At 70.3% G+C, this 57,671-nt stretch carries 47 protein-coding genes and 2 rRNA genes (1 of these 49 only partly in view); 32 read left to right on the forward strand and 17 right to left on the reverse strand.

Annotation, left to right across the window (positions count from 1 at the left end):
• Positions 1-262 precede the first annotated feature (262 nt).
• Together OE229_RS08875 and OE229_RS08880 are read right to left on the reverse strand one after the other, a co-directional pair.
• On the reverse strand, positions 263-619 hold the full coding sequence (locus tag OE229_RS08875; RefSeq protein WP_247737495.1) for a nuclear transport factor 2 family protein: 357 nt from the start codon (positions 617-619) through the stop codon (positions 263-265).
• A 58-nt stretch (positions 620-677) separates the two neighbouring features.
• Complete coding sequence (locus OE229_RS08880) at positions 678-6,146, reverse strand: discoidin domain-containing protein (protein WP_262137501.1); 5,469 nt, start codon at positions 6,144-6,146, stop codon at positions 678-680.
• Between the two features lie 151 nt (positions 6,147-6,297).
• Between OE229_RS08880 and OE229_RS08885 the strand changes: the two genes are divergently transcribed.
• Positions 6,298-7,452, forward strand: a complete 1,155-nt coding sequence (locus OE229_RS08885) for a low temperature requirement protein A (protein ID WP_262137503.1) — start codon at positions 6,298-6,300, stop codon at positions 7,450-7,452.
• 174 nt (positions 7,453-7,626) lie between these two features.
• Here OE229_RS08885 and OE229_RS08890 read toward each other — a convergent pair whose 3' ends face one another.
• Positions 7,627-9,462, reverse strand: a complete 1,836-nt coding sequence (locus tag OE229_RS08890; RefSeq protein ID WP_262137505.1) for a BCCT family transporter — start codon at positions 9,460-9,462, stop codon at positions 7,627-7,629.
• Positions 9,463-9,676: 214 nt separating this feature from the next.
• On the opposite strand from OE229_RS08890, the gene OE229_RS08895 reads away from it, so the two are divergent.
• Genes OE229_RS08895 through OE229_RS08910 form a run of 4 tightly spaced genes read left to right on the forward strand, consistent with a single transcriptional unit; the run spans position 9,677 to position 15,416 of the window.
• On the forward strand, positions 9,677-10,948 hold the full coding sequence (locus OE229_RS08895) for an ABC transporter substrate-binding protein (protein ID WP_262137507.1): 1,272 nt from the start codon (positions 9,677-9,679) through the stop codon (positions 10,946-10,948).
• A 25-nt stretch (positions 10,949-10,973) separates the two neighbouring features.
• Positions 10,974-11,930 (forward strand): carbohydrate ABC transporter permease, encoded by a 957-nt coding sequence (locus OE229_RS08900; protein ID WP_182066002.1) that lies wholly within the window; start codon positions 10,974-10,976, stop codon positions 11,928-11,930.
• Positions 11,927-12,835, forward strand: coding sequence for a carbohydrate ABC transporter permease (locus OE229_RS08905; RefSeq protein WP_182066003.1), 909 nt, complete (start codon positions 11,927-11,929; stop codon positions 12,833-12,835). The genes OE229_RS08900 and OE229_RS08905 overlap by 4 nt, the downstream gene beginning before the upstream one ends.
• Positions 12,836-12,845: 10 nt before the next feature.
• Positions 12,846-15,416, forward strand: a complete 2,571-nt coding sequence (locus tag OE229_RS08910; RefSeq protein ID WP_262137508.1) for a glycoside hydrolase family 31 protein — start codon at positions 12,846-12,848, stop codon at positions 15,414-15,416.
• Between the two features lie 129 nt (positions 15,417-15,545).
• Here the strand turns inward: OE229_RS08910 and OE229_RS08915 are convergent, their stop codons facing one another.
• The gene (locus OE229_RS08915) at positions 15,546-16,592 is read right to left on the reverse strand and encodes a LacI family DNA-binding transcriptional regulator (RefSeq protein WP_262137509.1); all 1,047 of its coding nucleotides are present in this window, start codon (positions 16,590-16,592) and stop codon (positions 15,546-15,548) included.
• A 187-nt stretch (positions 16,593-16,779) separates the two neighbouring features.
• Between OE229_RS08915 and OE229_RS08920 the strand changes: the two genes are divergently transcribed.
• On the forward strand, positions 16,780-17,889 hold the full coding sequence (locus tag OE229_RS08920; RefSeq protein WP_111235189.1) for a fatty acid desaturase family protein: 1,110 nt from the start codon (positions 16,780-16,782) through the stop codon (positions 17,887-17,889).
• 4 nt (positions 17,890-17,893) lie between these two features.
• The gene (locus tag OE229_RS08925) at positions 17,894-18,115 is read left to right on the forward strand and encodes a cold-shock protein (RefSeq protein WP_307804550.1); all 222 of its coding nucleotides are present in this window, start codon (positions 17,894-17,896) and stop codon (positions 18,113-18,115) included.
• 266 nt (positions 18,116-18,381) lie between these two features.
• On the opposite strand, the gene OE229_RS08930 is transcribed toward OE229_RS08925, so the two are convergent.
• The 4 genes from OE229_RS08930 to OE229_RS08945 all read right to left on the reverse strand — a co-directional run bounded on the left by OE229_RS08930 (position 18,382) and on the right by OE229_RS08945 (position 20,670).
• On the reverse strand, positions 18,382-18,801 hold the full coding sequence (locus OE229_RS08930; RefSeq protein WP_259581266.1) for a hypothetical protein: 420 nt from the start codon (positions 18,799-18,801) through the stop codon (positions 18,382-18,384).
• A 160-nt stretch (positions 18,802-18,961) separates the two neighbouring features.
• The gene (locus tag OE229_RS08935) at positions 18,962-19,564 is read right to left on the reverse strand and encodes a hypothetical protein (protein ID WP_262137510.1); all 603 of its coding nucleotides are present in this window, start codon (positions 19,562-19,564) and stop codon (positions 18,962-18,964) included.
• Positions 19,561-19,800 carry a hypothetical protein gene (locus OE229_RS08940; RefSeq protein WP_262137512.1) on the reverse strand — a complete coding sequence of 80 codons (240 nt, stop codon included), beginning with the start codon at positions 19,798-19,800 and terminating at the stop codon, positions 19,561-19,563. The genes OE229_RS08935 and OE229_RS08940 overlap by 4 nt, the downstream gene beginning before the upstream one ends.
• A gap of 186 nt (positions 19,801-19,986) precedes the next feature.
• Positions 19,987-20,670, reverse strand: coding sequence for a hypothetical protein (locus OE229_RS08945; protein ID WP_263344351.1), 684 nt, complete (start codon positions 20,668-20,670; stop codon positions 19,987-19,989).
• 198 nt (positions 20,671-20,868) lie between these two features.
• Between OE229_RS08945 and OE229_RS08950 the strand changes: the two genes are divergently transcribed.
• From OE229_RS08950 to OE229_RS08970, 5 genes are read left to right on the forward strand one after another with little or no spacing between them, the layout of a single operon-like run.
• On the forward strand, positions 20,869-21,384 hold the full coding sequence (locus OE229_RS08950; RefSeq protein WP_262137514.1) for a GNAT family N-acetyltransferase: 516 nt from the start codon (positions 20,869-20,871) through the stop codon (positions 21,382-21,384).
• A complete protein-coding gene (locus tag OE229_RS08955) occupies positions 21,381-22,043 on the forward strand; it encodes an HAD-IA family hydrolase (RefSeq protein WP_209135733.1) in 663 nt (220 codons plus the stop codon). Before OE229_RS08950 ends, OE229_RS08955 begins: the two co-directional genes overlap by 4 nt.
• The gene (locus OE229_RS08960; protein WP_182067220.1) at positions 22,040-22,690 is read left to right on the forward strand and encodes an HAD family hydrolase; all 651 of its coding nucleotides are present in this window, start codon (positions 22,040-22,042) and stop codon (positions 22,688-22,690) included. Before OE229_RS08955 ends, OE229_RS08960 begins: the two co-directional genes overlap by 4 nt.
• 46 nt (positions 22,691-22,736) lie before the next feature.
• A complete protein-coding gene (locus tag OE229_RS08965) occupies positions 22,737-24,458 on the forward strand; it encodes an AMP-binding protein (RefSeq protein ID WP_262140125.1) in 1,722 nt (573 codons plus the stop codon).
• A gap of 30 nt (positions 24,459-24,488) precedes the next feature.
• Positions 24,489-25,346 carry a hypothetical protein gene (locus tag OE229_RS08970; RefSeq protein WP_262137517.1) on the forward strand — a complete coding sequence of 286 codons (858 nt, stop codon included), beginning with the start codon at positions 24,489-24,491 and terminating at the stop codon, positions 25,344-25,346.
• Here OE229_RS08970 and OE229_RS08975 read toward each other — a convergent pair whose 3' ends face one another.
• A complete protein-coding gene (locus OE229_RS08975) occupies positions 25,347-26,576 on the reverse strand; it encodes an MFS transporter (RefSeq protein ID WP_262137519.1) in 1,230 nt (409 codons plus the stop codon).
• On the reverse strand, positions 26,573-27,106 hold the full coding sequence (locus OE229_RS08980; RefSeq protein ID WP_209135725.1) for an ArsR/SmtB family transcription factor: 534 nt from the start codon (positions 27,104-27,106) through the stop codon (positions 26,573-26,575). Before OE229_RS08980 ends, OE229_RS08975 begins: the two co-directional genes overlap by 4 nt.
• A 252-nt stretch (positions 27,107-27,358) precedes the next feature.
• On the opposite strand from OE229_RS08980, the gene OE229_RS08985 reads away from it, so the two are divergent.
• The 3 genes from OE229_RS08985 (at position 27,359) to OE229_RS08995 (ending at position 29,726) form a co-directional block, all read left to right on the forward strand.
• Entirely contained in the window at positions 27,359-28,291 is a 933-nt protein-coding gene (locus OE229_RS08985; RefSeq protein WP_209135723.1) for an ABC transporter ATP-binding protein, read from the forward strand.
• On the forward strand, positions 28,288-29,151 hold the full coding sequence (locus OE229_RS08990; RefSeq protein ID WP_259581618.1) for an ABC transporter permease: 864 nt from the start codon (positions 28,288-28,290) through the stop codon (positions 29,149-29,151). Before OE229_RS08985 ends, OE229_RS08990 begins: the two co-directional genes overlap by 4 nt.
• A gap of 95 nt (positions 29,152-29,246) precedes the next feature.
• Complete coding sequence (locus OE229_RS08995) at positions 29,247-29,726, forward strand: hypothetical protein (protein ID WP_182066937.1); 480 nt, start codon at positions 29,247-29,249, stop codon at positions 29,724-29,726.
• A 12-nt stretch (positions 29,727-29,738) separates the two neighbouring features.
• On the opposite strand, the gene OE229_RS09000 is transcribed toward OE229_RS08995, so the two are convergent.
• On the reverse strand, positions 29,739-30,344 hold the full coding sequence (locus OE229_RS09000; protein ID WP_262137523.1) for a dihydrofolate reductase family protein: 606 nt from the start codon (positions 30,342-30,344) through the stop codon (positions 29,739-29,741).
• A gap of 104 nt (positions 30,345-30,448) precedes the next feature.
• Here OE229_RS09000 and OE229_RS09005 point away from each other — a divergent pair, with 104 nt between their 5' ends.
• From OE229_RS09005 to OE229_RS09015, 3 genes are all read left to right on the forward strand, one after another.
• Positions 30,449-32,365, forward strand: coding sequence for a family 43 glycosylhydrolase (locus tag OE229_RS09005; protein ID WP_262137524.1), 1,917 nt, complete (start codon positions 30,449-30,451; stop codon positions 32,363-32,365).
• A gap of 186 nt (positions 32,366-32,551) precedes the next feature.
• The gene (locus OE229_RS09010; RefSeq protein ID WP_259581626.1) at positions 32,552-33,964 is read left to right on the forward strand and encodes a GAF domain-containing serine/threonine-protein kinase; all 1,413 of its coding nucleotides are present in this window, start codon (positions 32,552-32,554) and stop codon (positions 33,962-33,964) included.
• Between the two features lie 527 nt (positions 33,965-34,491).
• Positions 34,492-34,716: a PLDc N-terminal domain-containing protein gene (locus OE229_RS09015; protein WP_262137525.1), complete on the forward strand. Its 225-nt coding sequence runs from the start codon at positions 34,492-34,494 to the stop codon at positions 34,714-34,716.
• A gap of 4 nt (positions 34,717-34,720) precedes the next feature.
• Here the strand turns inward: OE229_RS09015 and OE229_RS09020 are convergent, their stop codons facing one another.
• The 4 genes from OE229_RS09020 to OE229_RS09035 all read right to left on the reverse strand — a co-directional run bounded on the left by OE229_RS09020 (position 34,721) and on the right by OE229_RS09035 (position 37,674).
• Positions 34,721-35,206 (reverse strand): tetratricopeptide repeat protein, encoded by a 486-nt coding sequence (locus tag OE229_RS09020; protein ID WP_262137527.1) that lies wholly within the window; start codon positions 35,204-35,206, stop codon positions 34,721-34,723.
• Positions 35,203-36,012 (reverse strand): DUF6807 domain-containing protein, encoded by an 810-nt coding sequence (locus OE229_RS09025; protein ID WP_262137529.1) that lies wholly within the window; start codon positions 36,010-36,012, stop codon positions 35,203-35,205. The genes OE229_RS09020 and OE229_RS09025 overlap by 4 nt, the downstream gene beginning before the upstream one ends.
• A 10-nt stretch (positions 36,013-36,022) precedes the next feature.
• Positions 36,023-36,703, reverse strand: coding sequence for a class I SAM-dependent methyltransferase (locus OE229_RS09030; RefSeq protein ID WP_262137531.1), 681 nt, complete (start codon positions 36,701-36,703; stop codon positions 36,023-36,025).
• Positions 36,704-36,924: 221 nt separating this feature from the next.
• Positions 36,925-37,674: a FadR/GntR family transcriptional regulator gene (locus OE229_RS09035; protein WP_262137533.1), complete on the reverse strand. Its 750-nt coding sequence runs from the start codon at positions 37,672-37,674 to the stop codon at positions 36,925-36,927.
• Between the two features lie 238 nt (positions 37,675-37,912).
• Between OE229_RS09035 and OE229_RS09040 the strand changes: the two genes are divergently transcribed.
• Genes OE229_RS09040 through OE229_RS09065 form a run of 6 tightly spaced genes read left to right on the forward strand, consistent with a single transcriptional unit; the run spans position 37,913 to position 44,125 of the window.
• The gene (locus tag OE229_RS09040) at positions 37,913-39,322 is read left to right on the forward strand and encodes an MFS transporter (RefSeq protein ID WP_182066929.1); all 1,410 of its coding nucleotides are present in this window, start codon (positions 37,913-37,915) and stop codon (positions 39,320-39,322) included.
• Positions 39,319-41,043, forward strand: a complete 1,725-nt coding sequence (locus tag OE229_RS09045) for a dihydroxyacetone kinase family protein (protein ID WP_263344363.1) — start codon at positions 39,319-39,321, stop codon at positions 41,041-41,043. Before OE229_RS09040 ends, OE229_RS09045 begins: the two co-directional genes overlap by 4 nt.
• 25 nt (positions 41,044-41,068) lie before the next feature.
• Positions 41,069-41,554, forward strand: coding sequence for a ribose-5-phosphate isomerase (locus tag OE229_RS09050; RefSeq protein ID WP_182066927.1), 486 nt, complete (start codon positions 41,069-41,071; stop codon positions 41,552-41,554).
• Positions 41,554-42,369 carry a triose-phosphate isomerase family protein gene (locus OE229_RS09055; RefSeq protein ID WP_262137535.1) on the forward strand — a complete coding sequence of 272 codons (816 nt, stop codon included), beginning with the start codon at positions 41,554-41,556 and terminating at the stop codon, positions 42,367-42,369. The genes OE229_RS09050 and OE229_RS09055 overlap by 1 nt, the downstream gene beginning before the upstream one ends.
• A complete protein-coding gene (locus OE229_RS09060; protein WP_262137537.1) occupies positions 42,366-43,211 on the forward strand; it encodes a sugar phosphate isomerase/epimerase family protein in 846 nt (281 codons plus the stop codon). Before OE229_RS09055 ends, OE229_RS09060 begins: the two co-directional genes overlap by 4 nt.
• Positions 43,208-44,125 carry a phosphogluconate dehydrogenase C-terminal domain-containing protein gene (locus OE229_RS09065; protein ID WP_262137540.1) on the forward strand — a complete coding sequence of 306 codons (918 nt, stop codon included), beginning with the start codon at positions 43,208-43,210 and terminating at the stop codon, positions 44,123-44,125. Before OE229_RS09060 ends, OE229_RS09065 begins: the two co-directional genes overlap by 4 nt.
• A 32-nt stretch (positions 44,126-44,157) precedes the next feature.
• Here OE229_RS09065 and OE229_RS09070 read toward each other — a convergent pair whose 3' ends face one another.
• Positions 44,158-45,753 carry a serine/threonine-protein kinase gene (locus OE229_RS09070; RefSeq protein WP_262137542.1) on the reverse strand — a complete coding sequence of 532 codons (1,596 nt, stop codon included), beginning with the start codon at positions 45,751-45,753 and terminating at the stop codon, positions 44,158-44,160.
• 80 nt (positions 45,754-45,833) lie between these two features.
• Between OE229_RS09070 and OE229_RS09075 the strand changes: the two genes are divergently transcribed.
• The 3 genes from OE229_RS09075 to OE229_RS09085 all read left to right on the forward strand — a co-directional run bounded on the left by OE229_RS09075 (position 45,834) and on the right by OE229_RS09085 (position 47,496).
• Complete coding sequence (locus tag OE229_RS09075; RefSeq protein ID WP_262137543.1) at positions 45,834-46,595, forward strand: SDR family NAD(P)-dependent oxidoreductase; 762 nt, start codon at positions 45,834-45,836, stop codon at positions 46,593-46,595.
• 108 nt (positions 46,596-46,703) lie between these two features.
• Complete coding sequence (locus tag OE229_RS09080) at positions 46,704-46,898, forward strand: hypothetical protein (protein ID WP_262137545.1); 195 nt, start codon at positions 46,704-46,706, stop codon at positions 46,896-46,898.
• 85 nt (positions 46,899-46,983) lie between these two features.
• Positions 46,984-47,496, forward strand: a complete 513-nt coding sequence (locus OE229_RS09085; protein WP_262137546.1) for a hypothetical protein — start codon at positions 46,984-46,986, stop codon at positions 47,494-47,496.
• 9 nt (positions 47,497-47,505) lie between these two features.
• Here OE229_RS09085 and pdxR read toward each other — a convergent pair whose 3' ends face one another.
• Positions 47,506-48,969 carry a MocR-like pyridoxine biosynthesis transcription factor PdxR gene (gene pdxR, locus OE229_RS09090; RefSeq protein WP_209135693.1) on the reverse strand — a complete coding sequence of 488 codons (1,464 nt, stop codon included), beginning with the start codon at positions 48,967-48,969 and terminating at the stop codon, positions 47,506-47,508.
• Between the two features lie 21 nt (positions 48,970-48,990).
• On the opposite strand from pdxR, the gene OE229_RS09095 reads away from it, so the two are divergent.
• The 5 genes from OE229_RS09095 to OE229_RS09115 form a co-directional block, all read left to right on the forward strand.
• Positions 48,991-49,740, forward strand: coding sequence for a pyridoxamine 5'-phosphate oxidase family protein (locus tag OE229_RS09095; protein WP_262137550.1), 750 nt, complete (start codon positions 48,991-48,993; stop codon positions 49,738-49,740).
• Between the two features lie 182 nt (positions 49,741-49,922).
• Positions 49,923-50,876 carry a C40 family peptidase gene (locus OE229_RS09100; RefSeq protein ID WP_263344366.1) on the forward strand — a complete coding sequence of 318 codons (954 nt, stop codon included), beginning with the start codon at positions 49,923-49,925 and terminating at the stop codon, positions 50,874-50,876.
• A 92-nt stretch (positions 50,877-50,968) separates the two neighbouring features.
• Positions 50,969-52,201, forward strand: coding sequence for a dual-specificity RNA methyltransferase RlmN (gene rlmN / locus OE229_RS09105; RefSeq protein ID WP_182066918.1), 1,233 nt, complete (start codon positions 50,969-50,971; stop codon positions 52,199-52,201).
• A 569-nt stretch (positions 52,202-52,770) separates the two neighbouring features.
• Positions 52,771-54,292 (forward strand): 16S ribosomal RNA (locus OE229_RS09110).
• Between the two features lie 431 nt (positions 54,293-54,723).
• Positions 54,724-57,671, forward strand: a 23S ribosomal RNA gene (locus tag OE229_RS09115); it runs 180 nt beyond the window's last position.
• Together the 16S and 23S rRNA genes form the textbook arrangement of a ribosomal RNA operon.

Raw genomic sequence — 57,671 nt, forward strand, 5'->3', positions numbered from 1 at the left:
GGCCTGTGCGCGTCATCGGACGACCACCGCGACCGTGGCCCACCCCACCACTCGTTCCACCGTGTGCTCCGTCCTGTCCACCATTGGTGGCTCAACCATGCCGCATGACGGGTCGGACCGGTGTCTCGATCATGCAACGACTTGGTCGTGCCGATAGGCGGACGGGAGGCCCGGTGCCAGTTGGCACCGGGCCTCCCGTCCGTCAGCCGGTCGCGGTGACCGCATCGGTCACGCCCGACAATCGCCGCAGGTGTGAGGGTGGTCAGGCGGTCAGCAGCGTGTAGACCTTCGCGATGACGTCGCCCTCGATGAAGCAGATGTCCATGCCGGACACGACGGGCGGCTGCCCCTCGGGGCCGAAGTGCCAGGCGAGGTACCCCATCCCGTGGTTCTCGTAGACCGGGCCGGCCGGCGAGAACACGAAGCCGGGGGCCTCGTCGAGCAGGCGCTGCGCCTTGGCGTGCAGGGCCTCGCGCCCGGTGACGACCTCGTCAGGGTCCAGGAACACGACGTCCGGGGCGTACGTGCGCTCGATCGCGGCCCGGCGGCGCTCTGGGTCCCGTTCCCCGAACACCTCGAACAGGTTGGCGTGCATGAGCGATTCGAGCGGCTGTGACATGGTCTCTCCGTCGGTTGTCGGCTGTTCGGTCGAGTGTGCGGGAAACAGGGCGTCAGCGCTACCGGATCTCGAGGTCGTACAGCGAGTAGCCGTACGGGGTCGCGCGTTCGACACCGTGCACGCGGACGTACCGCCACGAGCCGTCCAGCGAGTGCCGGTCGGTCGCGCCGTCACCGTCCGTCTCGATGGCGAGCGTCGTCCACCCGTCGTCGCCCGCGTTCCGCGCCTCGATCCGGTAGGCGCGCCCGAACGCGTCCTCCCACCGGAGCACCGCGCCGTGCAGGCGGTGCGATGCGCCGAGGTCGACGGCGAGCCACTGGTCGTCGGTGTGCCCGCTCGCCCAGCGCGAGCCCGGGTCGCCGTCCACGGCGTTCCGTGCGGGGACGCCGTCGCCCTCGTCGGCCGACGACGACACGGTCGCCCGTCGTGCCAGGTCCGGCGTCGGGTCGCCCTGCGTCGAGGTGACGCGGAGGTCCCAGAGGGAGACGCCGAACTCGGTGTGCCGACGGTCCGCGACGACCCGGACCCAGCGGCCGGTGACGTCGTCGCCCGCCATCCGGTGGGTCACCTCGCCGCCGGTCCCGTGCGCTTCTTCCGCGACGGTCCGCCAGGGGGCGTCTGCGTCGTCGCGCACCTGGACGCGGTAGGCCTCGGCCCACGCGGCCTCCCAGTCGAGCTGCACCTGGTCGATCGGCACGACCTGCCCGAGGTCGACCGCCAACCACTCACCGTCGCGCGCTCCGCTCGCCCACCGGGTCCGGGCGTCGCCGTCGACCGCGTTGCCGCCCGACAGGTCGCTGCGCTCGTCCGACGAAGTGGTGACGGGCTTGCCGGCGGCCACGTCACGAGAGCGGGCGGGTGCGGTTCCGTCGTCGTCACCGTCGGTCGCCCCGTCGAGGGTCCTGACTGTGGCCGTCCCGGACGCTTCCGGCACCGTGGCCGTGACCGTCGCGGTCACACCGCCCTCGGCCGCTGCGGTGACGACGCCGTCCCGGTCGACACCGCCGCCACCGTCGACGGTCCACTCCGGGCGGTCAGCGGCGAGCCGGCCGCCGAACCCGTCGTGGTCGAACCCGTAGGCCGCCATCCGGAGCGTGTCACCGGCGCGGACCGTCGCGGCGCGCGGTGCGACGAGCACGTCCTCGACGTCGACGGTCGAGGCGGCCGGGGTGCCGGACACGTGCACCTCCCAGATGGAGTAGCCGTACCCCGTCAGCCGGTCGGTCAGGTGCAGGCGCACGAACCGGGCGGTCTCGCCGACGGCCACCGTGTCCGCGTCGGCGGTGGTCTTGTCGACGGTCCGCACGTCGCGCCAGGGACCGTCGGCGGTGTCCCGGACCTGCAGCACGTACCGGGCAGCGGCCGCGTTCTCCCAGTCCACCCGCACCGTGTCGACATCGGTCAGTCGCCCGAGGTCGATCGTGTAGTCGACCTCGTCCACGCCGTGCGCGCTCTCCCACCGGGTGCTGCGGTCCCCGTCGACGGCCTTCCCGGCGACGTTGCCGCCGTCCGAGGAGCTCGCGTCGACGTCGGCACCCAGTGCGGCGTCGGGGATCGAGGTCACCGAGGCGACGACCGCCGAGCCCTCGACACCGCCGCCGGTCGCGACGACGTACCCGGAGCCTTCGGCGGTGGTCGTCACGGTGCCGTCGGTCCCGGCGCTCCCGGCGCCGGTGTACGACCAGGTGACGTCCGCGGGCAGGGCCGCCGGGTCGCCGTACTGGTCGTGGCCGGCGGCACGGAACCGCTGTGGCGTCCCGACGACGAGCCGGTCGAAGCCGGGCGTGACGTCGAACCCGGTGAGGACCGGTGCCGGTGCGACGCGGAAGGCGTACGACCCGTGCACGCCGCCGACCGTGGCGGTGACGGTCGCCCGCTCCGCGCGCTCCGATGCGCGGTGGACGCCGTCGGCACCGATCGTGCCGGTGTCGGTCGACCAGGTGACGTCGTCCAGGGCGACGGTGGCGCCGTACTGGTCGGAGCCGGTGGCGGTGAAGGTCGTGGTCGCGCCGGGGACGATCGTCTTCGGGGCGCCCTCGGCACTGACGACGACCTCGGTGAGCCGCGCGTCCAGGTGCGACGTGATCTGCGTCTGCGCCGGGACCGCGATCTGGCCGATCACCTCGGTGCCCTCGTAGACGTCGTAGGTGTGCTGGACGGTGTCGGGGTTGTCGAGCACGTAGCTGATCGTGCCGTCGGGTGCGCGGAACACCTGGCTGAGCGGGTCGGAGGTGTGCCGGTCGGTGACCTCGGTGCCGACGGTCCGGTTCGACATCGCCTGGTGGTACACGAGGCCGGCCATCGACTGTCCGGTCACTGCCGGGTCGTCGGCGGCCCACAGCGCGGCGTGCACGTCGGCGTAGGTGTCCGGGTCGTACTGTCCGAGGAACCCGAGCACGACGTTGCCGAGGGCGTCGCCCATGCCGCTGAACACCCGCGCGGCGTGCTCGGTGTCCTCGCCCGGGGTGTGGTCGGTGAGGTCGACGCCGTACAGCTGGTCGATGGTCGCGGTGTCGGCGCGGAAGTCGTCCACCAGGAACGGCATCAGCGGTGACGGCGTCGGCCAGTCCCGGGGGTTCCGGTCGGCGGTGGGACCGTCGAGCTCGGCGGGCACCAGCGCGGCCGGCAGGGTGTCCGGGGTCCAGTACCGGTCCGGGAACACCACCCGTCCGCTGTCGTCCACGCTCACCAGCAGGGTGTCGGTGGCCGGGTCGTACAGGGGATTCGCCGCGGTGCGTCTGGTGACGTAGCCGGGGTGGTTCGCCTCGACGGCGCGGATCGCGTCCTGCAACTCGCCGATCGCGGCCGGGCGGTCGCGGGTGATCTCGACGTCGCCGTAGCTGCCCACGCCCCACCACTTCTTCGTGAGCATCTGGATGCGTGCCGCGTTGCCGTCGGTGACGCCGGCCTGCCCGATGGACCCCGGGCGGGCGGCCATCATCTCGCGCATCAGGGCCTTCGAGAAGCCCGGATCCCAGCCGAAGTAGTCGAACCACGGGGCGATGGGCATCCACTGGATGCCGGAGATCCAGGCGGGGTCGCCGGAGAAGTACGTGGCGTGTGCCTGCCCGGAGTCGAACAGGATCCCCGCCTGCGCGTGCTCGTACTCGTCCGGGAACGCGCCGTTTCCGTCGTACGACGCCGAGGCGGGGTTGCCGCGCACGTTCTGCCAGTAGTCGCGGACGGCGGCGCGCTCGGTGACGTACTGCACTGCACCGGCAGCCTGCATCTCCTCGTCGCCCAGGACCGAGCCGAGCAGGAAGAGCCCCGCCTCGGACTGGATCGCCTCGGACGAGGACTCCTGGTTGTTGCCGCCGGGAGACGACACCCCACCGGCGTTCGAGCGACCCTCCCAGACGCCGAACGTGCGCATGTGCGGGAACCGGGCGTCGTCGCGGTCCCAGTTCGCGTACTGCTTCGCGACGAGCGTCGCCATGCCCTGGTACTCCGCGGCCCACTCGTGGTCGACCCGGCCGAGCATGGCTGTCGCGACGGCGAAGTACCCGTAGTGGAAGTGGTTGTCGTTGAACTGGGCCGACCCGTACGAGTCGGCGAACCCGATCAGGGCCTTCCACGTCGGGTACATCGCGAAGAAGTGCTCCGCCTCGCCGTCCGTGTAGGTGTACCAGTCGGTCAGGGCACGCTCGAGGGTGGCTTGCAGCGTCCGAGCGTCCTCGGTCGCACCGATCTGCCGCGCGATCGTCATGTACTCGGCGAGCTGCAGGACGTCCTTGCCGCCCCAGTAGGTGTCTCCGCCGTACGTCGTCTTCGCGGCGTACTCGTGCAGGTACTCGCGCATGACCTCCTCGGAGTACGGGTCGTCGCCGACCGCCTCGGGTGTGGCGCCGATCGGGGTCATGCCCGTGAACGCGTAGTCCAGCGTCCAGCCGCCGTGGCCGACGGTGGTCCGCATGGTGCCGCGCGGGGTCTCGTAGGTGGCGCCGGTGAAGCGCAGGTTCGTGGGGGCGTCGGCGTACTGGTGCTGCAGCCAGCCCTGCACGGTGTCGTGGTCGTCGCCCTGCAGCGCGTCGGTGCGGATCGCCCACTGCTGGCGGACGTTCGCCGCCGCCGGGTCGTACGAGTACGTCATCGTCGTGTCACGGGGGACCGCGAAGGCGGTGCGGTGCAGGTCGTCGAGGGACAGGCCCTGCTCGGGTACCGCGCTGAGCACCAGGTAGGGCGTGCCGGACGATGCCTCCAGCGCGTCCCCGACACGGGTGAAGGTCGTCCCGTCGGGGGCGTGCACGCCGAAGACGTGGCCGTCCTGGCGGATCTCGAACCGGTCCGTCGTCACCGGCAGGTCGAGCGGTTCGCCGTCCCCGTCGGTGATCTCGGCACCGTCCTGCAGGGTGAGGCGCGGGCTGATGCCGTGGAACTCGAACCACTCGTACGGCGAACCCTGCACGCTCGTGACGTCCATGTACTGCCCGCCCGGGCCGTCCTGCGGCATCCGCCAGCTGACGTTCCAGTCACCCCAGCGGAGCGCGTCGGCCTGCTTCGCCCGGAACGTGGTCGCGAAGCGGTCGGCGAGACCGTCCGGGGTGTCGGTGAGCAGGACCTGGTCGACCAGCACGTGTGCCCACCCGGCCCGCAGATCGTCGACGATCCGCAGCTGCGCGGACTGCCCCCGGTGGGCGGAGACGTCCCAACTCTCCCAGCGCAGCTGCTCGCTGTCCGTCCCGGTGCTGCTCGCCACGACGTCCCCGTCGACCAGGAGCTGCACGGCTTCGTGGTCGGGGTGCCGGCCACCGCCGACCAGGAACGCCAGGGTCGAACGGTCGATGGTGAAGGTCGGCGAGGTGAGCGTCCCCGTCGCGCCGTCGCCTTCCTCGTCGGCGAACGAGTTCAGGAAGCGTCCGCCGAGCCACCCGGAGACCGCGCTCTGCCCGCTGGCCGTCCCGCTGGCGGTGGCGGTGAAGGCGTCGCCGGTCGCGGTCCAGCCGCCGGGCAGGCCGTCCTCGAAGTCGGCGAGGGTGCGGTCGCTCGCGTCCGGGCTCGGTTCGACGGTCCCGCCGACCGTCACCGGGGCTTCCAGACGCATCGCCGTGCCGTCGCTGTTCCACCGCGTCGGGATCGTGAGCTTCGTGCCCGCAGCACTGTTCGACGAGACGAACGGGTACGCCCACATGTCGCCGGAGTACTTGCTGACCAGCAGGTCCGTCCACCACTGGTTCGTCGGCACCGGCTCGCCGGCCTTCGACGGGTCGACGTACAGCTCCTGGTCCAGCGTCTTCCGCACGTCGGCGATGTCCGTGATCTCGTCCGGCGGGGCCGGCGCGTAGGAACCGGAACCCACCTGCACGCCGTCGGCGGCGGGACCGACGCTGGACGGGCCTCCAGGCTGGCCCTCCTGTGCGGCCACCGCAGCGGTCGGATCGGCCGGTGAGCGCGGAGTGTCCGAGGTCGCGGCGTTCGCCGGGGTGACGGCGAACGCCAGCAGCGTGGCGGCGGCCAGTGCGCCGGCGGTGGCGCTGACGGCCGCTCGGCGGAACGACCTGGGACGGACGGCGGGACGCGGTGAGGTCACCGGGACTCCTGTCGGAGGGGATCGGCCGGACACGACGTACACGGCCGGGACGGGCTGGGTCTGGTGGTGCGGGGCCTGCACACGGACAGATCGGCAGGGCCGGTCCCGCCGTCAGTGGTCCGCGTTCCGGGGATGCCCTACCGTTGCCCCCATGCCGACCATCGGACTGCGGCGGATGGTGCCGCGCGACCCCGACCAGCGACACCGGGCCGCGAGCCCCCTGGAGCTCCTGTTCGACCTGGTGTTCGTCGTCGCGGTGGGCTTCGCCGCGACGAACCTGCACGAGATCGAGCTCGAGGGACACGTCACCTCCGCCGTCCTGGCCTACGGGCTGGTGTTCTTCTCGATCTGGTGGGCGTGGATGAACTTCACCTGGTTCGCCACGTCGTTCGACACCGACGACTGGCTCTACCGGGTGATGACCTTCGTGCAGATGGCCGGGGTGCTCGTCCTCGCCGCCGGGGTGCACGCCGCCATGGTCGAGAACGACTTCACGATCGGCGTCATCGGCTACGTCGTCATGCGGCTGGCCCTGGTCGGGCAGTGGATCCGCGCCGCCGCGTCCTCCACCCGCTACCGCAGGACAGCCACCCTGCACGCCGTCGGCATCACGGTCGTGCAGGTGCTCTGGGTCGTCTCCCTGGCCCTGCCCGACGACGTCTGGTCGTACGCGGCACCGTTCCTCGTGCTCGCCGAGCTCTCCGTGCCGATCTGGGCGCAGACCTCGACGGGCACGGCCCCGTGGCACACCCGGCACCTGGCCGAGCGGTTCTCCCTGTTCACCCTCATCGTCCTGGGCGAGGGGCTGGTGGCCTCGGCCGGTGCGGTGATCGACGCCCTCGCGCACACCGAGCACCTCGGGGCCCTGCTGGCGCTCGCGGGGTGCGGGCTGGTGATCACCGTCGGCATGTGGTGGATCTACTTCTCCCGCGAGCAGCACGCGCACATCCGCTCGCTGCCCACCGCGCTCGTGTTCGGCTACGGCCACTACTTCGTCTTCGCCGCCGCCGGTGCCCTGCCCGCCGGCATCGAGGTCGCGGTCAGCGCCGACGCCGGACACGTCTCGCTGTCGTCCGCCTCGGTCGCGGCGAGCGTCGCGGTGCCGGTCGCCGTGTTCGTGCTGTCGATCTGGGCGCTCGCGATCCGGCCGTCGCTGTCGGCACGGGCCAACGCCGTCGTGGTGGTCCTGGTGCTCGTGGTCCTCGCGTCGATCGCGGTGCCGGCCGTGTCGCTGCCCACCACGGCGCTCGCCGTGGTGGCGGTCGTCGTGACCCTCGAGGTCGCGTCCGCACGCACCGACACCTGACCGACGACGGACGGGAGGCACGGTGCCAGCCTGCACCGTGCCTCCCGTCCGTCAGGTGGTCGCGTCGACGGCCCGTGCGCGGTTGCGTCTCTGGTGCGAGGGCACGTTCGTCGCACCGAACACGGAACCTCGCACCACGCGGCGCGTGCGGCGCTTGGCGCGCCGCGCGCCACGTCAGCGCCCGGGCTGCTCCGTCGCGCGCCCGTCGTCCGACGCCGGACGCGCGTCGAGGCTCGGATCCACCGCCGGGTCGGCCGAGATCGACGACGGCCGCACGGGGAAGTCCTCGAGCGCGCCCGCGCCCACCGTCGGCGTCGGGGCCGCGGTTCCGCGGCCGCCGCGCACGCGGTTCTTCACCGCGGCCCAGGGGCGGCCGAGGCCGGACCGTGCCGGACGCTCGGTCGGCGCCTCGACCTCCAGGCCGTAGTAGGCGCCGACGTGCTCGAGCAGGACCTCGCGCTCGGCCTTGTCGTAGGCACGGCGCTCGCGCGTGAAGGCGATGATCGTCGACCAACAGGTGAGCAGCAGGACGATGCTGAACGGCAACGCGGTCGTGATCGCCGCGGTCTTCAGCGCGTTCAGTCCGCCGCTGAGCAGCAGGGCGACGGCGAGCAGCGCAGCGACCCCGGCGAAGAAGACCCGCAGCCAGTTCTTCGGTTCGATGTCACCGCCCGACGCGATCATCGCCATCACGAGCGACCCGGAGTCCGACGAGGTCACGAAGAACACGCCGATGAGCAGGATCGCGCCGTAGGTCAGCACCACGCCGGCGGGCAGGTCGCCGAGGACCGCGAACAGCGACCCCTCGATGTCGACCGAGCCGTCCGAGCCGATCAGGCCGCCCGAGCCGTCGGTCTGGCGGTGGATCGCGGTGCCGCCGAGGACGGCGAACCACAGGAACGTGAGTGCGGTCGGCACGAGCAGGACGCCGAAGACGAACTGCCGGACGGTGCGCCCCTTGGAGATGCGGGCGATGAAGACACCGACGAACGGCGCCCACGACATCCACCAGCCCCAGTAGAAGGTGGTCCAGGCACCCTGCCAGGCCACGCCCTCGGCGCCCTGCTGGGCGGTGACGTTGAACGACAGGCCGACGATGTTCTGCAGGTAGGAGCCGATCGACTGCACGAAGTCGCGGAGCAGGAACTGCGTCGGCCCGACGATGAGCACGAACAGCAGCAGCGCTGCGGCGAGGATCAGGTTGAAGTTCGACAGGATCTTCATGCCCTTGGTCACACCGGTGACGAGCGAGACGATCGTGACGGCGGTGATCACGGCGATGATCGCGATCTGGCTGACGAGGCTGCTCTCGGCGATGCCGGCGCTCTCCAGCCCCGCGCCGATCTGGATGACGCCGAGGCCGAGCGACGTCGCGACGCCGAAGAGCGTGCCGACCAGGGCGATCACGTCGATCAGGTTGCCCCAGCCGCCGCGCACGCGGTTGCCGAGCAGCGGTTCGAGGGCCCAGCGGATCGACACCGGGCGACCCCGGCGGTGGATCGCGTACGCCAGGGCCAGGCCGAGGACGACGTAGATCGCCCACGCGTGCAGGCCCCAGTGCAGGAACGTCTGGGTCAGTGCCTGCTGCGCGAGCTCGTTCTCGCTGCCCGTGACGCCGGGGCGCGGGGAGGCGAAGTGGCTGAGGGGTTCGGAGACGCCGTAGAAGACGAGGCCGATGCCCATGCCGGCCGCGAAGAGCAGCGAGAACCACGAACCGGTCGAGAACTCGGGCTCGTCCTGGTCCTTGCCGAGCTTGATGTCGCCGAAGCGGCTGAAGCCGACGAACAACGAGAAGCCGACGAAGAACGCGGCGATCAGCACGTAGTACCAGCTGAAGTTCTCGACGATGGCGTCCTGCAGACCGAGGAACAGCGCCTCGGCGGTGGAGGGGGAGATCAGGGTGAACGCCACGAACCCCAGCACGATGACGGCGGCGGGCCAGAACACCCACCGCCGCAACTGCGGTGTCGTGGTCACGGGTCCGGGCAGGGGAGGAGTGGTGCTTGCCATGCGGTCCATGGTGCCTGCTCAAGTTCCTGTGCGTTCGTACAGGCGTGTCGTGGCGTGCCGTCGAGGCGCGGCCGTGGGGCGCACTGACCACTGCCACACGCGATTACAACGTTGACGTAGGCTTTACAGCGCTGTAAACAAGAGGCTGCGCGACGATGCGCGACGAGGGAGAGACCCGATGGTGGGAAGCAGGACCGCAACACTCCAGGCGGCGGTGAGCCGGCGGGGGTTCCTCGCGGGCGCGGCCGGTGGCATCGCACTCGGCACGATGGCGCTCGCCGGGTGCGCGACCCCGGGGCGTGCCGCCGGCGGCGCCACGACGCTCCGCTTCTACGAGCAGAAGCAGGAGGTCATCGCGTACTTCGACAAGCTGCTGCGGAAGTTCGAGGGGGAACACGCCGGCATGTCGGTCGTGCACGACAGCACGGCGGCAATCGCCCCGCAGTTCGTGCGCGGTGAACCGGCGGACGTCGGGTGCTTCAACGACAACCTCGAGCTCGCCCGGTACATCTCGCGCGGCGTGCTCAGCGACCTCGGCGACCTGCCGTCGGCGGCGCGGGTCCGACCGGACATCGACACCCTGACGAACCAGTACGCGAGGTTCGAGGACCGCACGAGCGTGCTGCCGTACTCGCTCGCGGCGGCCGGGGTGATCTACAACAAGCGGATCTTCGCCGAGCACGATCTGCCGGTCCCGACGACGTGGGACGAGTTCGTCGAGGTCTGCCGGACGCTGCAGAAGGCCGGCATCACGCCGATCTACGCCACCGACCGGGATACCTGGACGCTCTGGCAGGGCCTGTTCGACTACTCGGTGGGCAGCCTCGTCGACACCGGCTCGTTCTTCCGCAAGATGAAGGCCCTCGGCGCCGACGTCGGCCCCGACTCGGAGGTGTCGTTCGAGAAGGACTTCGCGGTGCCGATGGAGCGCGCGAAGACCATCTCGTCGTTCTTCAACCGTGACCACGCCACCCGGGCCTACGCCGACGGCAACCTGGCGTTCGGCAAGGGCGAGGCCGCGATGTACCTGCAGGGCCCGTGGGCGCTCGGGCAGATCGCGCTGATCGACGACGAGCTGCCCGTCGGCACCTTCGCCCTGCCGGTGTCGAACGACCCGGCCGACCGCAAGGCCCGGGTCAACATCGACCTCGGGCTCTGGATCCCCACGGCGTCCGAGCACCCGGAGCAGGCGAAGGAGCTCGTCGAGTTCCTCATGCAGCCCGAGGTCATCGACGCCTACAACCGCGACAACCTGGCGTACTCGCCCCGCATCGACGCACCGCCGCAGCAGGACGAGCGTCTCGCCGGCCTGCAGCGGTACGTCGACGACGCCGCGTTCTACCAGGGCGCCGGCACCTTCATCCCCACGTCGATCCCGCTCGGCAACTACCTGCAGTCGGCGATCCGGAGCGGGGACTTCACCTCGATGCTGCAGCGGCTCGACTCGGACTGGCGGCGGCTCGCCGGACGTTCCGCGACGGTCTGAGCCGGACCAGGACACAGGAGCCACCATGACCATGCAGACCCCGCTCTCCCGCGACACCGACCCGCAGACCTCCGGGCCGGCGACCGCGGCCGCCCGCACGCACCGTCGTGCCGGGTCCCTCCGGCGCACGGAGGGCATGTACTACCTGTTCCTCGTGCCCGCCCTCGTGCTGTTCACGGCGTTCGTCGTCGCGCCCGCCTGCGTCGGCGTCTTCTACAGCTTCACCGACTACCTCGGGTTCGGGCAGTGGGACTTCATCGGCGCCGAGAACTACCGGGCGCTCGTCTCCGACCCCGCGATCCTGGCGTCGTACGGCTTCACGCTCGGCTTCGCGGCCGTCACCGTCGTCGTCACGCAGGTCGTCGCGCTGTCCCTGGCGATCGCCCTGGCGAAGAAGATCCGGTTCGCCGCCGGGTTGCGGTCGGTGTTCGTCATCCCGATGGTGATCTCGGGGATCATCGTCGCCTACGTGTTCAACTTCCTGTTCTCGAACACCGTGCCGGCCCTGGCCACGAGCGTCGGGTTCGGCCCGCTCGAGCAGAGCATCCTCGGCGACCCGAACCTGGCCTGGCTCGCGATCGTGATCGTGTCCGCCTGGCAGACCGTGCCCGGCGCGCTCCTCATCTACACGGCGGGCCTGACGTCCATCCCCGAGGAGCTGTACGAGGCGAGTGCGCTCGACGGCGCAACCGGTTGGAAGCAGCTCCGCTCGATCACGCTCCCGCTGCTCGGCGGCTTCATCGTCATCAACACCGTGCTCGGTGTGAAGGGCTACCTCGGCGCCTACGACGTGATCGTCGGTCTGACCAACGGTGGCCCCGGCAGCGCGACGAGCAGCGTCGCGATGACCATCTTCGGCGGCTTCACGGGCGGCGACTACGCCTACCAGATGGCGAACGCGACCGTGTTCTTCATCATCACCGTCCTCATCTCCGTGCTGCAGCTCGCGGCGACCCGCGGAAGGAACCTGCGACTCGCATGACCGCCATCGACACACGACCCCCGACCGACACCCGCACCGTGACCACCGGCGGCGGTCGCTCCGGGCGCGGCCACCGCCGACGACTGGGCGGCACGAACTGGACGCTGACCGTGGTCCTCGGCCTCGCGTCGCTGACCGTGCTCATCCCGCTGTACGTCACGCTCTCGATGGCGTTCAAGACGACCGAGCAGTCAGTCGACGGCAACGCCCTGTCGCTGCCGTTCCCGTTCAACCCGGGCTCGTTCGCCGAGGCCTGGCAGCTGACCCGGTTCCCGGTGTCCTTCTCGGTGTCCCTGGGCGTCGCGGCGCTCACCGTCGTCGCGACGCTGCTGCTCAGCTCGTTCGCCTCGTACGCGATCGTCCGGAACTGGCACAAGCGGTTCTTCCGGTACTCGTTCGTCTACCTGCTCGCGGCGATGTTCCTGCCGTTCCCGGTGGTGGCGCTGCCGCAGATCAAGCTGACCGCCGAGATCGGCCTCGACAACCCGATCGGCGTCGGGATCCTGCACGCCATGTTCCAACTGTCGTTCAGCGTGCTCCTCTACTCGGCGTACCTGCGGTCGATCCCCGTCGAGCTCGAGGAGAGCGCCCGCATCGACGGGGCGTCCACGTGGCAGATCTTCTGGCGGATCATCCTGCCGCTCCTCGGCCCGATGAACGCGACGGTCGGCATCTTCGCGTTCCTGGCATCGTGGAACGACTTCATGATGCCGTCGCTCATCACGGCTGATCCGGGGTTGCAGACCCTGCCCGTGGTCCAGAACATCTTCCAGAGTCAGTTCGGCACCAACTACAACGTCGCCTTCGCCTCGTACCTGATGGCGATGGCACCCACGATCATCGTCTACCTGTTCGCGCAGCGCTGGGTCATCAGCGGCGTGACGCAGGGTGCGGTCAAGAGCTGAGAGGCACCACGTGAGCAGCAGCACCACCGGCACCAGCACCACCAGCACCACCGGCACCGGCACCAGCACCACCAGCACCACCGGCACCGGCACCGGCACCGGCACCGGCACCGTCCTCCCCATCATCCGTCCGTTCCCGGGTTCGGACCCGGTCGCCGACCCCGCGGCCGTGGTCACCGGCGAGCACTGGCGCATCACCGTGCTCGACGCCGGGGCCTTCCGGATCGAGTGGAGCGACGACGGCGGGTTCGAGGACCGGGCGTCGACCTTCGCGATGCGCCGCCGCCTGCCCGTGCCGGCGTTCGCCGTGGAGCGGACGGGCGGCGGCAGCACCGACACCGACGGCGTGGTCGTCACCACCGACCGCGCCCGCCTGCGCTACGACGGTCGTCCCTTCAGCCCGAGCGGCCTGGTCGTCGAGACCACCGGCCCGGACGCCAACCGCTGGCGCTGGGGGCAGGAGCCGCGCGACCTCGGCGGCACCGGCCGCACCCTCGACGACGTCGACGGCCGGATGCCGCTCGAACCGGGGATCCTGGCCCGCGACGGCATCACCGCGCTCGACGACAGCGAGTCGTTCCTGTTCGCCGACGACGGCTGGATCGGCACGCGGGTCCCCGGGCGCCGCGACGTCACCGTCTTCGCGTACGGGCGTGACTACGACGCGGCACTCCGCACGTACCACTCCGTCTCCGGGCCGCCGTCGCGGATGCCGCGGTGGGCGCTCGGCAACTGGTGGAGCCGGTACCACCCGTACAGCGACGCCTCGTACCTGGAACTGCTCGACCGTTTCGCGGAGGAGCACCTGCCGTTCTCGGTCGCCGTCATCGACATGGACTGGCACCGGGTGGACTCGGTCCCACCGCGCTTCGGCAACGGCTGGACGGGGTACTCGTGGGAGCCGTCGCTGTTCCCGGACCCGCGGGCGTTCCTCGCCGAACTGCACCGAAGGGGGATGCGCACGACGCTGAACCTGCACCCGGCCGACGGCGTGCGGGCGTTCGAGGACGCCTACCCCGCGGTGGCGCGGGCGATGGGCGTCGACCCGGAGACCGAGCAGCCGATCCCGTTCGACCCGACGGACCGCCGGTTCCTGCATGCCTACTTCGAACACCTGCACCGTCCGCTCGAGGAGCAGGGCGTCGACTTCTGGTGGATCGACTGGCAGCAGGGTCGTGAGACCGGGCTGCCCGGGGTCGACCCGCTGTGGCTGCTCAACCACTTCCACCTGCTCGACTCGGCGAGACACGCGGCGTCGGGCGGAGACGCAGCCGCCGACACGACCGCGGTCACCGACACCGCCACCGACACCGCCACCGCCACCGCCGCCGGAGCACCCGCAGCGCCCGTCGACGGCATGACCTTCTCGCGCTACGCCGGCCCCGGCAGCCACCGGTACGCCGTCGGGTTCTCCGGTGACGCCGTCGTGTCGTGGGCGTCCCTGGCGTTCCAGCCCGAGTTCACCGCCACCGCCGCGAACATCGGCTACCCCTGGTGGAGCCACGACATCGGCGGCCACACCCGCGGCGTCCGTGACGACGAGCTCGCCACCCGCTGGGTGCAGTTCGGGGTGTTCTCACCGATCATGCGCCTGCACTCCGCGAACAACCCGTTCATCCGCAAGGAGCCGTGGGTGTTCCCCGCCGAGGCCCGTGCCGCGATGGGTGAGGCGCTCCGCTTCCGTCACCGCCTGGTGCCGTACCTGCACACGATGAACCACAGCACGGCCGAGGGCACCGCGCTGGTCCGACCGCTCTACCACCTGGAGCCGCGGCGCGACGAGGCGTACCGGGTGCCGAACACCTACGCGTTCGGTTCGGAGCTGCTCGTCGCCCCGATCGTCGCACCGCGCGACCCGGTCAGCCGGCACGGGGTCGCCCGGGCCTGGTTGCCGCCGGGCACCTGGACCGACGTCTTCACCGGCACGGTGTACGCGGGCGACCGGTTCGTCGACCTGCACCGCACGCTCGACACGGTGCCGGTCCTGCTGCGCGCCGGTGGGATCCTGCCGCTCGCGGCGGCCGACCAGCTCGACGCCACCGTCAACCCGACGGCGTTCGAGGTCCTCGTCGCACCGGGCGCGGCGGGTGACTTCACCCTGGTCGAGGACCACGAGGGCGAGGGCAGCCGCACGGCCCGGACCCGCCTGACCTGGGACCCGGAGCACGCCGAGTTCCGGGTGCACGCCACCACCGGGGCCCTCGACGTCGTCCCCGCCCACCGAGAGTGGCGGGTCACGTTCCTCGCCGCGCCGGCCGACGGACAACCGACATCGGCACGGTCTGCCGACCGGTTCTCGGTCGACGTGACCGTCGACTCGGCGTCGGGCGGAACGGTCGCGCTGGTCAGCGCTCCGGTCGTCGGTGTCGACGCACGGGAGGCCGTGCGACGGGTCCTCGAGGGCGCGCAGGCCGGCAACCCGGAGAAGCTCGAGGCGTGGGAGGTCGTGGCGAAGGACCTGCCACGTGCGGACCGCATCGTCGAGCTCGGCACCGTCGGCCTGCCCGACGCCCTGCGGGACGTCGTCGTCGAGCTGCTCGGCAGCGTGCACCCGGGGGAGTCGGCTCCCGCAGGTCGCTGACGGCACGCGACGGGGGAAGTGCGGACGGGTGCGGCACGCTCAGCGGTGTCGCGCCAGCGACACGCGGGCCGCGCCGACCGAGCCTGCGAGGGAGGGGTGGCGGCGCCGCCACGGGCCTCCCGTCCGTCGTCAGGCGCCCTGGTGCGCCGCCCGGTCGGACGTGCCGTCCGCGTACGGCGCGCTCTCGCCGACCAGCAGGCGGTGGCCGACCGTGACGAGCCGGCCGGGCACGTCGGAGCCGTCCATCCGCTCGACCAGCAGGTCGAGCGCGGTGTCGGCGAGGGCGACCGTGTCAGGCGCGACGGAGGTCAGGCTCGGCACCAGGCTCGACCCGAGGCCGACCGCGTCCCAGCCGACGACGGCGACGTCGCGGGGTGCGTCCAGGCCGCGCAGGCGCATCGCGCGGAGCGCCCCGAGGGCGGCCAGGTCGTCGCGGCAGAGCAGCCCGTCGACGTGGAGTCCGGCGTCGAGCGCGGCACCGAAGGCGACCTCGGCGCCGGCGGCGTCACCGACCTCGCGGGGGACCAGCAACGCGTCGTCGAGCGGCAGGCCCGCGGCGACGAGTCCGGCGCGGTAGCCGTCCAGACGCAGTCCGGACGTGCGCGACGACGGGCCGGTCTCGTGCCCGAAGAACCCGATGCGGCGGCAGCCGAGCGCCACGAGGTGCGCGACGGCCTCGGTGGCGGCCCCGGCGTTGTCGATCACGACCTGGTCGGCGTGCGGGGGTCGGACGTCCTCGCCGAGGAACACCACGGCGGTGTCCCCGCGGATCCGGTCGATCGCCTCGGGTGTGAGCACCTGCGGGTGGATCACGACCCCGTCGACCACTCCGGCCTCACGTCCCCGCACCGCCGAGCGCTCGCCGTCCGGGTCACCGCCGGTCTCCTCGAGCAGGAGCTGGTAGCCGCGGTCGGCGCACACCCGCGAGAACACGTGGGCGAGCTCGGCGAAGTACGGCCGTCGCAGGTCGGGGAACGCGAAGGCGAGCATGTTCGAGCGTCCGGTCGCCAGGGACCGGCCCGAGACGTTCGGGCGGTAGCCGAGCTCGTCGATGGCGGCCTGTACCCGGCTGCGCATCGGGTCGCTGACGTGCTGGTAGCCGCGGACGACGTTGGACACGGTCTTCATCGAGACGCCGGCGTGCGCGGCGACGTCCTGCAGCGTGACCTTGCCCATCCGCTCACCGTAGCGGGCGGACGCGGGATGGACGGGGCGGAACGGACGGGTCGGGCCGGCCGGTGGACGACGGGTTCCGGACAGCACGGTCAACACGCATGTTCGGCACCTAGGGTCGCCCCAAGCGCAATCGCGTGAACTCTCTCGAACCGGCTGAAGGGTCGGTCCGTCAAGAAGGTCGGTCCTCATGACCACCACTCCGCTCGCTCCGGGTTACACCCGCACTCGTCCCGCTACGGGAGCCCGCAAGGGCACCTCGACCTACTCCGCGCTGCTGGCGCAGGTGAAGGAGAACGGCCTGCTCCGCCGTCGTACCGGTTTCTACTGGGCACTGTTCGGCGCACTCGTCGGCAGCCTCGCCCTCGCCTGGGTCGCGTTCGCGTTCCTGGGTGACTCGTGGTTCCAGCTGATCGTGGCCGGTGCGCTGGGTGTGCTGTTCACGCAGTTCGCGTTCCTGTCGCACGAGGCTGCGCACCGTCAGGTGTTCGAGTCCCAGAAGTGGAACGACCGTGCGGGCCGCTGGCTCGGCACGTTCCTGGTGGGGCTCAGCTACTCGTGGTGGATGAACAAGCACACCCGCCACCACGGCAACCCGAACACCGTCGGCAAGGACCCGGACATCGCCCCCGACGGCATCCGGTTCCTGCCGGAGGACGCGGCCGCCGTCAAGGGCGGTGCGATGAAGACCTTCATGCGCTTCCAGGGGTGGCTGTTCTTCCCCCTCCTGACGCTCGAGGGCCTGAACCTGCACCGCTACGCCGTGATGTCGATCGTCACCGGCAACGGCACGAAGGCCGACAAGAAGCACCGCCTCATCGAGGGCGCCCTGCTGGTGGCGCGGTTCGCGATCTACCTGACGGTGGTGTTCTGGTTCCTGCCGTTCGGGATGGCGTGTGCGTTCCTCGGGGTGCAGCTGGCCGTGTTCGGCGTGATGATGGGGGCTTCGTTCGCCCCGAACCACAAGGGCATGCCGACGATCGCGCACGACGCGAAGGTCGACTTCTTCTCCCGTCAGGTGCGCACCTCGCGCAACATCCGTGGTGGCTGGTGGGTGTCGTTCCTGATGGGTGGGCTGAACTACCAGGTCGAGCACCACCTGTTCCCGTCGATGCCGCGGCCGGCGCTGAAGCAGGCCCGCCTGCTGGTGCGTGACCACTGCGACACCCTCGACGTGCCGTACACCGAGACCACGCTGCTGCGTTCCTACGGCATCGTCGTCCGGTACCTCAACCGCGTCGGACTCGCCGCCCGCGACCCCTTCGCCTGCCCGATGGTCGCGCAGCTGCGCATCCACTGACGCCGTGCTGGCGATCTTGCCCACCGGCACCGTGAAGTGGTTCGACCACGCCAAGGGCTACGGCTTCATCCACCCCGATGACGGGTCCGCAGACCTGTTCGCGCACTTCTCGAGCATCGTCGAGACGACCGACGCCCGGCCGCTCGCCCAGGACGACCACGTGCAGTACGAGGTCGGCCCCGGCAAGAAGGGGCCCCAGGCCAACACCATCTCGGTCATCCGCTGATCGGCACCACCACGAGCAACGCCCCGACCGGTCCGGTCGGGGCGTTGTTCGTTGCGCGCGTGACCGCGGTCGCGGCCGACCGAGTCTCGCCCTGCCGGACAGGTTGCGGGCCCCGGCACCCGCAACCTGTCCGCGGGACCGAGTCTCCGCCGCCCCTGCCCCCCCCCCCGGCCACGAGCCTTGGCCGTGAGCTCGCTCCGAGCGACAGCTCACGTCCGCTGGCCCACGGAAGATGTCGCTCAGCGTGGAACGAGGCGGGCGTTCACTCAGTCGTCGTTCAACGAACCCGGGAAACACCGCGAGAACGACGACAACCGGACCTTCTTGGTGTCGTTGTAGATCGTGATGAGGTACTGGTCGTCGTTCGTCCCGGTGAGCGTCAGTCGCTTCGCGCCCTTGTCGGTCGTGTCGATGGCAGCCGTGTACCCGTCGTCACGCACAGCGGCGGTGATCGCGTCGTAGGTCTCATCGACGTCCACTGGGCGTGCCAGGGTGATGGCGGCGCCGCCCGCTGCCGAGACAGCGGAGTCCGAGCAGGCCAGCAACGTCCAGTCGATCGCGCGGCTGCTGGCGATCACGTCGTCCGGGATCGCACCGATCAGCCGGTCTTGGATCTCGGTCGTTCGTCGTTCAGCAGTCGTCCGTGACACCGAGGCGGTTGCGCCCGGCTCGGGTTGTTCGTCCATCGATGATCCTCCCGCGCAAGCAGTGATGGACAGTGCGAACGTCGTCACGAAACCCGCGACGAACCAGGCGGAGCGGGTGGTCACTCGAAATGCTCCTCGGCGAGTTGATCGAGGACGGCACCATTGCCCTCGAGGCGTGCGACCTTGTCGTACTGGTCCATCAGGTCTCCGGGATCGTAGGGGTTCGCGTCGGTTTCGAAGCGGGCAGGAAGGGCCCAAGTGGACAACATCGCGTCGATGGACCCGGGCCGTGGTCCTGCGACGAGCGACCGCTCACGCCCCTCAGACTTCGTGAGGTGTCGAGGGGTGGACAAGGAGCCGGAGATTGCAGGGCGAGAAGGAGGCGATCCGGACGGTCAGCGACTCGTTGTCGACAGTGACCAGGTACCTTGCCGGTGCCGGTGCCGGTGCCGGTGCCGGTGCCGGTGCCGGTGCCGGTGCTGAGCGCGAGCCGTTCGAGGCCCTTGCCGGTCCGGTTGGTCTCGGCAGTGAACAAGGGGTCCGCCGAGAACTCGGACCGGATCTTGCCGTAGGCGGGATCCACTGCCTCCGAGTCCGTCAGCCGCAGGATGATGCCGCCGGCAGAATGCACTTCTGAATCAGAACATGCGAGCAGTATCCACTTCCGAGTCATCTCAGACGAGACCTTCTCGGCGTCGAACGTGTCGGCGATCGTTTGTTGCACAGCACCCGCGCGCTCCTCGGACGCAGCGCGGGCCTCCGCTTGATCGGAACGCGATGACACTGTCGTCGTTGCCGTCATGGGTTGCCCTCCAGCGCATGCTGGCCCGTAGCTTGCCCGACCTGCAGGATGTCTGCGTAGGGGTAGTCCGTGTACGTGGTCTCTCGGTCGGGCTTCCACGACTCAGGTATCCCGGCTCCGGAGAGCGACGCGACCTGATCGTACTGCGTGCCGAGGGTCTCAGAGGTCCTGATGTTCGCCAGGCCCCAGCTGTGCCCGATGGCCGTGGTCTGCGCGTCCGTCAGCTCGGAGTCCACGTGGTCCGAGCAGCGGCTCCCGCACGCGGTGGGGCCGTGGGATCGCCGACGAGACGGCCCGGAGGCACGGTGTGGTCTGGCACCGCGCGTCCCGTCCGTCGTTCCGCACGTCCAGCGCCGCCGACGCAGGTCGGCCCGGACCGCGCTGTTGCGTGGTCCGGGCCGACTGTGGTGGTGCGGTAGGTGTTACTTGATCTGTGCGGTGATGGTGGCGGTGCCGACGAGGAGGCCGCGCTTGACGGCGTCGGTGCCGAAGGTCTTGTTCAGCAGGCCGGCGGCGTCCTCGGAGATGTGGACGGTGGTGCCGGTGAGGATGGCGTTGTCGCCCTCGAGCTGGAGGGGCTTGAGGGAGCCGCCGTGCAGCTCGAACAGGAACGCGTTGGCCGCGGCGACCTTGCCGTTGACGAGGACGTTGCCGTAGAGCTTGGACGAGCCCGGGTTCACGACGAAGTTCTCCAGCGTGACGGTGGTGTCACCGGCCTTCAGGGTCAGACCAGAGTCGTCGTGGTTCAGCAGGCCCTGCACGTAGGGGCGGTAGTTGCCGTCCGGGGACCAGTAGGTGACCGACCCGGCGGTGATCGGGAACGACACCGACCCGTCTTCGAGGGTTGCGTCGCCGGAGACGCCGGGGGTGAGCTTCAGGGCGGTGAGGGCGTCGGTGAAGCCGGAGTCGAGCTTCACGGCGGTGGAACCACCGAGGACCTCGGGGACCGAGGCGACGGGTGCGGGGATCTTCGACTCGGACGAGGAGGACACCGTGTGCACGGTCGGGGTCGCGGCCTGGGCGGAGGAGATCCCGAACGCGGCACCGCCGAGGACGAGGGCGCCGGTCGTGGCGAGGGTGATGGAGGTCTTGAGGCTCTTACGCATCGTGATCAGTCCTTTGCTGTTGTCGCGCTCGGCGCGGCTGCTGTGTGCGCGCCGAACACACCCTTGGTGGGGTGGAGAACCAGCGATGTGCGGCTGGTGAGCGCTCCGGGTGTTTCCCGGTCGTTGCAGGTGATTCGGCGTCGTCCGCCAGTCGGATTGGAACGAGTTCTCCGGGGCGGCCGCCCCTATGCTCGGGCCATGCGGGGAACGACGATCCGACCGACCACGGAGGACGACTGGGAATCCGTGCGGGCACTGCGCCTGGAGATGCTCCAGGACACCCCGAAGGCGTACGGGGAGCGGCTCGCCGATGCGGAGCGGCTGCAGGAGCGTGAGTGGCGTCGACGCGGCCGCCGTGAGCACGACGTCGGCGGGACGACCCTCGCCGCGATCGGTGCCGACGGCCGGTGGGTCGGGACGATGGGGGTGTTCGTGCCCGGTCCCCGGGTCGGGCCGCTCCTGGTCGGCGTCTACGTTGCACCGTCGCACCGGGGTCGTCCCGCCGGGGTCGCCGACGCGCTGCTCGACGAGATCGAGCGGTGGGCAGCTGCACACGGGTCGGCCCTGCGGCTGCACGTGCACCAGGGGAACAGCCGTGCGCAGGCCTTCTACGCCCGACGTGGCTACGAGCCGACAGGTGCGACCGAGGCGTACGTCCTCGAACCGAGCGAACTCGAGGTCGAGATGATCCGGCAGCTGCGGGGTTCGCTGTGACCGGCGGGACGGCCGGGTCCGCGGGGCCAGCCGTGCGGTGGCTGCTGTCCGACGTGGGCGGAGTCCTCGAACTCGTCGACGACGCCGCCTGGCCCGGGCAGTTCCGGGCGCGGTGGGCCGAGCGTCTCGGGATGACGACGGACGACTTCTCCGCTCGCCTGGTCGCAGCGGACCTGCCCGACGCCTCCCGTCAGACCGGCGTCGTCGATCGCTACTGGGGTGCGATCGGGACGGCGCTCGGACTGGAGGCCGACCAGCTCGCCGTCATGCGGGCCGACTTCTGGGATGCGTACTGCGGAACCCTGAACCAGCCGTTGTACGACTTCCTCGCCGGACTCCGGGGCACGATCGGCCTCGCGATCCTGTCGAACTCGGGCGACGGCGCTCGAGAGGAAGAGGAGCGGCGCTTCCGGTTCTCGGAGGTGTTCGACCCGATCTGCTACTCCCACGAGATCGGTGTGAACAAGCCCGATGCCGAGGCGTTCCGCATCACGCTCGCGCGTCTCGGGGCGGACCCGGACGAGGTGTTCTTCGTGGACGACGTGCCGGAGAACATCGAGGCCGCACGTGCGCTCGGCATCGGGGCGCACCTGCACGTCGACACCGACGAAACGATCCGGGTGCTCGGTGCGGTCGTGCGGGGGAGCGGCCAGCAGTGACCGTCGGCATCGTGTTCTTCGACGTCGACGGAACCCTCGTCAGTCCCGGTTCCAGCAGCAGCTTCCTGGCCGCCCGGTTCGGGCACCAGGAGGCGCTCGACGACGCCGAAGCCCGCTACGCCGACGGCGACCTCACCAACCAGCAGGTCAGCGAGGTCGACGCACTCGGGTGGCGTGGCACGTCCGTCGCGACGGTCGACCGGTGGCTGGACGACCTGCCGGTGTTGCCCGGAACCGAGACCGTCGTCGCGTGGTGCCGTGCCCACGACGTCGAACCTGTGCTCGCGTCGCTCGCGTGGCAGCCCGTGACCCGTTTCCTCGCGGGGCGGTTCGGGTTCGTCCCGAACGGCGGGCCCCGAGTCGGCGAGCACGGCGGCGTCCACGACGGCACCGTCGCCGAGCACTTCGACGAGTTCGACAAGCGGGACCGGGCGCTCGCGCTCGCTCGTGACCTCGGTGTACCGATCGAACACTGCTGTGCCGTCGGGGACAGTCGCTCGGACATCCCGCTCTTCCAGGCGCTCCCCAGTGCGTTGGCGCTCAACGCGAGTCCGACGGCACGCGCGGCCGCGAGTGACGTGATCGACGCGGATGACCTCTCGAGCATCATCCCCTGGCTCGACCGCTGGATCCGGGGACTCGCGTGATCGATCGACTCCGAGCCGGATACGGCATGATCGGTCCGTGTCTTCTGTGAACCCGACCGACGCGTACCGTGCCGCCCGCGACCAGCTCCTCGCCGCGGACTCTCCCGAAGCGGCACGCGCCGGGTTCCGCTGGCCGGACGTCGGCGACACGTTCAACTGGGCGACCGACTGGTTCGACGTCATCGCGACCGACAACGGCCGCACGGCGCTCTGGATCGTCGAGGAGGACGGTCGGGAGCAGCGGTTCAGCTACGCCGAGATGGCCGCACGGTCCGATCGGCTCGCCGCGCGCCTGCACGGCTCCGGCGTGCGGAAGGGCGACCACGTCCTCGTCATGCTCGGCAACCAGCTCGAGCTCTGGGAGACGATGCTCGCCGTGATCAAGCTCGGTGCGGTCATCCTGCCGACCTCGACCATGCTCGACACCGCCGACCTGCAGGACCGCGTCGACCGGGGCTCTGTGGCACACGTCGTCACGAACCGGGGCGAGACGCACAAGTACGACGACGTCCGCGGGTCCTTCACGCGCATCGTGATCGGCGGTCCCGCTGACGGGTGGACGGAGTACCCGGGCGACCTGGGCGAGCCCGCTCCCGCCGACGAGGTCCGTCCCCACGTCCTCACCCGCACGACCGACCCGTGCCTGGTCTACTTCACGTCCGGCACGACGTCGAAGCCGAAGATGGTCGTGCACACCCAGACGTCGTACCCGGTCGGGCACCTCAGCACGATGTACTGGCTCGGCGTCCGACCCGGCGACGTGCACATGACGATCAGCTCGCCCGGGTGGGGCAAGCACGCCTGGAGCTGCTTCTTCGCGCCGTGGATCGCCGAGGCCACCGTCTTCATCCACAACACCGCGCGCTTCGACCCCGGTGCACTCCTCGCGCAGCTCGAGCGCGCCGAGGTCAACACGTTCTGCGCGCCACCGACCGCGTGGCGGATGATGCTGCAGTCCGAGCTCGGCGCGAAGCCGCGGGCGCTCCGTGAACTCATCTCGGCCGGCGAGCCGCTCAACCCCGAGGTCATCGGCCGGGTCGAGGCGGCGTGGGGCCTCACCATCCGCGACGGCTACGGGCAGACCGAGACCACCGCGATCATCGGGAACGCCCCGGGGGCCGCCGTGACGCCCGGCGCGATGGGCAAGCCGCTCCCCGGCGTGACCGTGACGCTGCTCGACCCCGTCACCGGCGAACCGGGCGACGAGGGCGAGGTCTGCCTCGACCTCACCGAGCGGCCCGTCAACCTGATGGCCGAGTACCTCGGCGACCCCGACCGCACGGCCTGGTCGATGCGCGACGGCTTCTTCCACACCGGCGACATCGCCGTCCGCGCCGCCGACGGCGAACTGACCTTCATCGGCCGCACCGACGACGTCTTCAAGTCCTCCGACTACAAGGTCTCGCCGTTCGAGGTGGAGAGCGCCCTTCTGGAGCACCCGGCCGTGGCCGAGAGCGCGGTCGTCCCGGCCCCCGACGACGCCCGTCTCAACGTCGTCAAGGCGTACGTCACGTTGGCCACCGGATGGGAGGCGTCGGCCGACACCGCCAGGCAGGTCCTGGAGTACGCACGCACGGCTCTCCCCGCCTACGCGCGCGTCCGGCGCGTCGAGTTCGCGGAGCTCCCGAAGACCATCTCGGGCAAGATCCGCCGTGTGGAGCTCCGGGAGCGCGAGGAGCAGTCGGTGACCAACGGCACGCGTGCCGATGGCGAATGGCGCGACGACGAGTTCCCCGGCCTCCGCGCACCCCGCCCGCAGGCGAGCTGACCGACGCGGGCGGCACCCAGGGCTCGGCACGTGGAACTGATCGAGGACGTCACGCGCGGCGACTGGCTGCTGGCCCGGGCCGGCGCGTTCGCCTCGTTCGGCGGCGTCGCGGGCACCGGGTTCGAGGCGTACGTCCGGATCCTGCACCCGCTCCGAGCGGATCGCGAAGACCGTGCGACCGTGGACGAGTACGACGAGCACCCGGTCCTCGAGTCGGCCGAGTGGCGCTGGGCCGACGTCGCCGAGCGCACCCGTCGGACGATGGACCCGCTCGTGTCGTGGCAGACGCTCAGCGGTCGGGACGACGAGTCGGACCTGTCCTTCGAGGACGGCTGGGTCGTCCACCCGCCCGAGACGGGCTGGTACGAGCCGATGCAACTCGCCGCGCTCACCGGGCTCCTCGCCGAGGCGACGTCGACCCCGGACGACCTGGTCGGTGCGATCTGGGACGGATGGGGCGACCTGAACGGGACGTCGACGTTGGGCTTCGGGTGGCAGGGGAGTGGCGAGCCGACGGCGGCCGAGCGCGCGGAGATGCAGGAGTACATGGACCGGAAGCAGGCAGAGCACCGGCGGGAGCAGGCTGCGCTCCGGGAGTCGCTCGCGGGTCCGCGCTTCCTGTGGCCGGCCCGCGAGTGCTTCCTGCTCCCCATGTCCCTGTCGCAGCTCAGCGACCCGTCCTGGACGCACGACGCCCGCGTGGGCAAGGACGCCGACTTCGGGCACACCCCGCAGATGCTCTGGCCGGAAGGGCACGAGTGGGTGCTCGCCACCGAGATCGACTGGGACTCGACGATCGTCGCCGGGTCGCGGTCGCTCATCGACGCGGTCCTCGCCGACGACCGGTTCGAGGCGTACGAGGTCGACGCGGACGGCTCCCCGGGCTGATCAGACCGGCAGGGTCACCTCGGTGGTCACACGCCGGACGCTGCGCGTGGACGCGGCGACCACGGTGGCGACGACGATGACGACGGCACAACCGACCAGGGTCGTGGGCGTCCCGACCGCGTGCGCCAACGGTCCCACCAGGGCCTCGCCGAGCGGGACGGCGACGAACGACCCCACCATGTCGTACGAGTAGACCCGCGACAGCACGGCCCGGGGCACGTTCGACTGCAGCGCGTGGTCCCAGGCGATCGCGAACAGCTCGATGGCCACCCCGCCCAGGGCGAACGCGACGAGCAGGGCCGGCAGGGCCGGTGCGCCGGCGAGCGCCAGGACGGGGAGCGCGGTCACGGCCATCAGGGCGACGCCGATGCCGAGGGCGTGCCGTGGCCGCCACCGCAGCGCGATCAGTGCTCCGAGTGCCAGACCGACGGTCTGTGCGGCGACGACGAGTCCCCAACCCGCCCTGCCGAACGAACCGTCCGCGACCACCGGACCCAGCACGGTCGTGGCACCGACGAAGGCGGCGTTGAGCACCGCGAACTGGGCGACCACGGTCCAGACCCAGCGTCGTCCCGAGAACTCGGCCCATCCCTCCCGGATGTCCGCGATCACCGACGGACGGTCGGCCGGTGCGACGGCCGGGCGATGGGGCAGTCGGATCCGCGCGTACAGGGCTGCGGCGACGGCGAAGCCGGCGGCGTCCACCGCCAACCCCCATCCGGCACCGACGAGCGCCACCATGCCGGCGCCGGCGGAGGCCCCGACGATGGTGCCGGCGTTGATGCTCAACCGGATCACGGCGTTCGCCGGGCGGAGCAGCGACTCGGGAACCGTCTCGGGGACCATGGCCGCGGTCGTCGGCAGGCTCACCGCGGCGACGGCACCGTTCAGGATGCTCAGGCCGACGAGGAGCGGGACCGTCGCGGTGCCCGTCAGGACCAGCACGGCGACGGCACCCTGTGTGAGCGCGGCGCCGAGGGACGTGGCGACGAGCACGACGTCGCGGGGGAGACGGTCGGCGATGACGCCGCCGAACAACAGGACGGCGACGTTCGCGACCGAGCGTGCGGCCACGACGAGGCCGAGGTCGACGGGCGAGCCGGTGAGGTCGAGGACGGCGAACGCCAACGCGATCGGGGCGACGGCGTTGCCGAGGATGCTCACCGTGCGGGCGACGAGCAGCCAGCGGAACGGTGCGTGGCCGAGGACGCCCGTGGTCGGCGTGCTCACGGTCGCCGCATCGGGAACATCGAGACGGTCATCGACACCGGAACGGTGCCCGGGGTGCGGGGGCGCTGCGCTGCGGCGTGGAGCAGGGCGGAGGCCTGGCCGACGTGGTGCACCACGCGTCGCCACGTCTCGGGGGCCACCCACAGTTCGGCGTCGGTGGAGACGCCGGGCCCCGTGGTCCGCTGTCGCACCCGCCGCCGGAGCTCCTCGACCTGGGCCTCGACGTAGACGAGCTGGTCCTCGATCGAGACGTCCTCGGCGCCGCTGTCGGATCGGGCGTCGGGGTCGAACGCCTGCGACGACGACTCGTGCCGGTACCTCTTTGCCTCGCCGCCACGGAGCCGGACGACCTCGACGACGGCGACCAGTCCGGCCCGTTCGAGGACGCGCAGGTGGTAGCTCGCGGCGGCCTGCGAGAGTCCGAGCTCCCGTGCGGCCTCGGCGGCGCTCATCGCGGAACTCGTCACCAGCGACAGCAGGCGGAGCCGGATCGGGTGGGCGGTCGCCCGGAGGGACTGGAGGCTGGACATGCGCCTATCGTTGCCCCCGTACCCGGCACCGTCAAATGGCTCTTTGGGGGTTGTTCGGACCCGTCTGCGCGCCGGACTCTCGCGTCCAGCGACACCTCACGGGCCACCGCGCGCGTGAACTGTCGCCCAGCGCGAAACGGCGCGCAACAGCGTGACCCGCCCCAAGCCCCCGCCCGCGTCACCCTGTGGGAGCACACATCTCCCCCCAACGGCGGACGCGGCGCCGACGGCCCCTCCCGTAGCGTCGAGGCCGTGATCGAAGTCAGCCATCTCACCAAACAGTACGGTCCGAAGACCGCCGTGGACGACGTCTCCTTCGTCGTGCGTCCCGGCAGTGTGACCGGCTTCCTCGGGCCCAACGGCGCCGGGAAGTCCACCACGATGCGCATGATCATGGGGCTCGATCGGCCCACGTCGGGCAGCGCCACCGTGAACGGCCAGCCCTACACGAGCTTCCGCGACCCGCTCCGGCAGGTCGGCGCCCTGCTCGAGGCGAAGGCCGTGCACTCGGGCCGCAGCGCCTACAACCACCTGCTCTCCCTCGCGGCGACCCACGGCATCCCGAAGTCCCGCGTGCACGAGGTCATCGACATGACCGGCCTCGACTCCGTCGCGAAGAAGCGCGTCGGCGGGTTCTCGCTCGGCATGGGGCAGCGCCTGGGAATCGCTGCCGCACTGCTCGGTGACCCGAAGACCCTGATCCTCGACGAGCCGGTGAACGGCCTCGACCCGGACGGCGTGCTCTGGGTGCGGCAGCTCGCCCGCCGCATGGCCGCCGACGGTCGCACGGTGTTCCTCTCCAGCCACCTGATGAGCGAGATGGCGCAGACCGCCGACCGCGTGGTCGTGCTCGGCCGGGGCAAGGTCCTCGCCGACGCCCCGATCGCCGAGTTCGTCGCCGGTGGCGGCGCCGCTGCCGGCACCGATGCCGCCGTCAGCCGCGTCGTCGTCCGCACGCCGGACCCGAACGGCCTGTTCACCGCGATCGGCCCGAACGCGGCGGTCACCCAGCGCGAGGACGGATCGTTCCTCGTCGTCGGGCCCGACGCCCCGACGGTCGGCAACATCGCCGCGCAGGCCGGCGTCCCCCTGCACGAACTCACCCCGACCGGCGCGAGCCTGGAAGAGGCCTACATGGCCCTCACCCGCGACGACGTCGAGTACCGATCGGAGGGCACCCGATGAGCGCCACCACCTCGCCCACCACGCCGTCGACCCGGATGAGCGGCTCGACCCGCCTGTCGTTCCCGCACCTGGTGCGGAGCGAGTGGATCAAGCTGCGCAGCATCCGGTCCACGTTCTGGTGCTACGCGATCCTGGTCGTGGTGACGATCGGCATGGCCGCGCTGGTCGGTGCGAACACGAACAGCGGCGGGCAGGACATGCCGACGGACATCGCCAACGGCACGTTCGTCAACGCGAACACCGTCGGCGTCCTGCTCTCGTCGCTCGTCGTCGGCGTGCTCGGCGTCCTCATCATCACCGGTGAGTACGGCACGGGCCAGGTCCGCTCGACCTTCACCGCCGACCCCCGTCGCACCGGCGTGATCCTGGCGAAGGCCACCGTGCTCGCCGTCACGACGTTCGTGGTCAGTGCCGTCGCCACCTGGATCGGCGTCCTCATCTCGCTCCCGCTGCTCGCCGGCAACGGTGTCGAGCCGGAGATCGGTGACCCGTCGGTCTTCATGCCGATCCTCGGTTCGTCGGTCTTCCTGACCCTGCTGGCGCTCCTCGCCTACGGCATCGGTCTGCTCGTCCGCTCGAGCGCCGGCGGCATCGCGATCACGCTCGGCATCCTGTTGGTCCTGCCGGTCGTGCTGGGCCTGATGGCCGGGCTGATGAACGTCGAGTGGCCGACGAACATCGCGGCGTTCCTGCCCGACATGGCGGGCGGCCAGCTCTACGCCTACGCGTACGACGGCGCGAGCGAGGCCGACACCAGCGGAGTCGTGCTCAACGGATGGGGCGGTTTCGGCGTCCTCGCGGCCGAGGTCCTGGTCATCGGTGGCCTCGCCCTGACGCTCGCGCGCCGGCGCGACGTCTGACGCGACCACCCCACGGCCGGGAGGCGCGGTGCCGGCCGGCACCGCGCCTCCCGTCGTCCCGCGGTGCGGGCACACCGCGTCACTAGGCTCACAGCGTGCGTTCCGTTCCCGCCCTGCTCCTGCCCGCGATCGCGGGTGTGCTCCTGCTGGCCGGCTGCGCCGGGCCGCCGCCCGTCGACGAGGCTGCGCTGCACGCATGGGAGAAGCGGCAGCGAGCGGTCGAGCCGGATGCCGAACTCGGCGTCCTGTTCGCCGCGGTGTCGCCCGGGGACGACGACAGCGACGACCCGGGCACGGGCGTCACCATCACGTTCCCGCACCCGGAGCCGGTCGACCACCTCGAGTTCTCGTGCTTCGGTGACGGGCACATGAGGGGCGCCTTCACCATCGGGTCGGCGGGCGCCGCACAGACCCAACCGACGGAGCCGATGTCCTGCCGGGACGGTGCACAGCGGATCGACCTTCCACCGGAGCTGCGTCGCCGAGCGGACAGCGTCTCCTTCAACGGGTTCGACAGCGACCGGGACAGCGCCTGGTACGTCCGGATCATCGCCACCGATCCCGACCAGGACTGACGCCCCGAGGGCTCAGGACCGCCGGACGTCGTAGCGGTGCAGGGTGACGCCGTTGTCGTACCGCTGCTGCTCGAGCAGGTCGAGCTGCACGAGCGGCCGGTGCCCCGAGAGCGGCGGATCGAACAGCGGTCGGCCGGCGCCGAGCACCGACGGGTGCGTGAAGAGCATGACCTCGTCGAGCAGTCCGGCGTCGAGCAGTTGGCTCGCGATGCTCGGTCCGCCCACGCCGATGTCGCCCTCCCCGTCGGCACGGATCGCGGCCAGCTCGGCGATCGCGTCGCCGTCACCACCGATGACCCGGGTGTCGTGGTCGGCGGTCGTCCGGGTGCGGGACACCAGGACCTTCGGCTGCGCGGTCCAGATCTCGCCGTACTCGCGCAGGTACTGCGGCATCGACTCGTCGTGCCGGGCGTCCGGCCAGAACGGGTCCATCATGTCGCGCACCACGCGGCCCTCGACGGAGAGGGTCATCGCGGCGGCCCGGGCGTTGAACTCGCGGTGCAGCGGCTCGTCGATCCGGATCCAGTCGGGTCCGTCCGGGCCGTCGTGCTCGCCGGGGGCCCGTTCGACGAAGCCGTCGACGGAGACGTTGATCCAGTAGACGAACCTCGCGGGCATGGCATGACTCCTTCGTCGCGCCGAGCGTACGCTCGCGCACGTCGCCCGTCGACACCCGCAGTCCCTCCAGCAGCACCTCCCTCAACGACGAGAGCAGGTCAGGCATGCGCCGATCGTCCACCGCACTCCTCGCCGTCGTGACGTTCCTCGGCGTCGCGACCACGGGCCTCCATGCCGCACCGGCGGATGCGTCCGCGGTGCCGGGAGGGACCACCCGGGCGACCACCACGACCGTGGCGTCGAGTCCCGCCAGCCGGCACGGCCGCGTCGCACCCAGCCACCAGAACCCCGTCGCACTCAGCCTGCCGGACGGGCAGACGGCCGCGAGCTGCGCGGACCCGACGGTGATCCACGGAGCCGGACGCGACCGCAACTGGTACCTGTACTGCACCACCGACGCGCTCACCGCGACGGAGCAGAACCCGGACGGGTCCCTCGTGCAGCACGCGGTGCCCACCTACCGGTCGACCGACCTCACCCACTGGACGTACGTGAACGACGCGTTCCCGACGAAGCCCGCCTGGGTCGGCGACGCGAACGGGATCTGGGCGCCGGACGTCGTGTACCGCGCCGGAGACCGTGGCCGGGCCGGCACCTGGTACCTGTACTACGCGGCTTCGGACACCCCGTCGGCGACGGGACCGAGCGGCGGCGGCTCCGCGGTCGGGGTGGCGACGAGCTCGAGCCCGACGGGGCCGTGGAAGGACTCCGGCGGCCCGGTCGTGGCACCGCAGACCGCACCGAACGGCGACGGCGCGCGATGGGCGTTCGACCCCGAGGTCATCACGGACAAGGGGACGACCTACCTGTACTTCGGCAGCTACTTCGGCGGCGTGAACGTCCGACGACTCAGCGCCGACGGGCTGCGCTCCGACCCGTCGACCGAGCGGCAGATCGCGATCGACAACCGCTACGAGGGCGCGTACCTGATGCGGCACGGCGGCTGGTGGTACTTCATGGGCTCCGCGACGAACTGCTGCAACGGTGCCCTGACCGGCTACGGCGTCTTCGTCGCCCGTTCCCGCAGCCCCCTCGGACCGTTCACGGACCGCGACGGCGTGGCGATCACGAGCACCCGCGTCGGTGGCACGCCCCTGCTCGCGCAGAACGGCAACCGGTGGGTCGGGACCGGCCACAACACCGTGGTCACCGACTTCGCCGGCCAGGACTGGATCATCTACCACGCGGCCGACCGGAACGACCCGTACTACGCGGGGCAGCCGACGTACACGAAGCGGCCGGCGCTGATCGACCCGCTCGACTGGCGGGGCGGCTGGCCGGTCGTCCGCGGCGGTGCCGGTCCCTCCGACTCGGTGCAGCCCGGCCCCGCCGCGCAGCCGGGGCAGCGTGCCTCGTACCGGCCGCGTGCGGTCCCGGACGACGTGCCCGGGCGGACCATCCGCAGCCTGTCCACCTCGTTCGACGGCACCACGCTGCCGCCTGCGCTCACCTGGACGCGGGAGCCCGACGCCTCGACCTGGACCGTCGCCGACGGCACGCTCCGGTGGCAGACGCAGGACGCCGACATCCACCCGCCGCAGACCCCGCTCGCATCGGTCCTGTCCGAACCGGCACCCCGCGGCGACTGGGTGGTCGAGACGACCGTGGGCGTCGACACCCCGGCGACGGGTGACGGCCGCAACTACGTGCAGGGCGGGTTGATCGTGTACGGGAGCGACGGCGACTACGTCCGGCTGACGTCGAACTCGATCTTCAACACGCGCCAGACCGAGTTCGGCAAGCAGGTGTCCGGTCAACCGGCCGGGGCACCGAGCTACGGCAACATGGTCGTCGGTCCGGTCGGGGACACCACCACGCTCCGGATCGTCCACCGCCAGGTCCGGGGTGAGGACCGGTACACGGCGTACACGAGTCTCGACGGGCGGCACTTCGTCCGGGGCGGCACCTGGACGGCGGACCTCGGCAGTGCGCCCCGCGTCGGGCTCATCTCGCTCGGGGGTTCCGGCTTCACCAGCACCTTCGAGGACCTCCGTGTGAGCACGGTCGCGACGCGTCGCTGACGGGGCAGACCCGCGGAACACCGGTGTTCGCAGGCTGAACCGCGGTCTGCGCGTGTTCGACCCGCGAACACCGGCGTCTTGCAAGCCGAACGGTGCGCGTTCAGCCGCGAAACGTCGACCGTCACCGAGATACCCGTCGGGATGCGAAGATGCATCGTTGGTGCCGGAGCCGAGAACGAGGGTTGGATGATCCCGACGGAAGACCACGACGCGAGCGCGCCGCTGCTCGACGGTCGGTACCGCTTGGAGCAAGCGATCGGTCAGGGCGGCATGTCCGTCGTGTACCGGGGCGTGGACGAGAGCCTGCACCGCCCGGTCGCGATCAAGCTCTTCCACGCGGGCATCGTGGACATCGCCCGGCAAGAGGCCGAACTCGGGGTGCTGGCATCGCTCGAGCACCACAACCTCGTCAGCCTGCTCGACGCCGGAGTCGTCACCGGGCAGGACGGCACGCAACAGCGCTACATCGTGATGTCACTCGTCGTCGGGCAGGACCTCGAGGAGCGTCTGGCCGTCGGGCCCCTCGCTTCGCGGCACATCGCCGAGATCGGCTACGACATGGCCGAGGCCCTCGACTACATCCACTCCCACAGCGTCGTGCACCGCGACATCAAGCCGTCGAACATCCTGCTCGTCGACTACGGCAACGGTTCCGACCGCGCCCGCGCACGCCTGACCGACTTCGGCATCGCGCTCGCCGCCGGCGTCGAACGCCTGACCGCCGACGGTGTGACCACCGGCACCGCCGCGTACCTGAGCCCCGAGCAGGCGCGCGGCGGCGAGGTCGGCCCGCCGAGCGACGTCTACTCGCTCGGCCTCGTGCTGCTGCAGTGCTTCACCCGCCGCCGCGAGTTCCCGGGCTCGCTCGTCGAGTCCGCCGTCGCCCGCCTGTCCCGCGACCCCGTGGTCCCCGAGCCCCTGCCCGAGCACTGGAAGCACCTGCTCCGTGCCATGACCGCGCAGGACCCAGCGGCCCGTCCGCTCGGCGCCGAGCTGGTCACGATGCTCCGCGACGTCGTGATCGCCGAGACCGCCACGGCCGACCACGTGGTCGAGCCGACCGACGAGGCGGCCCCGGTGCCGACGCGGCACGACACCGATCGCCCGGCGACCCTCGACACCCTGCCCGACGAATCGCTGCAGCGCACGACGGCGATGGCGGCCCGGCTCTTCGACGCACCGATCGCCCTGGTCGAGGTCCTGGACGAGGACCGCGAGTGGTCCCAGTCGTACATCGCCGAGGGCGTCGACGAGGCGGCCCGCAGCATCAGCTTCCGCAACGGCTTCGCGCCGGTCCCCGTCCCCGTCGTGATCCCGGATGGCTCCGCGCACCCCGAGATGCGGAACAGCCCCCTGGTCACCGGCCCGCTCGGCATCCGCTTCTACGTCAGCGTCCCGCTCGTCAAGCATGACGGGGCGCCCATCGGGACCCTCGCCGTGCTCGACACCCGCCCGCGGCAGGCCACCGAGGACGACCTCGCGAACCTCCGTGACCTGGCGGCGCTCGCCGTCTCGCAGCTCGAGATCCGCCAGGAGTCCCTGCGCACGACCAGCGACTCGCTGCCGGTCCCACGGGTGGTCGGCGACCACACCGCCTGACGGGAGGCACGGTGCCAGCCCGCACCGCGCCTCCCGACCGAGCGGTGGTCGCGCCCACCGCCGCGCCGACGCCGTCCGCCGAGCGGTCGCGTCCCGTCGCCTGGCGCGCTGCCGCGCGACGGTCCGCGGCCGCTCGACCACCTGCCAGCGGTGTGTCGTGACCGCTCGCGGTGGTGGGGGTCCGCTCGCGTCGGCTGGCGCTGCCCAGCGGGCGGAATGCCGGGGTGACTTCGCGCGGCCACCCGGGTGTTTCGCCCGCTCGCGGTGGTGGGGGTCCGCGCGTGTCGGCAGGCGCTGCCGAGTGGGCGGAATGCCGGAGTGGCTCCGCACGGCCACCCGGGTGTTCCGCCGGTCGGGCCCGTGGGCTGTTCGCACGGGGCGAGATCGTGATCGACTGACGCGCCCGCCCGCCCGCGCCGTTGCCTGACCAGCCCACGCGATCAGTCGGACGGATGACGCGGTCGCGTCCGGGCAGGCCCTACTGTCGACGATGCGGGCGACGATCGTCGCCGCGGAGAGGACTGCTCGTGTTCACGAACGTGTCGGGGGCACACACCGTGGTGCTCCTCGTGCTGCTGGCGCTCGAGGCCGTGGCGCTGGTGCAGGTCTGGCGCGATCGACGACGGACGCAGCTGGTCAAGGTGCTGTGGACGGTGGTCATCCTCGCGCTGCCCGTGGTCGGCGTGCTGGGGTGGGCCGTGAACTGGCTGCTCGGCAGGGCTGCGGACGCGCTGCAGCGCCGGAACGCCTGACACGTCAGGCCTCGGTGAGGGCTGCCGCGTAGGCCCGGACGGACCGGTGGTACCGGGGGAGTGTCGGCTCGACGGCCTCGATCGCGACGCGCAGCGCCTCGGCTGAGCGTCCCGCGCTGTGCAGGGCGAGCGCGAGGAACACCCGCGGTGCCGCCCCGGTGGCGGGGTGTTCCGGCGCCTCGCGGAGCATCGCGATGGCCGCGTCGATCCGGCCGAGGTTCCGGAGCGTCGAGGCGTGCTGGACGACCATCCTGGCTGCGCGGTCCGGGTCGACGGTCTCCAGACCGGCTGCGGTCGCGGCGGCGTACTGCACGTCCGCGTCGGCTTCGTGTCCGCCCGAGTCGAAGGCGCCGCCGAGCTCGAACGCGCCGAGTGCGGGGTGCGGAGCCTCGGCGGCGAGGTCGCGCATCCGCTTGATCCGCTGCTGATCGTCGATCGTCTCGTCGTCCCACAGCGCTGCGACGCGCGACTCCCAGTCCCCGGTGCTCATCCGGCGAGCGTACCGCCGTCGGTGATCGCCGCGCGGAACGAGCGGACCAGCGGTGCGCCGGGCTGCACGACGGCGGGGGAGTCCCACGCCAGTGCCGAGCCGATCGCGGGGTACTCCTCGGCGCGGACGAACCAGCGGTCGTGGTGGTCGACAGCTTCGATCCGGATCGTCGCCGGACCGCCGTCGAACACCGCCGACCAGGTGATCCAGGGTGCGACCGAGCCGTGCACGGCGGTCTCGCCCTCGGCGTCGGCGGTCCGGACGACGACCCCCGCGCACTCGGGGAACCGCCAGAAGAAGCCGCCGTAGCCGGCTCCGGCTCGGCCGTTGCTGCCCGGGCTCCCGAGGTGCACCGGGGAGTCGCCAGGGGTGCGGAACGACGACGACCAGGACAGCTCCCACCCGCTGGTGACCGCGCGCCAGCGCAGGGTGCGGTCCTCGCGCAGGACCACGGTGCGGTCCGGGCCACGCCAGACGAGGTGCTCGGCGGACGTCGTGTCGTACTGCTCCGCGTGCACCACCTCGACCGCGCCGTGGTCGTCGCGCCAGACGTAACCGCGGCCGTGGACGTAGGTCGGGCCGCCCCAGCAGTTCACGCCGTCGACGTCGGGGATCGCGACCCCGACCCCGCAGTGCCAGTCGTGGTCGCCCGGGTGGTACCCGCTGACGACGGTGCCGCCGAGGGTGCGGACCGGGTGCAGGCACGGCCGAGGGGACGACGCGGCGATCGTGCCGGCGCCGTCGCGTTCGAGGGCGACCTCGACACCGTCCACGACGAGTGCGCGGATGCCGTCCTCGGTGCTCACGCCACCGACGCTACCCGCGTGTCAGTCGGGCGAGCACGACGCTGTCGAGCACCTCGTGTGGATCACCCTCCGGCGTCGTCGCGGTGCGCGGCCGGACCTCGGCGACCAGGACGTCCCAGCGGTCGTCGAGCTGCAGGGCGGCGAGGTCGTCGGCCGGCGCGGGGAACCGGTACTCCCGCAGCTCCGGCGGCAGGTCGTCGTGCGGGGGAGCGGCGTGCGCGGTGACGAGCAGGTGCCCACCGGCGGCGACGAAGCCGGCGGCCCGGCGCAGGATGTCGGCTCGGGGGATCTCCACCGGCCACGACTGCAGGAACGACGCCGTCACCAGGTCGTACCGCGCGGCGGTGTCCCACCGGGCGAGGTCCGCGGCGACGAAGGCCGTCCGGTCCTCCACCCCGGCGGCGACCGCGGCCCGTGAACCACGCTGGAGCGCCGTCACCGACAGGTCGATCCCCGTCACGTCCCACCCCTGTTCGGCGAGCCACACCACGTCGCCGCCCTCGCCGCAGCCGAGGTCGAGCGCCCGCCCCACCGGCAGCCCCCACGTCACCGAGGCGAGCACGGCGTTCACCCGGCCGGACCAGATGCCGTCGCGCTCGGCGTAGCGGGCCTCCCACCAGTCCCGAACGGACGGTTCGGCGGTGGCATCGGTGGCGGCTCCGGCGGCGGAGCCGTCGTGGTGGGTGTGCATGCTGACACTCCAGCGCACCTGCCGGGCCGGACCCAAGCGGTGTTGCCGACCCGGCAACACCGCACCGTGCGGGGCGGGCGCGACCCGTGCCTCCCGTCCGCCCGGATCGTGAGCAGAAGGTGTCGGGTCGGCTCGAGGGACCCGACCATTCCTGCTCACGAATCGCGCACGAGCGAGCGCGCCCGCGCACGAGCGCGCCCGAGCCCGAGCGCACGCGCCCATTAATCGTCGGCGGGCAGCGGCTCGGCGTGCTCGATGCGGGCGCTCGCCGTGGCCATGTGCGCGTCCATCGCGCGCTGCACGGCGGGCACGTCGCGCGCGCGCAGGGCCTCGAAGACGGCGCGGTGCTCGTGGAACGCGGCCTCGGTCGCCTGCCGGGTCTGCACGCGCCGCGCGACCCAGACGCTCAGCATGGAGCGGAGGCTCTGCAGGAGGTCCGCGAGCACGTCGTTGCCCGACGCCCGCGCCAGCAGGACGTGGAACCGGACGTCGGCGTCGATGAACGCCTGCGGGTCGTCGAGCGTCGCCTCCTGCCGGACCAGGTACTCGCCGAGTTCGGTGATCTGCTCGTCGGTGGCGCGCTGCGCGGCGAGGATCGCTGCCGTGCGCTCCAGTGAGGACCGGATCTCGAGCAGCTCGCGGGTGCGGTTCGACGCGAGCATGAGCCCCCACGACAGGGTCGTCGGGAGCAGGTCCGAGGTGCCTCCGCGCAGGTAGGTGCCCGAGCCGGGGCGGATCTGCACGATGCCCAGGATCTCGAGGGCGGCGAGGGCCTCACGGACGGCCGAGCGTCCGACGCCGAGCCGCTCGGACAGGATCCGCTCCGAGGGCAGCCGTGAGCCGGGGGCCAGCTCGCCGGCGGTGAGCAGCGAGACCAGCTGTCGGGCGACCACCGAGGCGGGGGACCCGACGGGCACGGACTCGAGTTCGAGTCGGATGTTGAGGGGGTCGTCCGGGCTGAACGCGGGCATGCAGTGAGCGTACCGGTCGGTCAACCGGTTGCAGGGGAGCAACGCAGGCGCCTCGAGCAGTCCATACGGGAGGCATGGAACGCGGAGAATGGTCAACCGGTTGACAAGTTGCTTGCCCGCGCCGCACACTGGATCAGGCGCACCGATGCGCCCGCTCCCGATCCGCGCAGCAGCACGGACCGTCCCGGCGCAGCCGCCAGGACGGGAGTCGTACCACCCCCACCGAGCAGGAGTCATCGTGGACATCCCCGCCACGCGAGGCATCCCCACCTCGGTCGTCGAGAAGACGGCCATCCGCAAGATCGCGATCCGCATCGTGCCGTTCGTGGCACTGATGTTCTTCATCAACTTCCTCGACCGCACCGCGATCTCCTTCGCCGCCCCCAACGGCATGGAGGCCGACCTCGGCCTGACCGCCGCCCAGTTCGGCTTCGCGTCCGGTGTGTTCTTCATCGGTTACCTCGTGCTCGAGGTGCCGTCCAACCTCGCGCTGCACAAGTTCGGCGCGCGTGTCTGGCTCGCCCGCATCATGATCACGTGGGGCATCGTGTCCCTGCTCTTCACGTGGGTGCAGAACTACCCGCAGCTCGTCGGCCTGCGCTTCCTGCTCGGCATCGCCGAGGCCGGCTTCTTCCCCGGCGCGATCCTGTTCCTGTCGACCTGGGTCCCGGCCCGGCACCGCGGCAAGATGCTCGCGCTCTTCTACCTGGCGCAGCCGCTCACGAGCGTCATCGGTTCCCCGCTCGCCGGTTGGCTGATGACCCACGAGGGGATCCTCGGCGGCCTGGCCGGATGGCGCTTCATGTTCCTCTGTGTCTCGATCCCGGCGATCATCGTCGGCGTCCTGTGCCTCTTCGTGCTCAAGGACAAGCCGTCGCAGGCGAAGTGGCTCGACGAGGACGAGAAGCTCTGGCTCGAGGGCGCCCTGGCGAAGGAGAACCAGGAGAAAGCCGGCCACGGCAAGGGCGGCCTGCGTGCGGCCTTCGGCTCCGGCCGTGTCTGGATGCTCGCCGCGGTGTACTTCGGCTTCATCTACGGCCTCTACGCACTCAGCTTCTTCCTGCCGACGATCATCGACGGCTTCCAGGAGCAGTTCGGCACCACGTTCGACCTGTTCCAGAAGGGCCTCATCACGGCCATCCCGTACGTGCCCGCCGCGGTGGTCCTGTACTTCTGGTCGCGTGACGCCTTCCGTCGGGGTGTCCGGGTCTGGCACATCGCCGTCCCGGCCCTGGTCGGCGGCCTGAGCATCCCGGTCGCGCTCTACATGAACAGCCCGGCCGCCACCGTCGCGGTCATCGCGATCACCGCGTGTGCGATCTTCGCGGCGCTGCCGAACTTCTGGACGGTCCCGACGCAGTTCCTGACCGGTGCCGCCGCAGCCGCTGGGGTCGCCCTCATCAACACCGTCGGCAACCTCGGTGGCTTCGCCGCCCCGTACATCACGGGTGCCGTCAGCGAGTGGACCGGCGGGTACCAGGTCCCGATGTTCATCGTCGGCTTCTTCATGGTGCTGTCGAGCGTGCTGATGTTCGTGCTCGGCCGGACCACGAAGCGCAACGAAGCAGCTGCCGCGGCGTCCGGAGCCGACACCGCGGTCGCCGCCACGGACGGACCGACCGCGATCGCGAAGGAGGCCGGCGCATGACCCGCCTGTTCAACGACCCGGCGGACTTCGCCGACGAGATGGTGGACGGCTTCGTCGCCGCCAACCGCGCCCGGGTCCGCCGGGTGCACGGCGGCGTCGCCCGCTCCACCACCAGCCCCGAGGGCACCGTCGCGCTCGTCGTCGGCGGCGGCTCCGGCCACTACCCGGCCTTCGGCGGTCTGGTGGGGCACGGCCTGGCGGCCGGTGCTGCGATGGGCAACCTGTTCGCCAGCCCGAGCGCCCAGCAGGTCACCGCCGTCGCGAAGGCGTCGGAGCACGGCGGTGGGGTGCTGCTGAGCTACGGCAACTACGCGGGTGACGTCCTGAACTTCGACGCGGCGGCACGGGCACTCGAGGCACAGGGCATCGACGTCCGCACGGTCCGCGTGACCGACGACGTCGCGTCCGCGCCAGCCGACCGGGCGCACCAGCGCCGCGGCATCGCGGGGGACCTCTGCGTGTTCAAGGTGGCCGGAGCGGCCGCGGAACGCGGCGACGACCTCGACGCGGTCACCGCGATCGCGACCCGGGCCAACGACCGCACCCGCAGCTTCGGCGTCGCGTTCTCGGGCTGCTCCCTGCCCGGCGCCGACGAGCCGCTCTTCACCGTCCCCGAGGGACGCATGGCCATCGGCATGGGCATCCACGGCGAACGCGGCATCGCCGAGGCCGACGTCCCCACCGCCGACGGCCTGGCCGACCTGCTCGTCGACGAGCTCCTCACCGAGCGCCCCGACGGCACCACGACGGGTGCCACCCCCCGCGTCGTCCCGATCCTCAACGGCCTCGGCTCGGTCAAGTACGAGGAGCTCTTCGTCGTCTTCGGCGCCGTCCAGCGGAAGCTCACCGACGCCGGCATCGTCGTCGTGGAGCCCGAGGTCGGCGAACTCGTCACCAGCTTCGACATGGCGGGCGTCTCGCTCACCCTGTTCTGGCTCGACGACGAACTCGAACAGCTCTGGGCAGCACCGGCCGATGCCCCCGCCTACCGCAAGGGCGGCGCCGTCCCGCAGCAGTCGGTGCCGGTCGAGGTGCTCGAAGCCGGCGTGGTCGTCCCCGTGACGCCCGGCACCGAGGAGTCCCAGGCCGCGGCCGCCCGCGTCGCGAGCGCCATCGCCGCGATCCGCGCCACCATCGACGACCACGCCGACGAACTCGGCCGCATCGACGCCGTCGCCGGTGACGGCGACCACGGCATCGGCATGCAGCGCGGTTCCACCGCCGCCGATCGTGCGGCGCAGGACGCCGCCGCCCGTGGCGCCGGCGCCGGCAGCGTCCTCGCGATCGCCGGAGACGCTTGGTCCGACAAGGCCGGTGGGACGTCCGGTGCGATCTGGGGCGCCGCCCTGGAGGCACTGGGTCGCGTCCTCGGCGACGACGAACGCCCGTCGGTCGCCACCGTCCAGAGCGCCGTGCACGCCGCCGCCGAAGCCGTCCTGGCGTTCGGGGCCGTCCCCGGCGACAAGACGATGGTCGACGCGCTCGTGCCGTTCGACCAGGTCTTCTCCGCCCGGGTCGACGCCGGTGACGAACTCGTCGACGCCTGGTCGGCCGCCTCGGCCGCAGCACAGACGGCGGCGGACGCCACGGCCGACCAGGTGCCGCGGATGGGCCGCGCCCGCACCCACGGCGAGGACGCCGTCGGCACTCCGGACGCCGGAGCGATCTCGTTCGCGCTCATCACCGCCGCGGTCCGCTCGACCATCGCCGTCCCCGCCTGACCCCCACCACGAAAGGCACACCCGCATGAGTGAGCAGCAGTTCCGCATCGTCGTCGGTTCGGACGACGCCGGCTTCGACTACAAAGAGGCCATCAAGGCCGACCTGGCGAAGGACCCCCGCGTGGCCTCCGTCGTCGACGTGGGCGTGGACGCCGACGGACACACCGCCTACCCGCACGTCGCCGTCGACGCCGCCCGTCTGGTGGCCAACGGCGAGGCCGACCGCGCGATCCTGATCTGCGGCACCGGCCTCGGCGTCGCGATCGCGGCGAACAAGGTCCCCGGCATCCGCGCCGTGACCGCGCACGACTCGTTCTCGGTGGAGCGTTCGATCCTGTCGAACGACGCCCAGGTGCTCTGCATGGGCCAGCGCGTCGTCGGGGTCGAGGTCGCGCGCCGGATGGCGAAGGAGTGGCTCGGCTACACCTTCGACCGGACGAGCGCGAGCGCCGAGAAGGTCGACGCGATCTGTGCCTACGACGGCTCCGCCCCGGTCGGGACCGACGCCTGATGCCCGCGACCACGGCGGCCGCCCCGCTGACGATCGGGGTGTCGCTCAAGATGTACTTCTCGCACGCCCGGACGCTCGAGTGGGCGGCCGCCGTGGCCGACATCGCCCGGAGCCACCCGGCGGTGCGATCCGGCGCGGCCGAGCTCTTCGTGGTGCCGACGTTCCCCGCGCTCGTCCCGGTGCGTGCAGTGATCGGGGACGCCCCCGTGACGCTCGGCGCGCAGGACCTGGCGTGGGCGGACAGCGGCGCGTTCACCGGCGAGGTCTCCGGCGCCGAACTCCGTGAGATCGGGGTCGACCTCGTCGAGATCGCACACGCCGAGCGACGCTCCCTGTTCCACGAGACGGACGACGAGATCGCCGGCAAGGTGCACGCGGCGTACCGCAACCACCTGCGGCCCCTGATCTGCATCGGCGAGACCGAGCGCGCCGCCGACGGCGACCCCGCGGCCGCGATCGCCGAGGTCACCGCGCAGCTCGACCGCTTCACCGCCACGGCGACCGCCGACGGCATCGCCGGACCGCTCACCGCCGCGTACGAGCCGGTGTGGGCGATCGGCGCCCCGCAGCCCGCGCCCGACGAGCACATCGTCGCGGTCCTCGCCGGCATCGAGCAGCACCTGGCGACCCGGCCGGAGCTCGCCGGCTCCGTCGCGATCTACGGCGGCAGTGCCGGTCCGGGCCTGCTGACCCGCGGGGCCGGACGCATCGGCGGCCTGTTCCTCGGCCGCTTCGCCCACGACCCCGAGGCGATCCGCACGATCCTCGACGAAGCCGATGCGCTGGCCGCGACGCAGGACGGAGCACCGGCGTGACCTCCCTGCTCGGCCTCTCCACCTACGCCTACTCCTGGCGCATGTCCGACGGCGTCCCGTCGCCGATGTCCCTCGACGACGCCCTGCGCGACGCCGCGACCCACGACGGCGTCGACCTGTTCCAGATCTGCGATCACCTGCCGCTCGACACCGCGACCGACGAGCGCCTGGCCTCGATCCGGTCCCTGGCCGCCGACCTCGGTCTCACGCTCGAGGTCGGCACCCGCGGCACCCGGCCGGAGCACCTCGCCCGGTACCTGCACGTCGCGCAGCAGCTCGGCGCCACGCTCGTGCGGAGCATGTGGACGAGCGGCGACGACCAGCCCGACGCGGCCGAGACCGAACGACGCCTGCGGCAGGCGCTCCCCGCCTACGAGCGTGCGGGCGTGACCCTCGCGCTGGAGACCTACGAGGTCGTCCCCACCGCCGACCTCGTCGCCGTCGTCCAGGCGATCGGCTCCGACAGCCTCGGCATCTGCCTCGACCCGTCGAACACCGTCGCCCGGCTCGAACACCCGCGGGACGTCGTGGCGATGACCGCCCCGCACGTCGTCAACTGGCACGTCAAGGACTCCGCCTTCACGCGCTCCCCGGGCTGGGTCGGGTTCCAGTACACCGGCGTCCCGATCGGCACCGGGGTCGTCGACCACGACGCCGTCCGCGCCGCGCTCGAACCAGACACCCGGGGGATCAACCGCGTCATCGAGTTCTGGCTGCCGTGGCAGGACGAGCACGCGGGCGCCGAACCGCTGCCGGGGGAGACACCCGCACAGACCACCACCCGCATCGAAGCGGCGTGGACCGAACACACCATCGAGTACATCAGGAGCAAGGAATCATGACCGATACCGTCACCACCCCCCACACCGTCGCTGCCGGATCCGGCACGGCCGACGTCACCGTCGCCGTGATCGGTGCCGGCGGCAAGATGGGCACCCGCGTCTCGAACAACTTCGCGAAGAGCGAGTACACCACCCTCTACAGCGAGGCCTCGCCCGCCGGCCAGGAGCGCATCCAGGCCCTCGGTCGTGAGCTCACCGACAGCCTCGACGCCGCGAAGGCCGCCGACGTCGTCATCCTCGCCGTCCCGGACGTCCTGCTCGGCAGCATCTCGGAGCAGCTCGTCCCCGTGATGAAGCCCGGTGCGTCGATCCTGACGCTCGACCCGGCGGCCGCCTACGCCGGTCTGCTGGCGAAGCGCGAGGACATCCACTACGCCGTGGCGCACCCGTGCCACCCGTCGGTGTTCCTCGAGCGCACCACCAAGGCCGAGTGGGACGACACCTTCGGTGGCATCGCCGCCCCGCAGGAGGTCATCGCGGCCTTCGACGCCTCGGAGTCGCTCGGCGACGGGGGCGACCGCGCCAAGGCCGTCGCCGAGGCCGTCATCACCACGATGTACGCCCCCGTCATCCAGGTGCACTGGGTCACGGTGAAGCAGCTGGCCGTGCTCGAGCCGACCCTGGTCGAGACGATCGCCTGCATGATCGGCGACTTCCTCAACGATGCTCTCGAGGAGACCGTCACCGGTGTCGGCGTGCCCCGCGGGGCCGCCCGCGCCATGCTCTACGGCCACACCTGGATCGCGCTGACGAACGGCCTGCGCGGCTCGAACCCGTTCTCCGACGCCTGCCACATCGCGATGGGCTACGGCCGCGAGAAGCTCATCAAGGAGGACTGGAAGCAGGTCTTCGACGACAGCGAGCTCGACTCGGTCATCGCGAAGATGCTCAAGATCGACGCCGTCCGCCGCTGAGCCGCACCGTCACCGACCGCCGCGCCGACCCGTCAGCGCGCCCGGACCGGAACGCCCCGCCGACCCCCTTCCGGCGGGGCGTTCCCCGTACCGTCGGCGGCCACGAACCCGCGCGGCCCCCACGCCTCGGCCAGCGTGATCGAGGCCACGCCGGGCACCGTCAGCGCCCGCACCGCGTCGGCGAACCACCGCTCGGCGGTCGGGGTGTGCTGCGCCGGGTCGGTCGCGTCCGGAACGCTCTCCGGCCCGTACCCGCGCTCGACGGTCGCGTCCGCCACGTCCCGGTTCGTCGCCGTCGCCACCGCGTTGAACCGTGGCCGCAGCGTCACCGGGCCGACGTGCAGCGCCCTGCCGGCGGCCAGCCTGGAGGCGCTGGTCACCACCCAGCGCTGCATCCGGATCGACTCGGTCACCTGTTCGGGCGACCGGTCGTGCATCTGCGGCGTCACACTGCAGGTCAGGGGGCCGTCCCAGCCCGAGAACACCGCGATCGACCGGTTCAGCTCGGTGAAGTGGGCCCGGGTACCGGCGACGACCTCCAGCGCGCCGACCGCTGCCACCGCTTCGCGCAGTGCCCGCTGCAGCGCCGGCGTCGTCACGTGCGACACCGGGTCGAACGCCCCGACGCGGGCCACCGGCCCGCCCTCGAGCACCGCGTCGATCGCCGCGCGCAGCAGCACCGGGTCGTCGGTGGCGAACCGGACGTCCAGGGGAGCGCCACCCGCGTCCCGCCGGGCCGACGCGAGCACCGCCCCGACGTCCGGGGCCCCGAGGGTCGGCTCGACCAGGATCGGGAACCCGCGGAGCAGGTCGGCGTCGTCCGGGCGCGCAGCGACCGGTGCCGAACCCGCGAGGAGCTGGAGCGTCGGCGGCGGCGTGACCACGGCACCGGGAGCCGGCCCGTCGAGCGCCGCCAGGTCCGGGGCGGGGGAGGCCGCGCCTCCCGACCGGGTGCCCGGGCCACCTGCGGGACCGACCGCCGTCGCTCGGAGGGTGAGCCCCTGCCGGACCGTCGTCCCCGGCGCGATCGCGACCGGGAACGGCTCGGCGAGCGGCGTCGAGTACGTCTTGAACGAGGCGTCGGTCCAGTTCCGCTGGTCCTCGGTCTCGAACAGGTCGCCGGTCAGGTCGAGCGCCAGTGCGACCGGACCCGCAGCCCAGTCGAGACCGGCGACGTCGACGGCCGGCTGGTGCGGCGCGATCCAGAACGGGAACGCCGTCGCGGTGCTGCCACCGGACGGATGCCGCACCGTCAGCGGCTGCCCGGCCAGGGTCGGCGGGTGCAGGACGACGAGCCCGATGCGGTTGCGGCGGAAGGCCCGTGTGGCCGTCCCGACCGCGGCGACCCGCAGGGTGTCGTCGTCGAGCGTGGCCTCGAGGACGGTGCGGACGACCTCGACGCCGTCGTACCGTGCGCTGGACTCGATGCGGATGCGCCCGCCCGCACCGTCCACCGTGCGTGTCAGCACGGTGTCGTCGGCGGTGCGCCAGTCGTGGTCGCGGACGACGTACCGGACGGCGCGCAGGACGAGCGTGCCCCGGAACGTGACGTCGGCGAGTTCGGCTCCGCGCAGGGCCAGGCGCCAGGGCCCGACCGACACGACCTCGTCGTTCGACGTCGCAGTCATGGTGCATGCCTAGCACCGGTCAACCGGTTGGGCAATGATGGGGGTGACGGAGCAGCGCTGCCCCGAGGACGGAGTCCCACATGACCGCACGACTCGACGGCCGGACCGCACTCGTCACGGGAGCGGGGTCCGGCATCGGCCGCGCGATCGCCGACCGCTTCGTGGCCGAGGGGGCCACCGTCGTCTACGCCGACCGTGACGCCGACGCGGCCGCCGGTGCTGCTTCCGCAGCCGGCCCGACCGCGACCGGCCTGACGATGGACATCGCCGACGAGGCGAGCGTGGCCGCAGGGTTCGCCGGACTGGCCGAGCGTGGCACGAGCCCCGACGTGGTGGTCGCGAACGCCGGTGTGCAGCTGTTCGGCCACGACACGAAGGTCGCCGACCTGTCGCTCGAGACCTGGGACCGCACGGTCGCGGTCAACCTCACCGGCACGTTCCTGACGATCAAGCACGCCGTCCGGGCGATGCTCGCGAGCGGCGCCGGCGGGTCGGTCATCGCCACGGGGTCGCCGACCGGCCTGAACGGCGAGGGCGCCGACTTCGCGGCGTACTCCTCGACCAAGGGCGGCATCCACGCACTCGTCCGGGCGACTGCGATGGCCTACGCGCGGGACGGCATCCGGGTCAACACGGTCGTACCGGGCTACACCGAGACCGGCCTCGTGTCGGCGATCTCCGGTGACCCCGAGGCCCGAGCCGCGATCGTGGCCCGCACGCCCCTCGGACGCCCGGGCACCCCCGACGACGTCACCGGGATCATGGTCTACCTGGCCAGCGCGGAGTCGTCCTACGCCACCGGAGCGGAGTTCCGCGTCGACGGCGGCATGACGAGCCTCTGACCCGTCTCGGAGGCCCGGTGCGCCCCGCCGGACCTCCCACGCCCGACCTTTGGCCGCGGAACGCAGCACGTGGTTCCGCGGCTCCCGGCACGCGTACCGTCCGTCGCGATGACCGATTCGCCCACCACCAGTGCCCCGTCGAACTACGAGTCCGCCGACGGTGTGGCCCCCCTGCACGTCACCACCTACCGCCAGGTCCGCAAGGCCGCCCGCCGCGGACACGCACTGCCCGGCGACGCCGGAGAGCCCTCGCTCGCCGACCTCGTGAACGCCCGGAAGAACGGCACCGCCGAGTCCCGCTGACGCAAGCTCACGATCTGGTCTCGACCAGGTCTCGATCGGGACACGACCACGCGGACGGCACGACGGCGCTGCCACGATGTCGTCCATGGTCTCCTTCCGGTCCGCACTGCCCCTCCTTGTCGTGAGCGCGGTCCTCGTGTCCGGCTCGCTCGCCGGTTGCTCGGCCGACGCCGACGCAGACGCAGCGGCGCGGCCGACGTCGAGCCCGAAGCCGGCCTCGGAGGCCCGGCCCGCGGGCGGCGCGACCGACCCGATGGAGGAGGACCGGAGTGCTGCGGCGATCTGCGGCCAGATCAGTGCGCTGTCGACGATCTCGCTGAACGCGACGGTCGGCCGCAGCCAGGGCGAGCTCTCCGAGGCGCAGTACCAGGCGCTGATCGCTGCGGAACGGTTCGGCTACGAGCACCTGTCGAGCAGCGACGACGAGCTCGACGACGCGATCGACTACGCGCACGAGTACCTCGACGCGCACCCCGCACCGCAGTCCGGGCCAGCGCTCGAGATGAATCCCGAATGGGAACTCGTCGGGCGGACCCTGAACACCGCGTGCCAGCGGGCCGGGTCGAACGTCGTGAGCACCGCCCAGTACGGCGGCTGACGGCCCTGGTCAGGTTGCCGTGACCGCCGTCACCAGTGCGTCGAGCGCGCGGTCGAGCTCCGGCAGCGTCACGGCGCCGTAGCCGAACACGATGCCCGGCGGCGTGCTGCCGGGTGCGAGCCCGTACTCCTCGAGCGTCGCGACGAGCACCCCGGCGTCCGCCAGCAGACGTGCGATCTGCGCCCCGGTGGCCGGACCCGACCACGTGACCACCGCGTGCAGCCCGCCGTTCAGGGCACGGGCCTCCAGGCCAGCGACGTCGCCGAGCCGAGCCGCGATCCGGGCCCGGCGGTGCGTGTAGTCGCGGCGCACGCGACCGAGGTGCCGCCGTAGCGCACCCGTCCGCAGCAGGTGCACGAGCGCGGCCTGCACCGGTTCGGCGACGACCGCGCCACGAGCCCGACGGGCGGCGAGCACCGCGTCCGTCAGCGGGGAGCCAGCCGCTGCGCCGGCAGCAGCGGGCAGCACGAGGGAGGCGCACCGCAGTCGGGGGTCGAGCGTCTTCGAGAAGCCGCCGACGTGCAGCACCGAGCCCTCGACATCGAGTGCGGCCAGCGCGGGTACGGGAGCGCCGCGGTGCCGGAACTCGGAGTCGTAGTCGTCCTCGACCACCACGGTGCCGGTGTCCGCGGCCCAGGCGAGCAGTCGCCGGCGCCGGGCGACGGGCATCACCGACCCGAGCGGGTACTGGTGCGTCGGGCTGACCAGGACGGCGTCGACCGGTCCGGCCGCCTCGAGTGCGTCGAGGTCGAGGCCGTCCTCGCCGACCGGGACGCCCACCAGCGACCCGCCCGCGCTCGTGACCGCCCGGTGTCCGGTGCGGTAGCCGGGGTCCTCGACGGCGACGACGGGGGCGCGACCCAGCAGCCCCCGCAGCGCCTCGGTGACGAGCGACAACGCCTCCGAGGTCCCCGCGGTCACGAGCACCCGGTCGACCGTCGCCGTGAACCCGCGGGCCAGGCCGAGCTGGGCGACGACCTGTGCCCGCAGGTCGGGGGAGCCGAGCGGGTCCGCGATCGCGTTCCGGAGCGGTGCCGAGGCCGCTGCGCGCCAGGCTGCCCGCCAGTCCCGTTGCCGGATGGCGGTGACGGCGGGGATCCCTGGACGGCAGTCGATCAGCGGAGCGGACGGCGGAGCGGCCGCGACGCCGACCGCGCCGGAGCCGGAATCGGCGGTGTCCGTGCCGACGGCCGGCGGCGCACCCGTGGTTCGACCGTGCAGGTCCGCCGCGACCCGTGCGACGGCACCGTGCCGTGTCCGCAGGTACCCCTCGCCGTCGAGCTGCTCGTACGCCGCGACGACGGTGCCCCGGGCCACCCCGAGCTCCGCCGCCAGCGCCCGCGTCGACGGCAGCGGATCGCCCTCGCGCAGGGTGCCGTCGTGCACCATCCCGCGCACCCGTGCGGCCACACTCGACACCTTGCTCGACTGGTCCACCGCGATCGCCCCGATCTGGTCCAAGCACCGGACCACTGGTGACCCTAGCGTGACGACATGCCCACCTCGTGCTCCGAACCAGGACCGCCCACCGACGGTCCCTCGCTCCGCGTCCGCCGCCTGCGCGATCGCCAGTCCGACGACCCCGCCGTCCTGCACGCGATCCTCGCCGAGGCGCACGTCGCCCACGTCGGCATCGTCCGCGGTGGCCACCCGGTCGTGCTGCCCTTCCTCTGCGCCGTCGGGGACCTCGGCGGCGGCCCCGTCCTGCTGCTGCACGGCTCGACCGGTGGTGGGCTGTTCCTCGACGCCGGCGCCGCGGGCGTCCCGGTCGCCGCCACCGTCACCCACCTGGACGGCCTGGTCTTCGCACGCTCGACCAACGACAGCTCGGCGAACTACCGCAGCGCGATGATCGCCGGGCGCGCGACCGTGGTGCCGACCGACCTCCGCGCCGAAGCGCTCTGGCAGGTGGCCGACCACCTCATGCCGGGCCGCCGAGCCGAGGTGCGCGAGATGACCGCGAAGGAGGTCCGCGCCACCCAGGTCCTCCAGCTGCCCCTCGACCACGCGAGCGTCAAGGTCCGAGCCCACGGGGTGGGCGAGGACCCGGCCGACGGTGAGGACCACGCCGTCTGGGCGGGCGTGCTGCCACTCGCGGTCCGCGCCGGGGTCCCGATCCCGGGGGACATCTCGGAGGACAGCCCGGTGGACGCGTCGGTCGTCGCCCTGTCGGCCCGCCTCGACCGCCTGGCGGCCGACCGGGAGGCCCGGATCGCCGCCGTCATGCGGGTCACGCCGGTCTGAACCCGGGGCCACCGCCGCGGGCCGGCTCCAGAACGCCCGTGCGCACCGTCGGAGCCGCCTGCGAGCGGAGCTCGTTCCTGTGACCAGCCGCAGGAACACTCCGGCGCTGCCCAGCCGCGAGCGCCGCCGTGACCAATACGTTACTTTCCGGACCGCTGAGTGGTCCCGACCCGGAAGGACCCATGGGACGCCACACCCTGCCTGCAGCAGCCGACGACCGTCAGCCCGTGCGATCGCACACGCACCCCGCGGTCGACCCCGCGTTGCTGACGCCCGATACGCAGCAGTCCCGTCCCCGTGGTCGCCGCTCGGCCCTCGGCCCTGCGGCCGCCCGCTCCACCTTCGTCGAGCACCCGAAGCCGGCCCGGACCGTGCGGATGCAGCCGCGGCCCGCCCCCGTCGCGTCGTCGGCCGGTAGCGCGGTGCTGAGCCGGACCGCCACCCTGCGGGCCGAGCGCGCCGTCGACCCGCGGCACGTCCGCCGTTCCGCGAACGCGAAGCGGGCCGCGATCCTGCTCGCCCCCGCGATCGCGGTGACCTCGAGCCTGACGCTCGCTCTGCCCGCGAACGCCGACACCCTGCCCACCGACACCCGCTCGGGCACGACCACCGCGCAGGACGCCCAGACCTTCACGGTGGCGCACGACGTCCAGGTCCCCGTGGTCTCCACCGACGGCATGACCACCACGACGACGATCGTGTCCTACCCGACGCTCGACCTCCGCTTCGGGGTGACGATTGCGCAGGCACAGTCCGCGTTGTCCGCCGCGCTCTCGGCCGGTGGCGACCGGGCCACGATCGTGCAGACCGCCCTGCAGTACATGGGGGACCCGTACGTCGAGGGCGGCGCGAGCCACGAGGGCATCGACTGCTCCGGGCTCACGATGGTCGCCTACCAGGCGGTGGGGATCCAGCTCGTGCACTACGTGCCGACGCAGGACGCCGTCGCCACCACGATCCCCGAGTCCGAGGCACTGCCGGGGGACCTCGTCGTGTACGACGACGAGGACCACGTCGGCCTGTACCTCGGCCAGGGCCTCGTGCTGCAGGCACCGCACCCGGGTGAGGTCGTCGACATCGTCCCGATGTACTCGGCGGCGCACCACTTCGCGCGCGTCCTGCCCGCCGGGAGCTGACCGACCACCCGAGGCGCTGCCGTGGTGGGGACCAGCAGGACCACCCGGACGGGGCGTCCCCACCGATCACGGGCCTCCCGTATCCTGGAGTGATGGCTTCCGACACCCGCACCCCGTTCGAACAGCAGCAGTCTGCTCGTCCGCAGGTGCGCCCGCGCACCGAGGGCTGGAAGCAGGCCACCGACACCGACGGTCGCCCGCTCCTGCAGTTCGCGTCCCCGAAGCGTGGCAAGCCGCCCGTGCACCTGGCCGACCTGACAGCCGAGGAACGCGAGGCCCGCGTGAAGGAACTCGGCCTGCCCGGGTTCCGCGCCAAGCAGCTCGCGACCCACTACTTCCAGCACTACACGTCCGACCCGGCCAAGATGACCGACCTCCCCGCCGCCCAGCGGGAACAGCTCGTCGCCGGGATGCTGCCGCCGCTCCTCACCGAGACCCGGCGGCTGGCGACGGACAACGGCGACACGATCAAGTTCCTCTGGAAGCTGCACGACGGCGCCCTGGTCGAGTCGGTCCTCATGCGCTACCCGGGTCGCATCACCCTGTGCGTCTCGTCCCAGGCCGGGTGCGGCATGAACTGCCCGTTCTGCGCCACCGGCCAGGCGGGGCTGACGCGCAACATGTCCACCGCCGAGATCATCGAGCAGATCGTCCGGGCCAACGCCGCGATCGCCGCCGGTGAGCTCGGGGGCGATCCCCGCAAGGGCGGACAGGACCGCGTCGACGCCGAGCGCGTGACGAACATCGTGTTCATGGGCATGGGGGAGCCGCTCGCGAACTACAAGCGGGTGATGGACGCCGTGCGGTTGATGGTCGCACCGCAGCCGATGGGCCTCGGGATGAGCGCGCGCGGGATCACCGTGTCGACCGTCGGCCTCGTGCCGGCGATCAAGAAGCTGGCGGACGAGAACATCCCGCTCACCTTCGCGCTGTCCCTGCACGCTCCCGACGACGAGCTCCGCGACGAGCTCATCCCGGTGAACTCACGCTGGAAGGCCGACGAGGCGATCGACGCCGCCCACGAGTACTACGTGAAGACGGGCCGTCGTGTCTCGATCGAGTACGCGCTCATCAAGGACATGAACGACCACGCCTGGCGTGCGGACCTGCTCGCCGAGAAGCTCAACAAGCGCGGCAAGGGGTGGGTGCACGTCAACCCGATCCCGCTCAACCCGACGCCGGGCTCCGTGTGGACCTCGTCCGAGGTGCACGTGCAGGACGAGTTCGTCCGCCGACTCAACGCCGCCGGCATCCCGACGACCCTGCGCGACACCCGCGGCAAGGAGATCGACGGGGCGTGCGGGCAGTTGGCAGCGGCTGAGTAGGTCGGTCCGGTCCGGTTCGTTCGTTCGTTCGGGAGGCACGGTGCGGGTTCGCACCGTGCCTTCCGTCGTTCCCGGGGTCGCGCCCACCACGTCGATCCCAGGAAACCCGAGGGACACGTGCCGTTCACCCGGCGGCGACACGCCCGGGAGGGACGACGGTTGGCAGGGCCCCCGGGGCGTGTGTAAAGTAATCACTCGTTGCCGCTGAGGCGGAGAACGGAACGGCCGAGACGGTCACAGGGTGCAAGCCCTGGATGCGCAGTCCGGACGGGGTCCCGCTCAGGCAACATCCCCCCGAAGAAGTCGAAGTGATTCGACGTGTCTGACGGTGGAACAAGACGAATGCCTCTCTGGCGGAACCTGTGATGGGTCGAGCGGGGAGTGCGACTGGTCCTTGAGAACTCAACAGCGTGCACATTGTCAATGCCAATTTATTGATTGACCTCGTGCCTGGTCGGTTTGTCCGGCTGGGTCATGAAGCAATTCCTTTTGGATTGAAGATTGTCAGTAGACAGTCAACAGTCAGAATCAACTCGGTCTGATGCCTTCGGGTGTTGGGTCTGTATTTTTTTACGGAGAGTTTGATCCTGGCTCAGGACGAACGCTGGCGGCGTGCTTAACACATGCAAGTCGAACGATGATGCCCAGCTTGCTGGGTGGATTAGTGGCGAACGGGTGAGTAACACGTGAGTAACCTGCCCCTGACTCTGGGATAAGCGTTGGAAACGACGTCTAATACTGGATATGATCACTGGCCGCATGGTCTGGTGGTGGAAAGATTTTTTGGTTGGGGATGGACTCGCGGCCTATCAGCTTGTTGGTGAGGTAATGGCTCACCAAGGCGACGACGGGTAGCCGGCCTGAGAGGGTGACCGGCCACACTGGGACTGAGACACGGCCCAGACTCCTACGGGAGGCAGCAGTGGGGAATATTGCACAATGGGCGAAAGCCTGATGCAGCAACGCCGCGTGAGGGATGACGGCCTTCGGGTTGTAAACCTCTTTTAGTAGGGAAGAAGCGAAAGTGACGGTACCTGCAGAAAAAGCACCGGCTAACTACGTGCCAGCAGCCGCGGTAATACGTAGGGTGCAAGCGTTGTCCGGAATTATTGGGCGTAAAGAGCTCGTAGGCGGTTTGTCGCGTCTGCTGTGAAATCCCGAGGCTCAACCTCGGGCTTGCAGTGGGTACGGGCAGACTAGAGTGCGGTAGGGGAGATTGGAATTCCTGGTGTAGCGGTGGAATGCGCAGATATCAGGAGGAACACCGATGGCGAAGGCAGATCTCTGGGCCGTAACTGACGCTGAGGAGCGAAAGCATGGGGAGCGAACAGGATTAGATACCCTGGTAGTCCATGCCGTAAACGTTGGGCGCTAGATGTAGGGACCTTTCCACGGTTTCTGTGTCGTAGCTAACGCATTAAGCGCCCCGCCTGGGGAGTACGGCCGCAAGGCTAAAACTCAAAGGAATTGACGGGGGCCCGCACAAGCGGCGGAGCATGCGGATTAATTCGATGCAACGCGAAGAACCTTACCAAGGCTTGACATACACCGGAAACGGCCAGAGATGGTCGCCCCCTTGTGGTCGGTGTACAGGTGGTGCATGGTTGTCGTCAGCTCGTGTCGTGAGATGTTGGGTTAAGTCCCGCAACGAGCGCAACCCTCGTTCTATGTTGCCAGCGGGTTATGCCGGGGACTCATAGGAGACTGCCGGGGTCAACTCGGAGGAAGGTGGGGATGACGTCAAATCATCATGCCCCTTATGTCTTGGGCTTCACGCATGCTACAATGGCCGGTACAAAGGGCTGCGATACCGTAAGGTGGAGCGAATCCCAAAAAGCCGGTCTCAGTTCGGATTGAGGTCTGCAACTCGACCTCATGAAGTCGGAGTCGCTAGTAATCGCAGATCAGCAACGCTGCGGTGAATACGTTCCCGGGCCTTGTACACACCGCCCGTCAAGTCATGAAAGTCGGTAACACCCGAAGCCGGTGGCCTAACCCTTGTGGAAGGAGCCGTCGAAGGTGGGATCGGTGATTAGGACTAAGTCGTAACAAGGTAGCCGTACCGGAAGGTGCGGCTGGATCACCTCCTTTCTAAGGAGCATCTGGTCAGTGCTGGTCGCCCTTCATGGGTGGTTGGTTGCTGATCCAGGCGCCTGGTTCGGACCGAACGTGTCCGACGGGTAGCTCATGGGTGGAACATTGACAGTGCAGTTGGGAGTGATGCTTCCGACCTCAGTACGCTCTGCTTGCAGAGTTGGGACGGGTCGAGGGTGGAGCTGCTGGCTGGTGCACGTTGTTGGGTCCTGAGGGACCAGGCTTCCTGCTGCCGCGTGAGTGGTGGTGGGGGTTGGGCCTACGGGTCCTTCGTCGGGCCAGGGTGAACCTACCTTTCTGGTGGGGGAGTGCTGGTGCCGATCGTATGTTGAGAACTACACAGTGGACGCGAGCATCTTTGATTCGCGTCATCCATGATCAGCCTTCGGGTTGGTGTGGTGACGTTGGATCGCAATTTTAATCTTTGTGGTCAAGTTTCTAAGAGCAAACGGTGGATGCCTTGGCATCTGGAGCCGATGAAGGACGTAGAAATCTGCGATAAGCCTCGGGGAGCTGATAATCGAGCCTCGATCCGAGGATTTCCGAATGGGGAAACCCCGCCAGGCGTTTTGCGACCTGGTGACTCCCGCCTGAATATATAGGGCGGGTAGAGGGAACGTGGGGAAGTGAAACATCTCAGTACCCACAGGAAGAGAAAACAACATGTGATTCCGTGAGTAGTGGCGAGCGAAAGCGGATGAGGCTAAACCGATCATGTGTGATAGCCGGCGGGCGTTGCATGGTCGGGGTTGTGGGACACGTCACTCAGTTCTGCCGGTCTGGGGCGGTTACAGCGCATCATAGTCGAACCGGTTTGAAAGCCGGGCCGTAGTGGGTGCCAGCCCCGTAGACGAAATGGTGTTATGGCCGGATGTGTATCCCAAGTAGCACGGGGCCCGAGAAATCCCGTGTGAATCTGTCAGGACCACCTGATAAGCCTAAATACTCCCAGATGACCGATAGCGGACAAGTACCGTGAGGGAAAGGTGAAAAGTACCCCGGGAGGGGAGTGAAATAGTACCTGAAACCGTTTGCTTACAAACCGTCGGAGCCTCCTTAGTAGGGGTGACGGCGTGCCTTTTGAAGAATGAGCCTGCGAGTTAGTGATATGTGGCGAGGTTAACCCGTGAGGGGCAGCCGTAGCGAAAGCGAGTCTGAATAGGGCGTTTGAGTCGCATGTTCTAGACCCGAAGCGAAGTGATCTATCCATGGCCAGGTTGAAGCGACGGTAAGACGTCGTGGAGGACCGAACCCACTTCAGTTGAAAATGGAGGGGATGAGCTGTGGATAGGGGTGAAAGGCCAATCAAACTTCGTGATAGCTGGTTCTCTCCGAAATGCATTTAGGTGCAGCGTTGCGTGTTTCTCGCCGGAGGTAGAGCTACTGGATGGCCGATGGGCCTCAACAGGTTACTGACGTCAGCCAAACTCCGAATGCCGGTGAGTGAGAGCGCAGCAGTGAGACGGTGGGGGATAAGCTTCATCGTCGAGAGGGAAACAACCCAGACTACCAACTAAGGTCCCTAAGCGTGTGCTAAGTGGGAAAGGATGTGGAGTTGCACAGACAACCAGGAGGTTGGCTTAGAAGCAGCCACCCTTGAAAGAGTGCGTAATAGCTCACTGGTCAAGTGATTCCGCGCCGACAATGTAACGGGGCTCAAGCACACCACCGAAGTTGTAGATTTCGCACTATAGACAAGCCTTCGTGGTTCAGTCGTGCGGAGTGGTAGGAGAGCGTCGTGTGGCGAGTGAAGCGGCGGAGTGATCCAGCCGTGGACGCTACACGAGTGAGAATGCAGGCATGAGTAGCGAAAGACGGGTGAGAAACCCGTCCTCCGAAAGACCAAGGGTTCCAGGGCCAGGTTAATCCGCCCTGGGTAAGTCGGGACCTAAGGCGAGGCCGACAGGCGTAGTCGATGGACAACGGGTTGATATTCCCGTACCGGCGAACAACCGCCCAAGCTAATCCAGTGGTGCTAAGAGTCCTAACCCGGTACAACCGGATCCCTTCGGGGTGATGGTGGCCGGTCTAACGCTCGACCCCATGCTGGTGCGGTTAGCGTATGAACAGGTGTGACGCAGGAAGGTAGCTGAGCCAGGCGATGGTATCCGTAAGGTGAACCTGGTGTAAGGATGTAGGGCTGACGATAGGCAAATCCGTCGTCTGTACGCCTGAGATCCGACGCGTACCCGTAAGGGGAAATCAGTGATCCTATGCTGCCGAGAAAAGCATCGACGCGAGGTTGCAGCCGCCCGTACCCGAAACCGACTCAGGTGGTCAGGTAGAGAATACCAAGGAGATCGAGAGAATCGTGGTTAAGGAACTCGGCAAAATGCCCCCGTAACTTCGGGAGAAGGGGGGCCGGACGCGTGACCGGATGTACTCCGTGAGCGTTGAAGGCCGCAGAGACCAGTGGGAAGCGACTGTTTACTAAAAACACAGGTCCGTGCGAAGTCGCAAGACGATGTATACGGACTGACGCCTGCCCGGTGCTGGAAGGTTAAGAGGAAGGGTTAGCCTTTGGGCGAAGCTCTGAATTTAAGCCCCAGTAAACGGCGGTGGTAACTATAACCATCCTAAGGTAGCGAAATTCCTTGTCGGGTAAGTTCCGACCTGCACGAATGGCGTAACGACTTCCCAGCTGTCTCAACCGCGAACTCGGCGAAATTGCACTACGAGTAAAGATGCTCGTTACGCGCAGCAGGACGGAAAGACCCCGTGACCTTTACTACAGTTTGGTATTGGTGTTCGGAGTGGCTTGTGTAGGATAGGTGGGAGACTGTGAAGCGGGCACGCTAGTGTTCGTGGAGTCATTGTTGAAATACCACTCTGGTCACTTTGGATGTCTAACGTAGGACCCTGATCGGGTTCATGGACAGTGCCTGATGGGTAGTTTAACTGGGGCGGTTGCCTCCCAAAGAGTAACGGAGGCGCCCAAAGGTTCCCTCAACCTGGTTGGCAATCAGGTGGCGAGTGTAAGTGCACAAGGGAGCTTGACTGTGAGACTGACAGGTCGAGCAGGGACGAAAGTCGGGACTAGTGATCCGGCAGTGGCTTGTGGAAGCGCTGTCGCTCAACGGATAAAAGGTACCTCGGGGATAACAGGCTGATCTTGCCCAAGAGTCCATATCGACGGCATGGTTTGGCACCTCGATGTCGGCTCGTCGCATCCTGGGGCTGGAGTAGGTCCCAAGGGTTGGGCTGTTCGCCCATTAAAGCGGTACGCGAGCTGGGTTTAGAACGTCGTGAGACAGTTCGGTCCCTATCCGCTGCGCGCGTTGGAAATTTGAGAAGATCTATCCCTAGTACGAGAGGACCGGGATGGACGAACCTCTGGTGTGTCAGTTGTTCTGCCAAGGGCACCGCTGATTAGCTA

The organism is Curtobacterium poinsettiae (assembly GCF_025677645.1).
Classification (GTDB): domain Bacteria; phylum Actinomycetota; class Actinomycetes; order Actinomycetales; family Microbacteriaceae; genus Curtobacterium; species Curtobacterium poinsettiae_A.

What these genes read in the sequence shown, in the direction of transcription:
- OE229_RS09080 (WP_262137545.1), top strand. Translation starts at nt 46,704, where the DNA reads ATGACCGATTCGCCCACCACCAGTGCCCCGTCGAACTACGAGTCCGCC.
- OE229_RS08900 (WP_182066002.1), top strand. Translation starts at nt 10,974, where the DNA reads ATGACCATGCAGACCCCGCTCTCCCGCGACACCGACCCGCAGACCTCC.
- OE229_RS09100 (WP_263344366.1), top strand. Translation starts at nt 49,923, where the DNA reads ATGGGACGCCACACCCTGCCTGCAGCAGCCGACGACCGTCAGCCCGTG.
- rlmN (WP_182066918.1), top strand. Translation starts at nt 50,969, where the DNA reads ATGGCTTCCGACACCCGCACCCCGTTCGAACAGCAGCAGTCTGCTCGT.
- OE229_RS08980 (WP_209135725.1), bottom strand. Translation starts at nt 27,106, where the DNA reads ATGTCCAGCCTCCAGTCCCTCCGGGCGACCGCCCACCCGATCCGGCTC.
- OE229_RS09000 (WP_262137523.1), bottom strand. Translation starts at nt 30,344, where the DNA reads ATGCCCGCGAGGTTCGTCTACTGGATCAACGTCTCCGTCGACGGCTTC.
- OE229_RS09065 (WP_262137540.1), top strand. Translation starts at nt 43,208, where the DNA reads ATGACCGATACCGTCACCACCCCCCACACCGTCGCTGCCGGATCCGGC.
- OE229_RS08905 (WP_182066003.1), top strand. Translation starts at nt 11,927, where the DNA reads ATGACCGCCATCGACACACGACCCCCGACCGACACCCGCACCGTGACC.
- OE229_RS08885 (WP_262137503.1), top strand. Translation starts at nt 6,298, where the DNA reads ATGCCGACCATCGGACTGCGGCGGATGGTGCCGCGCGACCCCGACCAG.
- OE229_RS09070 (WP_262137542.1), bottom strand. Translation starts at nt 45,753, where the DNA reads ATGACTGCGACGTCGAACGACGAGGTCGTGTCGGTCGGGCCCTGGCGC.
- OE229_RS08890 (WP_262137505.1), bottom strand. Translation starts at nt 9,462, where the DNA reads ATGGCAAGCACCACTCCTCCCCTGCCCGGACCCGTGACCACGACACCG.
- OE229_RS08920 (WP_111235189.1), top strand. Translation starts at nt 16,780, where the DNA reads ATGACCACCACTCCGCTCGCTCCGGGTTACACCCGCACTCGTCCCGCT.
- OE229_RS09045 (WP_263344363.1), top strand. Translation starts at nt 39,319, where the DNA reads ATGACCCGCCTGTTCAACGACCCGGCGGACTTCGCCGACGAGATGGTG.
- OE229_RS08915 (WP_262137509.1), bottom strand. Translation starts at nt 16,592, where the DNA reads ATGGGCAAGGTCACGCTGCAGGACGTCGCCGCGCACGCCGGCGTCTCG.
- OE229_RS09030 (WP_262137531.1), bottom strand. Translation starts at nt 36,703, where the DNA reads ATGCACACCCACCACGACGGCTCCGCCGCCGGAGCCGCCACCGATGCC.
- OE229_RS09005 (WP_262137524.1), top strand. Translation starts at nt 30,449, where the DNA reads ATGCGCCGATCGTCCACCGCACTCCTCGCCGTCGTGACGTTCCTCGGC.
- OE229_RS08875 (WP_247737495.1), bottom strand. Translation starts at nt 619, where the DNA reads ATGTCACAGCCGCTCGAATCGCTCATGCACGCCAACCTGTTCGAGGTG.
- OE229_RS08935 (WP_262137510.1), bottom strand. Translation starts at nt 19,564, where the DNA reads ATGACGGCAACGACGACAGTGTCATCGCGTTCCGATCAAGCGGAGGCC.
- OE229_RS09055 (WP_262137535.1), top strand. Translation starts at nt 41,554, where the DNA reads ATGCCCGCGACCACGGCGGCCGCCCCGCTGACGATCGGGGTGTCGCTC.
- OE229_RS09075 (WP_262137543.1), top strand. Translation starts at nt 45,834, where the DNA reads ATGACCGCACGACTCGACGGCCGGACCGCACTCGTCACGGGAGCGGGG.
- OE229_RS09020 (WP_262137527.1), bottom strand. Translation starts at nt 35,206, where the DNA reads ATGAGCACCGGGGACTGGGAGTCGCGCGTCGCAGCGCTGTGGGACGAC.
- OE229_RS09050 (WP_182066927.1), top strand. Translation starts at nt 41,069, where the DNA reads ATGAGTGAGCAGCAGTTCCGCATCGTCGTCGGTTCGGACGACGCCGGC.
- OE229_RS09085 (WP_262137546.1), top strand. Translation starts at nt 46,984, where the DNA reads ATGGTCTCCTTCCGGTCCGCACTGCCCCTCCTTGTCGTGAGCGCGGTC.
- OE229_RS09035 (WP_262137533.1), bottom strand. Translation starts at nt 37,674, where the DNA reads ATGCCCGCGTTCAGCCCGGACGACCCCCTCAACATCCGACTCGAACTC.
- OE229_RS08930 (WP_259581266.1), bottom strand. Translation starts at nt 18,801, where the DNA reads ATGGACGAACAACCCGAGCCGGGCGCAACCGCCTCGGTGTCACGGACG.
- OE229_RS08990 (WP_259581618.1), top strand. Translation starts at nt 28,288, where the DNA reads ATGAGCGCCACCACCTCGCCCACCACGCCGTCGACCCGGATGAGCGGC.
- OE229_RS09010 (WP_259581626.1), top strand. Translation starts at nt 32,552, where the DNA reads ATGATCCCGACGGAAGACCACGACGCGAGCGCGCCGCTGCTCGACGGT.
- OE229_RS09095 (WP_262137550.1), top strand. Translation starts at nt 48,991, where the DNA reads ATGCCCACCTCGTGCTCCGAACCAGGACCGCCCACCGACGGTCCCTCG.
- OE229_RS08945 (WP_263344351.1), bottom strand. Translation starts at nt 20,670, where the DNA reads ATGCGTAAGAGCCTCAAGACCTCCATCACCCTCGCCACGACCGGCGCC.
- OE229_RS08950 (WP_262137514.1), top strand. Translation starts at nt 20,869, where the DNA reads ATGCGGGGAACGACGATCCGACCGACCACGGAGGACGACTGGGAATCC.